54 protein-coding genes, 1 tRNA gene, 1 pseudogene and 1 other annotated feature (2 of these 57 only partly in view) are annotated in these 55,565 nt (G+C 55.8%); of the genes and pseudogenes, 30 read left to right on the forward strand and 26 right to left on the reverse strand.

Annotated features, from left to right (window positions below; genetic code table 11):
* A protein-coding gene (locus ACLGE8_RS02505; protein ID WP_410996195.1) for a LysR family transcriptional regulator crosses the window boundary here: on the reverse strand, nt 1-401 show its 5' end (the start). Its footprint begins 502 nt before the window's first position; the window shows 401 of its 903 coding nt (coding positions 1-401); the start codon lies at nt 399-401; its stop codon lies beyond the left edge, outside the window.
* A gap of 142 nt (nt 402-543) precedes the next feature.
* On the opposite strand from ACLGE8_RS02505, the gene ACLGE8_RS02510 reads away from it, so the two are divergent.
* Nucleotides 544-1,854: a serine hydrolase domain-containing protein gene (locus tag ACLGE8_RS02510; protein ID WP_410996197.1), complete on the forward strand. Its 1,311-nt coding sequence runs from the start codon at nt 544-546 to the stop codon at nt 1,852-1,854.
* 73 nt (nt 1,855-1,927) lie between these two features.
* Here the strand turns inward: ACLGE8_RS02510 and sbmC are convergent, their stop codons facing one another.
* Complete coding sequence (sbmC, locus tag ACLGE8_RS02515; protein ID WP_410996199.1) at nt 1,928-2,398, reverse strand: DNA gyrase inhibitor SbmC; 471 nt, start codon at nt 2,396-2,398, stop codon at nt 1,928-1,930.
* A gap of 131 nt (nt 2,399-2,529) precedes the next feature.
* On the opposite strand from sbmC, the pseudogene ACLGE8_RS02520 reads away from it, so the two are divergent.
* Nucleotides 2,530-2,664 (forward strand): annotated as a pseudogene (locus ACLGE8_RS02520) (integrase); the annotation flags it as partial.
* Between the two features lie 15 nt (nt 2,665-2,679).
* On the opposite strand, the gene ACLGE8_RS02525 reads toward ACLGE8_RS02520, so the two are convergent.
* Nucleotides 2,680-2,756: transfer RNA gene (locus tag ACLGE8_RS02525), tRNA-Arg, on the reverse strand.
* A 253-nt stretch (nt 2,757-3,009) separates the two neighbouring features.
* Here ACLGE8_RS02525 and folD point away from each other — a divergent pair.
* From folD to ACLGE8_RS02540, 3 genes are all read left to right on the forward strand, one after another.
* On the forward strand, nt 3,010-3,876 hold the full coding sequence (gene folD, locus ACLGE8_RS02530; protein WP_410996201.1) for a bifunctional methylenetetrahydrofolate dehydrogenase/methenyltetrahydrofolate cyclohydrolase FolD: 867 nt from the start codon (nt 3,010-3,012) through the stop codon (nt 3,874-3,876).
* Between the two features lies 1 nt (nt 3,877).
* A complete protein-coding gene (ybcJ, locus tag ACLGE8_RS02535; RefSeq protein WP_035891785.1) occupies nt 3,878-4,090 on the forward strand; it encodes a ribosome-associated protein YbcJ in 213 nt (70 codons plus the stop codon).
* A gap of 222 nt (nt 4,091-4,312) precedes the next feature.
* Nucleotides 4,313-4,834 carry a metal-dependent hydrolase gene (locus ACLGE8_RS02540; protein ID WP_410996203.1) on the forward strand — a complete coding sequence of 174 codons (522 nt, stop codon included), beginning with the start codon at nt 4,313-4,315 and terminating at the stop codon, nt 4,832-4,834.
* A gap of 51 nt (nt 4,835-4,885) precedes the next feature.
* Here ACLGE8_RS02540 and cysS read toward each other — a convergent pair whose 3' ends face one another.
* On the reverse strand, nt 4,886-6,271 hold the full coding sequence (gene cysS, locus ACLGE8_RS02545) for a cysteine--tRNA ligase (RefSeq protein ID WP_395595545.1): 1,386 nt from the start codon (nt 6,269-6,271) through the stop codon (nt 4,886-4,888).
* Nucleotides 6,272-6,456: 185 nt separating this feature from the next.
* Between cysS and ppiB the strand changes: the two genes are divergently transcribed.
* From ppiB to mnmH, 5 genes are all read left to right on the forward strand, one after another.
* A complete protein-coding gene (gene ppiB, locus ACLGE8_RS02550; RefSeq protein ID WP_410996205.1) occupies nt 6,457-6,951 on the forward strand; it encodes a peptidylprolyl isomerase B in 495 nt (164 codons plus the stop codon).
* Nucleotides 6,952-6,954: 3 nt separating this feature from the next.
* Nucleotides 6,955-7,677 carry a UDP-2,3-diacylglucosamine diphosphatase gene (gene lpxH, locus ACLGE8_RS02555; protein ID WP_410996207.1) on the forward strand — a complete coding sequence of 241 codons (723 nt, stop codon included), beginning with the start codon at nt 6,955-6,957 and terminating at the stop codon, nt 7,675-7,677.
* A gap of 119 nt (nt 7,678-7,796) precedes the next feature.
* Nucleotides 7,797-8,306 carry a 5-(carboxyamino)imidazole ribonucleotide mutase gene (gene purE / locus ACLGE8_RS02560; RefSeq protein ID WP_410996209.1) on the forward strand — a complete coding sequence of 170 codons (510 nt, stop codon included), beginning with the start codon at nt 7,797-7,799 and terminating at the stop codon, nt 8,304-8,306.
* Complete coding sequence (gene purK, locus ACLGE8_RS02565; RefSeq protein WP_410996211.1) at nt 8,303-9,370, forward strand: 5-(carboxyamino)imidazole ribonucleotide synthase; 1,068 nt, start codon at nt 8,303-8,305, stop codon at nt 9,368-9,370. Before purE ends, purK begins: the two co-directional genes overlap by 4 nt.
* Before the next feature lie 106 nt (nt 9,371-9,476).
* Nucleotides 9,477-10,568 (forward strand): tRNA 2-selenouridine(34) synthase MnmH, encoded by a 1,092-nt coding sequence (gene mnmH, locus ACLGE8_RS02570; RefSeq protein ID WP_410996213.1) that lies wholly within the window; start codon nt 9,477-9,479, stop codon nt 10,566-10,568.
* A gap of 91 nt (nt 10,569-10,659) precedes the next feature.
* Here mnmH and ACLGE8_RS02575 read toward each other — a convergent pair whose 3' ends face one another.
* The 3 genes from ACLGE8_RS02575 to ybbA all read right to left on the reverse strand — a co-directional run bounded on the left by ACLGE8_RS02575 (nt 10,660) and on the right by ybbA (nt 15,154).
* Complete coding sequence (locus tag ACLGE8_RS02575; RefSeq protein ID WP_333495110.1) at nt 10,660-11,802, reverse strand: porin; 1,143 nt, start codon at nt 11,800-11,802, stop codon at nt 10,660-10,662.
* A gap of 254 nt (nt 11,803-12,056) precedes the next feature.
* Entirely contained in the window at nt 12,057-14,471 is a 2,415-nt protein-coding gene (gene ybbP / locus ACLGE8_RS02580; RefSeq protein WP_410996215.1) for a putative ABC transporter permease subunit YbbP, read from the reverse strand.
* The gene (gene ybbA / locus ACLGE8_RS02585) at nt 14,468-15,154 is read right to left on the reverse strand and encodes a putative ABC transporter ATP-binding protein YbbA (RefSeq protein WP_185667078.1); all 687 of its coding nucleotides are present in this window, start codon (nt 15,152-15,154) and stop codon (nt 14,468-14,470) included. Before ybbA ends, ybbP begins: the two co-directional genes overlap by 4 nt.
* On the opposite strand from ybbA, the gene tesA reads away from it, so the two are divergent.
* The 3 genes from tesA to ACLGE8_RS02600 are packed head-to-tail and all read left to right on the forward strand — an operon-like array spanning nt 15,122 to nt 17,457.
* A complete protein-coding gene (gene tesA, locus ACLGE8_RS02590) occupies nt 15,122-15,754 on the forward strand; it encodes a multifunctional acyl-CoA thioesterase I/protease I/lysophospholipase L1 (protein WP_410996217.1) in 633 nt (210 codons plus the stop codon). The genes ybbA and tesA overlap by 33 nt on opposite strands.
* Nucleotides 15,741-16,544, forward strand: a complete 804-nt coding sequence (locus tag ACLGE8_RS02595) for an SDR family oxidoreductase (protein WP_223883158.1) — start codon at nt 15,741-15,743, stop codon at nt 16,542-16,544. The genes tesA and ACLGE8_RS02595 overlap by 14 nt, the downstream gene beginning before the upstream one ends.
* Nucleotides 16,545-16,602: 58 nt before the next feature.
* Nucleotides 16,603-17,457: a co-chaperone YbbN gene (locus ACLGE8_RS02600; protein WP_410996219.1), complete on the forward strand. Its 855-nt coding sequence runs from the start codon at nt 16,603-16,605 to the stop codon at nt 17,455-17,457.
* A gap of 168 nt (nt 17,458-17,625) precedes the next feature.
* Here ACLGE8_RS02600 and fetB read toward each other — a convergent pair whose 3' ends face one another.
* Nucleotides 17,626-18,411, reverse strand: coding sequence for an iron efflux ABC transporter permease subunit FetB (fetB, locus tag ACLGE8_RS02605; RefSeq protein ID WP_410996221.1), 786 nt, complete (start codon nt 18,409-18,411; stop codon nt 17,626-17,628).
* Nucleotides 18,404-19,063: an iron efflux ABC transporter ATP-binding subunit FetA gene (gene fetA / locus ACLGE8_RS02610; protein ID WP_410996223.1), complete on the reverse strand. Its 660-nt coding sequence runs from the start codon at nt 19,061-19,063 to the stop codon at nt 18,404-18,406. Before fetA ends, fetB begins: the two co-directional genes overlap by 8 nt.
* A gap of 126 nt (nt 19,064-19,189) precedes the next feature.
* Here fetA and ACLGE8_RS02615 point away from each other — a divergent pair, with 126 nt between their 5' ends.
* Together ACLGE8_RS02615 and ACLGE8_RS02620 are read left to right on the forward strand one after the other, a co-directional pair.
* The gene (locus ACLGE8_RS02615) at nt 19,190-20,107 is read left to right on the forward strand and encodes an SPFH domain-containing protein (RefSeq protein WP_035891812.1); all 918 of its coding nucleotides are present in this window, start codon (nt 19,190-19,192) and stop codon (nt 20,105-20,107) included.
* Nucleotides 20,104-20,565 (forward strand): NfeD family protein, encoded by a 462-nt coding sequence (locus ACLGE8_RS02620; protein WP_410996224.1) that lies wholly within the window; start codon nt 20,104-20,106, stop codon nt 20,563-20,565. Before ACLGE8_RS02615 ends, ACLGE8_RS02620 begins: the two co-directional genes overlap by 4 nt.
* Nucleotides 20,566-20,568: 3 nt before the next feature.
* Here ACLGE8_RS02620 and cueR read toward each other — a convergent pair whose 3' ends face one another.
* Complete coding sequence (cueR, locus tag ACLGE8_RS02625) at nt 20,569-20,979, reverse strand: Cu(I)-responsive transcriptional regulator (RefSeq protein WP_185667085.1); 411 nt, start codon at nt 20,977-20,979, stop codon at nt 20,569-20,571.
* 94 nt (nt 20,980-21,073) lie between these two features.
* Here cueR and copA point away from each other — a divergent pair, with 94 nt between their 5' ends.
* The 3 genes from copA (at nt 21,074) to ybaK (ending at nt 25,138) form a co-directional block, all read left to right on the forward strand.
* Nucleotides 21,074-23,575 (forward strand): copper-exporting P-type ATPase CopA, encoded by a 2,502-nt coding sequence (gene copA / locus ACLGE8_RS02630; RefSeq protein ID WP_410996226.1) that lies wholly within the window; start codon nt 21,074-21,076, stop codon nt 23,573-23,575.
* A gap of 87 nt (nt 23,576-23,662) precedes the next feature.
* Nucleotides 23,663-24,457, forward strand: coding sequence for a TraB/GumN family protein (locus tag ACLGE8_RS02635; protein WP_410996228.1), 795 nt, complete (start codon nt 23,663-23,665; stop codon nt 24,455-24,457).
* Between the two features lie 201 nt (nt 24,458-24,658).
* A complete protein-coding gene (gene ybaK, locus ACLGE8_RS02640) occupies nt 24,659-25,138 on the forward strand; it encodes a Cys-tRNA(Pro)/Cys-tRNA(Cys) deacylase YbaK (protein ID WP_410996230.1) in 480 nt (159 codons plus the stop codon).
* 87 nt (nt 25,139-25,225) lie between these two features.
* Here the strand turns inward: ybaK and ushA are convergent, their stop codons facing one another.
* Nucleotides 25,226-26,878 carry a bifunctional UDP-sugar hydrolase/5'-nucleotidase UshA gene (gene ushA / locus ACLGE8_RS02645; protein WP_410996232.1) on the reverse strand — a complete coding sequence of 551 codons (1,653 nt, stop codon included), beginning with the start codon at nt 26,876-26,878 and terminating at the stop codon, nt 25,226-25,228.
* 174 nt (nt 26,879-27,052) lie between these two features.
* Between ushA and ACLGE8_RS02650 the strand changes: the two genes are divergently transcribed.
* Together ACLGE8_RS02650 and ybaL are read left to right on the forward strand one after the other, a co-directional pair.
* Nucleotides 27,053-28,273, forward strand: a complete 1,221-nt coding sequence (locus ACLGE8_RS02650; protein ID WP_185667090.1) for an MFS transporter — start codon at nt 27,053-27,055, stop codon at nt 28,271-28,273.
* Between the two features lie 255 nt (nt 28,274-28,528).
* Complete coding sequence (gene ybaL, locus ACLGE8_RS02655) at nt 28,529-30,205, forward strand: YbaL family putative K(+) efflux transporter (protein WP_410996234.1); 1,677 nt, start codon at nt 28,529-28,531, stop codon at nt 30,203-30,205.
* Between the two features lie 121 nt (nt 30,206-30,326).
* Here the strand turns inward: ybaL and ACLGE8_RS02660 are convergent, their stop codons facing one another.
* From ACLGE8_RS02660 to ACLGE8_RS02700, 9 genes are all read right to left on the reverse strand, one after another.
* Nucleotides 30,327-31,631, reverse strand: coding sequence for an inosine/guanosine kinase (locus ACLGE8_RS02660; RefSeq protein ID WP_410996236.1), 1,305 nt, complete (start codon nt 31,629-31,631; stop codon nt 30,327-30,329).
* A gap of 64 nt (nt 31,632-31,695) precedes the next feature.
* Nucleotides 31,696-32,658: a ferrochelatase gene (gene hemH, locus ACLGE8_RS02665; protein WP_410996238.1), complete on the reverse strand. Its 963-nt coding sequence runs from the start codon at nt 32,656-32,658 to the stop codon at nt 31,696-31,698.
* Nucleotides 32,659-32,844: 186 nt separating this feature from the next.
* Nucleotides 32,845-33,489: an adenylate kinase gene (gene adk, locus ACLGE8_RS02670; RefSeq protein WP_185667094.1), complete on the reverse strand. Its 645-nt coding sequence runs from the start codon at nt 33,487-33,489 to the stop codon at nt 32,845-32,847.
* Between the two features lie 234 nt (nt 33,490-33,723).
* Nucleotides 33,724-35,598 carry a molecular chaperone HtpG gene (gene htpG / locus ACLGE8_RS02675; protein WP_035891840.1) on the reverse strand — a complete coding sequence of 625 codons (1,875 nt, stop codon included), beginning with the start codon at nt 35,596-35,598 and terminating at the stop codon, nt 33,724-33,726.
* A gap of 107 nt (nt 35,599-35,705) precedes the next feature.
* Nucleotides 35,706-36,311, reverse strand: coding sequence for a recombination mediator RecR (recR, locus tag ACLGE8_RS02680; protein ID WP_333495126.1), 606 nt, complete (start codon nt 36,309-36,311; stop codon nt 35,706-35,708).
* Nucleotides 36,311-36,643 (reverse strand): YbaB/EbfC family nucleoid-associated protein, encoded by a 333-nt coding sequence (locus ACLGE8_RS02685; protein ID WP_035891844.1) that lies wholly within the window; start codon nt 36,641-36,643, stop codon nt 36,311-36,313. The genes recR and ACLGE8_RS02685 overlap by 1 nt, the downstream gene beginning before the upstream one ends.
* A gap of 57 nt (nt 36,644-36,700) precedes the next feature.
* The gene (gene dnaX, locus ACLGE8_RS02690) at nt 36,701-38,638 is read right to left on the reverse strand and encodes a DNA polymerase III subunit gamma/tau (protein WP_410996241.1); all 1,938 of its coding nucleotides are present in this window, start codon (nt 38,636-38,638) and stop codon (nt 36,701-36,703) included.
* Nucleotides 37,307-37,371 (reverse strand) — a sequence feature (DnaX frameshifting element). (Overlaps the previous gene by 65 nt.)
* 92 nt (nt 38,639-38,730) lie before the next feature.
* Nucleotides 38,731-39,282: an adenine phosphoribosyltransferase gene (gene apt, locus ACLGE8_RS02695; RefSeq protein WP_035891847.1), complete on the reverse strand. Its 552-nt coding sequence runs from the start codon at nt 39,280-39,282 to the stop codon at nt 38,731-38,733.
* Between the two features lie 149 nt (nt 39,283-39,431).
* A complete protein-coding gene (locus tag ACLGE8_RS02700) occupies nt 39,432-39,809 on the reverse strand; it encodes a DUF454 family protein (protein ID WP_410996243.1) in 378 nt (125 codons plus the stop codon).
* 67 nt (nt 39,810-39,876) lie between these two features.
* Between ACLGE8_RS02700 and priC the strand changes: the two genes are divergently transcribed.
* Genes priC through ACLGE8_RS02715 form a run of 3 tightly spaced genes read left to right on the forward strand, consistent with a single transcriptional unit; the run spans nt 39,877 to nt 40,886 of the window.
* Entirely contained in the window at nt 39,877-40,404 is a 528-nt protein-coding gene (gene priC, locus ACLGE8_RS02705) for a primosomal replication protein N'' (protein WP_410996245.1), read from the forward strand.
* Nucleotides 40,405-40,416: 12 nt separating this feature from the next.
* Complete coding sequence (gene rsmS, locus ACLGE8_RS02710; RefSeq protein ID WP_410996247.1) at nt 40,417-40,575, forward strand: pleiotropic regulatory protein RsmS; 159 nt, start codon at nt 40,417-40,419, stop codon at nt 40,573-40,575.
* Between the two features lie 11 nt (nt 40,576-40,586).
* Nucleotides 40,587-40,886, forward strand: a complete 300-nt coding sequence (locus ACLGE8_RS02715; RefSeq protein WP_410996249.1) for an Rpn family recombination-promoting nuclease/putative transposase — start codon at nt 40,587-40,589, stop codon at nt 40,884-40,886.
* A 30-nt stretch (nt 40,887-40,916) separates the two neighbouring features.
* Here the strand turns inward: ACLGE8_RS02715 and mscK are convergent, their stop codons facing one another.
* Complete coding sequence (gene mscK, locus ACLGE8_RS02720) at nt 40,917-44,267, reverse strand: mechanosensitive channel MscK (RefSeq protein WP_410996251.1); 3,351 nt, start codon at nt 44,265-44,267, stop codon at nt 40,917-40,919.
* A 102-nt stretch (nt 44,268-44,369) separates the two neighbouring features.
* The gene (gene acrR / locus ACLGE8_RS02725; protein ID WP_410996253.1) at nt 44,370-45,038 is read right to left on the reverse strand and encodes a multidrug efflux transporter transcriptional repressor AcrR; all 669 of its coding nucleotides are present in this window, start codon (nt 45,036-45,038) and stop codon (nt 44,370-44,372) included.
* A gap of 142 nt (nt 45,039-45,180) precedes the next feature.
* Here acrR and acrA point away from each other — a divergent pair, with 142 nt between their 5' ends.
* The 6 genes from acrA to ACLGE8_RS02755 all read left to right on the forward strand — a co-directional run bounded on the left by acrA (nt 45,181) and on the right by ACLGE8_RS02755 (nt 51,958).
* Nucleotides 45,181-46,377: a multidrug efflux RND transporter periplasmic adaptor subunit AcrA gene (gene acrA, locus ACLGE8_RS02730; RefSeq protein WP_410996255.1), complete on the forward strand. Its 1,197-nt coding sequence runs from the start codon at nt 45,181-45,183 to the stop codon at nt 46,375-46,377.
* A gap of 22 nt (nt 46,378-46,399) precedes the next feature.
* Nucleotides 46,400-49,546: a multidrug efflux RND transporter permease subunit AcrB gene (gene acrB / locus ACLGE8_RS02735; RefSeq protein WP_410996257.1), complete on the forward strand. Its 3,147-nt coding sequence runs from the start codon at nt 46,400-46,402 to the stop codon at nt 49,544-49,546.
* Between the two features lie 523 nt (nt 49,547-50,069).
* Nucleotides 50,070-50,444 carry an Hha toxicity modulator TomB gene (tomB, locus tag ACLGE8_RS02740; RefSeq protein WP_185667108.1) on the forward strand — a complete coding sequence of 125 codons (375 nt, stop codon included), beginning with the start codon at nt 50,070-50,072 and terminating at the stop codon, nt 50,442-50,444.
* A gap of 25 nt (nt 50,445-50,469) precedes the next feature.
* Nucleotides 50,470-50,688, forward strand: a complete 219-nt coding sequence (locus ACLGE8_RS02745; RefSeq protein WP_064547995.1) for an HHA domain-containing protein — start codon at nt 50,470-50,472, stop codon at nt 50,686-50,688.
* A 139-nt stretch (nt 50,689-50,827) separates the two neighbouring features.
* Nucleotides 50,828-51,382 (forward strand): maltose O-acetyltransferase, encoded by a 555-nt coding sequence (gene maa / locus ACLGE8_RS02750; RefSeq protein ID WP_410996259.1) that lies wholly within the window; start codon nt 50,828-50,830, stop codon nt 51,380-51,382.
* 105 nt (nt 51,383-51,487) lie between these two features.
* Nucleotides 51,488-51,958 (forward strand): YlaC family protein, encoded by a 471-nt coding sequence (locus ACLGE8_RS02755; RefSeq protein ID WP_410996261.1) that lies wholly within the window; start codon nt 51,488-51,490, stop codon nt 51,956-51,958.
* Here ACLGE8_RS02755 and ACLGE8_RS02760 read toward each other — a convergent pair.
* On the reverse strand, nt 51,927-53,384 hold the full coding sequence (locus tag ACLGE8_RS02760; RefSeq protein WP_410996262.1) for a PLP-dependent aminotransferase family protein: 1,458 nt from the start codon (nt 53,382-53,384) through the stop codon (nt 51,927-51,929). The two genes, ACLGE8_RS02755 and ACLGE8_RS02760, sit on opposite strands and share 32 nt — an antisense overlap.
* A 104-nt stretch (nt 53,385-53,488) precedes the next feature.
* Here ACLGE8_RS02760 and ACLGE8_RS02765 point away from each other — a divergent pair, with 104 nt between their 5' ends.
* A complete protein-coding gene (locus ACLGE8_RS02765; RefSeq protein ID WP_410996264.1) occupies nt 53,489-54,199 on the forward strand; it encodes a GNAT family N-acetyltransferase in 711 nt (236 codons plus the stop codon).
* On the opposite strand, the gene ykgO is transcribed toward ACLGE8_RS02765, so the two are convergent.
* From ykgO to ACLGE8_RS02780, 3 genes are all read right to left on the reverse strand, one after another.
* The gene (gene ykgO / locus ACLGE8_RS02770) at nt 54,196-54,336 is read right to left on the reverse strand and encodes a type B 50S ribosomal protein L36 (RefSeq protein ID WP_003859006.1); all 141 of its coding nucleotides are present in this window, start codon (nt 54,334-54,336) and stop codon (nt 54,196-54,198) included. The genes ACLGE8_RS02765 and ykgO overlap by 4 nt on opposite strands.
* The gene (locus ACLGE8_RS02775; RefSeq protein WP_410996266.1) at nt 54,336-54,599 is read right to left on the reverse strand and encodes a type B 50S ribosomal protein L31; all 264 of its coding nucleotides are present in this window, start codon (nt 54,597-54,599) and stop codon (nt 54,336-54,338) included. Before ACLGE8_RS02775 ends, ykgO begins: the two co-directional genes overlap by 1 nt.
* A 119-nt stretch (nt 54,600-54,718) precedes the next feature.
* Nucleotides 54,719-55,565: the 3' portion of a LacI family DNA-binding transcriptional regulator gene (locus tag ACLGE8_RS02780; RefSeq protein ID WP_410996268.1), read on the reverse strand. It continues 227 nt past the right edge of the window; 847 of the gene's 1,074 nt are visible here — the last part of the coding sequence; the start codon falls outside the window, past its right edge; its stop codon occupies nt 54,719-54,721.

The raw sequence follows: 55,565 nt of genomic DNA on the forward strand, positions 1-55,565 counted from the left end.
TCGGCGCGTGAGGTGCATCTCAGGCTCAGGCGTATCTCCCGCGCCGCCATCTGGGTAATTAATGCCTGCAAAAATCGGCGCGGCGTAAAGGGATCGTAGGCGACCCCCAGCTCCTGAACCTCTGTTGACGGCACCTGACGGGCAAACTGTTCGAAGGCTCTAGCCTGACGCATCAGTAGGTGCGCCTGGCGATGAAGTTGTTCGCCTTCTGTCGTCAACTGCAGCGCTCGCCCCTGACGGACAAACAGCGGGTAGCCAAGGCCATCTTCGAGCAGATCGATAAGATCGCGCAGCGTAGTGCGATCTTTCTCCAGCTTTATCGCGGCCTTCATCAGGCTACCGTGCTCTGCGACGGCGGTGAAGGCTTCAAGCTGTGAAAACGAGTAGGACAATGACGGCACGCCGGGCTCCTTTTGCAGTACTTATGGGGGTTTTTCCCCCATTACGCGTTTTTTATTATAGTGCGGCGATTTTTATACTGCACCCATCCCGTCACCCCGCCGGGACAACGTGTCTATTGGTATAACTAAAATCGAGAACGCTATGAATAATAAACATAAATCCTTACCTGCAAAGTACTGTCTGCTGGCAAGCCTGGTGGCCACGGCATTCCTCTCTTCTCCCGCCATAGCGGCCTGTGAAGGCACGGAACTCACCGCCTGCCCGGCCCCTTTTGATACCACCCTGCCCGATACCAAAACCATGCTGACCTGGGATCAGGCCGAGCGCGTTATCGGTTTTCGTAACGACTACCGTAATTACCAGGGCGATGTTTTCCATCATGGAAAATCCGTGCCGTTAGTGGCGGCAGAAAAACCGCTGACGCAGGCGAGCTATCAGGTCAACGGCAAACAATGGACGCTTCAGGACTACCTTAAACGCCAGAACGTCACCGGCATGCTGGTGCTGAAGGACGGTAAAATTGCCTGGAAATATCTGGGCGAAGGCAACACCGACACCACGCTGTGGACCTCCCGTTCGGTAGGGAAATCGGTAGTCTCGACGCTGGTAGGCGTGGCGTTAAAAGAGGGAAAAATCCACTCGATGGACGATCTGGTTACGCAGTATGAACCCGATCTGAAGGGCACCGCTTGGGACGGCGTGACGCTGAAACAGTTGATTCAGCACACCTCCGGCGTAGCGTGGAATGAAGATTACGCCAACCCGCAGTCGGATTTCGCGAAGCTCACGCAATGTGAGGCGCACGCGGGTACCTACGACTGCGTCCGCACGCTGGTCTCAGGCCTGAAACGCGCCCATCCGGCAGGCGAAGTCTGGTCTTACTCCTCCGGCGGCGCCTGGTTGCTGGGCGATGTGCTGGAGCGCGCGACGGGCATGACGCTTGCCGCCTACCTTGAGCAAAGCATCTGGCAGCCGTACGGGATGGCGAGCGATGGCGTATGGCACGCCTACAGCAAAAACCAGCATGATGTTGGCGCACACGGCTTTAACGCCACGCTGGAAGACTGGGGCCGCTTCGGCGAATTCGTGCTGAACAACGGCCGCCTGCCGAACGGTAAGCAGATTCTGCCGGAGAACTGGGTTGCCCAATCCGCTGACTGGAACACGGCGAAAAACTCGGTCTCCGCAGCACATCCGCAGGGGCTTTACGGCTACCAGTGGTGGAATAACGAGGTGCCTGCCAATGCGAAAAACGTGGTGCCAGCACCGCAGGACTCGCTCAAAGGCTCAATGTGGGCACTGGGCATTTACGGCCAGATGATCATGGTCAACCGCGCGGAAAATCTGGTGATCGTCCAGTGGTCAACCTGGCCGCAGGCGGAACCGTCGTTCAGCGCCCAGCCACTTGAGGCTTCGCTGATGTTCAGCGCCATTGCAAAGGCATTGCATTAATCATTCGCAATACAGGGCATTAGCCAGCAAATGACCACGCCAGAGCCCTACTTTACGCTCTGGCGTTTGCAGGTCAGGCCTTCGGCTCTACTGCGATAAACATTTCGATATCCCAGTAACCCTCTTCCGCCCCGTTGTTGTGGTAAATCTCAAAGCAGGGCTTTGGTGCCCACTGATGGGTTTCGTCCTTCATGACACTATCAAAGAACTGATACCACGGCGTAGCGAAGTCGTGGTCGATAACACGAGCCTGCGCAACGGCATATAGCCCACCCGCCACTTCCGCCAGCATCACCCCTTCGCTATTGGCCGGAATAACAAAATCATCGGCCACCGACACTACGGTATCGCAGCGCAACTTCTCGGCAGGCACTTCATCCGGGTTATCATAATAGACGGCAAGCCACTCTTGCGCGGGGATCTGCTGACCATCTACCCACATCATCAGCTGTTCAAACCCTTGTTTGACCGTCTGTTCCCACGGCCCAACCATATGAAAACCAGCGATTTTACGTTGCTTAACCTGCTTAATCTCGTAGTCCATACTGCCTCCGCTAAAACACTGTGATTTCATACAGTATAATTGACGTATTCTGGTTTAGACAAATGAACAGTGAACATTATGTGAGCAGATTCGCACTCTTGCCAGGGGAAGAATGTAGGGGGAATTTCAGGAAAATGGTGCGGAGATATGCTCACCTGGCACCTAGTCACCTGACCGAACACGCACGTCAAATTGACTCGATTTTTGCCGATGATGTCCCAAATATGTCCCACATCGGAAATCAGGAGGAAGCGAAAGAAGCGTAAGCTATTGAAATGAAATGGCGCGCCCTGCAGGATTCGAACCTGCGGCCCACGACTTAGAAGGTCGTTGCTCTATCCAACTGAGCTAAGGGCGCACTGGGGAAGTCAAAACTTCATGGTGGGGTGAAACGCGTGGAATTATACGGTCACTGGCAGGTGAGTCAATCCATTTCCTTACGAAACCTGCGCGGGATGAGGCAGTGGACAAAGAGCAGCCAACTATCGTTCAACTCTTCGACAAAATCACTTTCCGCGGAAAACTCGCAAACGATACCTGACAGCGAGGCTCGCATCTGACAAAATATGTCCATCCCCCCTTCGTTAATGACAGATGGAAAATTTTCCCTGATGGCAGCAAAGATTATTGACGGTAAAACGATTGCGCAGCAGGTGCGCTCTGAGGTTGCGGAAAAAGTTAAGGCCCGAGTAGCGGCCGGAAAACGCGCCCCTGGGCTTGCCGTTGTCCTGGTGGGCAGCAACCCTGCATCGCAAATTTATGTCGGCAGCAAGCGCAAAGCCTGCGAAGAGGTGGGCTTCGTCTCCCGCTCCTACGATCTGCCGGAAACCACATCAGAAGCCGAACTGCTGACGCTGATTGATACCCTGAACGCCGACACCACCATCGACGGTATTCTGGTGCAATTGCCGCTGCCCGCCGGTATTGATAATGTCAAAGTACTGGAACGTATCGATCCGGACAAAGACGTGGACGGCTTTCACCCTTACAACGTTGGCCGCCTGTGCCAGCGCGCGCCGCGTCTGCGTCCGTGCACCCCGCGCGGTATCGTGACGCTGCTGGAGCGCTATAACATCGACACCTACGGCCTGAACGCCGTGGTGATTGGCGCCTCCAACATCGTTGGTCGCCCAATGAGCATGGAGCTGCTGCTGGCCGGCTGCACCACCACCGTGACCCACCGCTTCACCAAAAATCTGCGCCACCACGTTGAGAACGCGGATCTGCTGATCGTCGCGGTCGGCAAGCCTGGCTTTATTCCAGGCGAGTGGATTAAAGAAGGTGCCATCGTCATTGATGTCGGGATTAATCGCCTTGAAAACGGTAAAGTAGTCGGCGATGTGGTGTTTGAAGATGCCGCCGCGCGCGCGTCTTACATCACCCCGGTACCGGGCGGCGTAGGTCCAATGACCGTCGCTACCCTGATTGAAAACACCTTACAGGCGTGTGAAGAGTATCACGACGTGGAGAAGGCATAAGATGGCAACATTTTCTTTGGGTAAGCATCCGCATGTGGAACTCTGTGACTTACTGAAGCTGGAAGGCTGGAGCGAAAGCGGCGCGCAGGCGAAAATCGCCATCGCCGACGGTCTGGTTAAAGTTGACGGTGCGGTGGAAACCCGCAAGCGCTGCAAAATTGTAGCCGGTCAAACCGTCAGCTTTGAAGGCCAGAACGTCACCGTGACGGCCTAAATACTGGCACAGCTGTAGGCCGGATAAGGCGTTATGCCGCCATCCGGCAATCTGCACCTTGATTGCCTGATGGCGTTTCGCTTATCAGGCCTACAAGACCCGCCTTGTTGTATGTCGACGCCGGGTCTCATCCCCTCCCCCCATTTTTCAGAATTACACCCTACTGCATTAATCCGCTCCAGCAACGATACTCTGTCATCCTCACGCTAAAACGGACTACAGATGCCAACGATTATTACCCACGCCGCCGTCCCGTTGTGCCTTGGTTTAGGGCTCGGAACCCGCGTTATTCCACCTCGTTTATTATTTACCGGCATTGTGCTGGCGATGCTGCCCGACGCCGATGTACTGGCCTTCAAATTTGGTATCGCCTACGGCAATATTTTCGGCCATCGCGGCTTTACCCATTCGCTGCTATTTGCCTTCGTAGTGCCCCTGCTCTGCGTCATAGTGGGTCGACGATGGTTTGGCGCGGGCCTAATGCGCTGCTGGCTGTTTTTAACCGTTTCGCTGTTGTCCCATAGCCTGCTGGACTCGATTACCACCGGAGGCAAAGGCGTGGGTTGGCTGTGGCCGTGGTCGGATGAACGATTTTTCGCACCGTGGCAGGTGATTAAGGTCGCGCCATTTGCGCTCTCGCGCTACAGCACGCCGTACGGGCATCAGGTGATTATTTCTGAGCTGCTGTGGGTGTGGTTGCCAGGTGTGGTGATGATGGGATGGTTATGGTGGCGACGTCGGTAAGAGTGTGAAGACCCGGCGTTGCTTTCGCTCAGCCGGGTTACGATTCGTGACTTACTTACGGCGCCAGGTGGTACCCTGTGGGCCATCTTCCAGCACGATACCCATCTCGTTGAGGCGGTCACGCGCAGCGTCGGCTGCCGCCCAGTCTTTAGCTTTACGTGCGTCCAGACGCTGCTGGATTAGCGCTTCGATTTCAGCGACTTCGCCGTCATCAGCCTGCGCGCCGCTTTGCAGGAACGCTTCGGGTTCCTGTTCCAGCAGGCCCAGCACCGCGGAGAGCTTACGCATATGCGACGCCAGCGCGTTGGCGGCATGCATATCTTCGCTCTTCAGGCGGTTCACTTCACGCGCCATATCAAACAGCGCGGAGTAAGCTTCCGGGGTGTTGAAATCGTCGTCCATCGCTTCGATAAAGCGCGCTTCGAACGCTTCGCCGCCCGCTGGCGCGACGGATTTGTCGGTACCGCGCAGCGCGGTGTACAGACGCTCCAGCGCGGAACGCGCCTGCTTGAGGTTCTCTTCGCTGTAGTTCAGTTGGCTACGGTAGTGGCCGGACATCAGGAAGTAGCGCACGGTTTCGGCGTCGTAGTACTTCAGCACGTCGCGCACGGTAAAGAAGTTGCCCAGCGATTTAGACATCTTCTCGCGGTCAACCATCACCATGCCGGAGTGCATCCAGTAGTTCACGTACTCGCCGTCGTGCGCACAGGTAGACTGCGCGATTTCGTTTTCATGGTGCGGGAACATCAGGTCAGAACCGCCGCCGTGAATATCGAAATGGTTGCCCAGCTGTTTGCAGTTCATCGCCGAACATTCGATGTGCCAGCCTGGACGGCCTTCGCCCCACGGGGATGGCCAGCTTGGTTCGCCCGCTTTGGACATTTTCCACAGCACGAAGTCCATTGGGTCGCGTTTTACGTCAACCACGTCAACGCGAGCACCGGCCTGCAGCTGATCCAGATCCTGGCGCGACAGCTTGCCGTAGCTTGGATCGGTTGGCACCGAGAACATCACGTCGCCGTTGTCCGCCACGTAGGCGTGACCTTTGGCAATCAGCTGTTCAGTGATTTCGATAATTTCATGGATATGGTGGGTTGCGCGAGGCTCGCTGTCCGGGCGCAGAATGTTCAGCGCGTCGAAGTCCTTGTGCATTTCGACGATCATGCGGTCGACCAACGCCACAAAACTTTCGCCGTTTTCGTTAGCGCGCTTGATGATTTTGTCGTCAATATCGGTGATGTTGCGCACGTACTTCAGCTTGTAGCCGAGGAAACGCAGGTAGCGTGCGACCACGTCAAAGGAGACGAAAGTACGGCCGTGGCCGATATGACAGAGATCGTAAACGGTGATACCACACACGTACATGCCAACTTCTCCGGCATGAATGGGCTTAAATTCCTCTTTCTGGCGAGTCATTGTGTTGAAGATTTTTAGCATCGAGAATTCCATGTTTACGTGTGTGAACCGGGCTTGCGCCTTAAACGGTATATTCTACCCATAATTCAACCCGGAAGCAGCACACAATGCAAGATGATCGCGCCGCCCGGTTATGCTATAACAGATGCCTATGTGCAGCCCACAGGCGGGCTGAAGCACCACTCTAAACGGAACAGGATGCAGAAATGGTTACTTTCCACACTAATCATGGCGACATCGTCATCAAAACCTTCGACGACAAAGCGCCGGAAACAGTTAAAAACTTCCTGGACTACTGCCGCGAAGGTTTCTACAACAACACCATCTTCCACCGTGTTATCAACGGTTTCATGATCCAGGGCGGCGGTTTTGAGCCAGGCATGAACCAGAAAACCACTAAAGAAGCTATCAAGAACGAAGCGAACAACGGTCTGAAAAACACCCGTGGTACGCTGGCAATGGCGCGTACTCAGGCTCCACACTCCGCTACCGCTCAGTTCTTCATCAACGTAGCAGACAACGACTTCCTGAACTTCTCTGGCGAAAGCCTGCAGGGTTGGGGCTACTGTGTCTTCGCCGAAGTGGTTGAAGGTATGGAAGTGGTCGACAAAATCAAAGCGGTCTCTACCGGTCGCAGCGGTATGCACCAGGACGTTCCTAAAGAAGACGTTATCATCGAAAGCGTAACCGTCAGCGAGTAATTGGTGGCGACACTCTTTATTGCAGACCTTCATCTGCAAACAGAAGAACCGGCGATTACCGCCGGTTTTCTGCGTTTTTTAGGCGGCGAAGCCCGTCATGCCGATGCGTTGTACATCTTAGGCGACCTGTTTGAAGCCTGGATTGGCGATGACGATCCTAACCCGCTGCATCGTGAGGTGGCCTCCGCCATCAAATCGCTGGTCGATTCTGGCGTTCCCTGCTACTTCATCCACGGCAACCGCGATTTTCTGGTCGGCAAGCGTTTTGCGACAGAAAGCGGGATGCAGCTGTTGCCTGAAGAGAAGGTGCTGGAGCTGTACGGCCGTCGCATTCTGATTATGCACGGCGACACCCTCTGTACGGATGACCCCGGCTATCTCGCCTTTCGTGCCAAAGTGCATACCCCGTGGATCCAGAAGCTGTTTCTCGCCCTGCCGCTGTTTATCCGCCACCGTATTGCCCAGAAGATGCGCAATGACAGCAAAGCTGCCAACAGCAGCAAGTCGATGGACATCATGGACGTGAACCTGCAGGCCGTCGTCGACGTGATGGAGAAACATCACGTGCAGTGGCTGATTCACGGGCATACCCATCGCCCGGATATCCATACTCTTGAGGCCAACGGCGACGCGGCGTTTCGCGCAGTGCTCGGTGCCTGGCATAGCGAAGGGTCGATGATCCGCGTCACCAAAGAAGACGTTACGCTTATCGCCTTCCCGTTTTAATTTTTCCCCCTTATTCCCCCGTCGCATGGCGACGCAACCGTTTTCCTTGCCCGTTTTCCGTGTTATTCTCTGTGGCCTCTAACGTCGTGTGCAGCACACCCACAGGAGTTTTAAGACGTATGTCTTCCCGCAATAATCCGGCACGTATCGCCATCGTGATGGGGTCCAAAAGCGACTGGGCTACCATGCAGTTCGCCACAGAAATCCTCGATATTCTGAACGTTCCTCACCATGTTGAAGTGGTTTCCGCCCACCGCACCCCCGATAAGCTGTTCAGCTTCGCCGAAACGGCAGAAGAGAACGGTTACCAGGTGATTATTGCCGGTGCTGGTGGTGCAGCGCATTTACCCGGAATGATTGCCGCGAAAACGCTGGTGCCGGTGCTCGGCGTACCGGTGCAGAGCGCTGCATTAAGCGGCGTAGACAGCCTCTACTCCATCGTACAAATGCCGCGCGGTATTCCGGTAGGGACGCTGGCTATCGGGAAAGCCGGTGCCGCGAACGCCGCCCTCCTCGCCGCACAGATCCTGGCTCAGCACGACGCAGAACTGCATCAGCGCCTTGCCGACTGGCGCAAAGCGCAAACCGATGAAGTGCTGGATAACCCAGACCCACGAGGTGTGGCATGAAGCAGGTCTGCGTGCTGGGCAACGGTCAGCTAGGCCGCATGCTGCGTCAGGCCGGCGAGCCGCTGGGCATTGCCGTCTGGCCGGTGGGCTTAGAAGCGGACCCGGCCGCCGTGCCGTTTCAGCAAAGCGTGATTACCGCAGAGATTGAACGTTGGCCGGAAACCGCACTGACTCGCGAACTGGCCGAGCACACCGCGTTTGTTAACCGCGACGTCTTCCCAATTATCGCCGACCGTCTGACGCAAAAGCAGCTGTTCGATAAGCTCAATTTGGCAACCGCCCCTTGGCAGTTGCTGGCAAGCGCCGACGAGTGGCCTGAGGTGTTCGGTCGCCTGGGCGAGCTGGCTATCGTCAAGCGCCGTACCGGCGGCTACGATGGCCGCGGCCAGTGGCGTCTGCGTCAAGATGACACCGCGCAACTGCCTGCCGAGTGCTACGGCGAATGCATCGTTGAGCAGGGCATTAACTTCTCCGGTGAAGTGTCGCTGGTGGGCGCGCGCGGCCATGACGGCAGCACCGTGTTCTATCCGCTGACCCATAACCTGCATCAGGACGGCATTCTGCGCATGAGCGTCGCTTTCCCGCAGGCGGACGCCCAGCAGCAGGCTCAGGCTGAAACCATGCTTGGCGCCATTATGCAGGAGCTGAACTACGTCGGCGTAATGGCGATGGAGTGCTTTATCACCCCTGCCGGATTGCTGATCAACGAGCTGGCACCACGCGTGCACAACAGCGGCCACTGGACGCAGAACGGCGCGTCCATCAGCCAGTTCGAGCTGCACCTGCGTGCGATTACCGACCTGCCATTGCCGCCACCGGTGGTGAACAGCCCGTCGGTGATGGTGAACCTGATTGGCACCGACCTGAACTATGACTGGCTGAAGCTGCCGCTGGTGCACCTGCACTGGTATGACAAAGAGGTGCGCGAGGGCCGCAAAGTGGGCCATCTGAACCTCAATGACAGCGACACCGGCCGCCTGAGCGCCACGCTGGAAGCGATGGTTCCCCTGCTGCCGCCGGAGTACGCAAGCGGTATCGCCTGGGCGCAATCACGCCTGAAATAAGCCTTAAATGCCGGGGAGAGTAACTTATCCTTCCCCGGCCCCCTCTCTGAAGCGTAAAATCCCGCCATAACCGCATGACCCCCACTTAGTTACAGAGGATTTCCCCATGGATAATGGGACGGATTACTGCGCCATTCTGCGCGCGGAAACGCCCATCATTGACGTGCGTGCCCCCGTCGAGTTTGCTCAGGGCGCGACGCCCGCCGCCGTCAATCTGCCGCTGATGAACGACGACGAACGCGCCGCAGTCGGCACCTGCTATAAACGTCAGGGGCCCGAAGCCGCAATGGCGCTGGGGCATAAACTGGTCTCCGGGCAGACGCGCCAGCAGCGCATTGATGCCTGGCTTGATGCCTGTCGTCGCATGCCGCAGGGCTATCTGTGCTGCGCACGCGGTGGCCAGCGCTCGCATATCACGCAGAGCTGGATCAAAGAGAACGGTCTTGATTACCCGCTGATCCTCGGCGGCTATAAAGCGCTGCGTCAGGCGGCGATTCAGGCCACCGAGGAACTGGTACGCCATCCGATCGTGCTGATCGGCGGCTGCACCGGTAACGGCAAAACGCCGCTGGTACGCCAGCAACCGTTGGGGATCGACCTTGAAGGACTCGCTCACCACCGCGGGTCATCGTTTGGCCGCACGTTAACGCCCCAATTTTCTCAGGCAACCTTTGAGAACCATCTCGCCACCGCATTGCTGAAAGGCGCGTATCAGCGAGAAAATGTTCGCTGGGTGCTGGAAGATGAAGGTCACATGATCGGCGCTAACCACCTGCCAGAGTGCCTGCGCGAACGCATGGCTCAGTCGCCGATCGCGGTAGTAGAAGATCCGTTCGATCTGCGCCTCGAGCGCCTGCGCGAAGAGTATTTCACCCATATGCATCACGACTTTACCGCCGCGTTTGGTGAAGAGAAAGGTTGGGAAGAGTACAGCGCTTATCTGCACCACGGCCTGTTCGCGATTCGTCGTCGCCTGGGGCTACAGCGCTTTGCCGAACTGACCGCCACGCTTGATGAGGCCCTGGCTGAACAGCAGCGTAGCGGTTCAACCGAGGCACATTTCGCCTGGCTGGTGCCGCTGCTCAACGAGTATTACGACCCGATGTACCGCTATCAGCTGGAGAAGAAGGCGGGCAAGATTGTGTTTCGGGGAACGTCGGAAGCGGTCACGCAGTGGCTGGCGGAAACTCGAGGGTAGGTCTGCTCCCATTCCCGGCGGCGCTGCGCTTGGCCGGGCTACACGGTTTGCAATACCGGTAAAGGGCGGCAATTGCCGCCCTTTTTGACGATTAGAAATCGTAACGCAGACGAACCAGGTTCATATCACCCAGGTCATCGGTGCTGGAGGTGAACACGTGTTCGTAGTCAACACGGAAACCGTAATCCAGCTGGAAGCTGATACCCACGCCGTTGTCGATGCGCTGGTAGTTGCGACCATTCACGTATTCAATACGGTCACCCATGAAGTATGGCTGAACGGATTTAAGCGCGTACTGACCCACTGGGATTTTGTAGCCCGCGAAGTATTCCACGCCCCACGCATCGCCCGCGAAGTAGTCATGTACGGAAGATTTTTTAGTGGTCATGAAGTTCTGGTACCAGCCGCCGCCGAGGGAGAAGGTCCAGTTGTCCGGCGTCCAGCTCAGCGCGGTACCCAGGATGTTCTGATCGTAGGTTTTGCTTTCGCTGTTGTAGGTGGTGTTCATGTCAGCACGGGTGTAGTTCCATGCCGTACCCCAGCTCAGATCGTCGGTGATGTGGTAATCCACGCCCAGTGAACCGCCGCCTTTACGTTTGTACAGCAGGCCGTTGTTCAGGTTCAGATCATCGTTGAACAGGTAAGAAGCGTAGAGGTCTACATCACCTACGGTTTTCTTATACTTCAGTGACTTACGAGTACGGTAAGAACCATCGTAGTCACCGTTGATACCGTTACCTGGCGCCTGACCAATCATGTCATAGTCCCAGATATCGGTTTTCGCACCGACTACATCATAGTAGATGCTGTTCTGTTGACCGAAGGTCAGCGTACCCCAGGTATCGCTCTTCAGGCCGGTGTAGAGCATACGACGGGTGGTGTCGTTCGCACCTTCCGCGTAGTGGTTATCCCAGTCAAAGACCGCTGGAATGTTGACACCCAGCTCGTAGTAGCTGACCCAGCTGATGTCATCAAACAGGTAGTAGTCAGCAGCGAAACGGAAACGGGTGCCGCCGTCAAAGCCATTACGTTTGTAAGAGCCTTTGTCGCCGTCACCGGTCATCATGTTGAACTGCGGACGAATACTACCGCCCACGGTGAAGTTCAGACGGCTCAGCGGGTTACCAGCCTGAGGATCCTGCTTGAGCAGGGTAATTTCAGCCTGGGATGCGAAAGACGTCAATGCCACTGCAGCGCCGATCGAGATCGCCAGCGCTTTCATTTTTATAGTCATTATTTTTCCTTGATAGATTACGCGCCATCTATTTGGCAAATAAATCTTATCGTTTATTAATAAATTGCACCTGACTGATTTTTAATGAAACGTGCGACTTAGCGCAGCAGAATTACCGAATGGTGCCCTAATGCGGGCAAACCGATGAAAGGATGAGCAATTTTGTGGGGCGGAGAGAAACCCGGCGGCGCTGCGCTTGGCCGGGCTACGGGTCATAAGTAGCCCGGCCAAGCGCAGCGCCGCCGGGGAAATGGCTAGCTTGAAAACTGACGGAACAGCGCCCTGCCCTTAAGCAGACGCAACCCCAATCCCCCGCCACACAGCGATAGCAGCAGCGCCCCGCACAGCGGTAGCGCCACCCACAGCCGCCAGTCCGGTGACCATGGGAAATCAAACACCTTCGTTTGCAGCATCGCCAGTGCGGTCTCCGCGCCGATGGCCGCCACCAAACCGGAAATCGCCCCCAGCAGAGCAAACTCGGCCCACAGCGTCATACGCAGCAGCGACTTTCCGGCACCAAGCGTACGATAAACCACCAGCTCCTGATGACGCTGACGCATGCCAACCTGAACCTGTGCCAGCAGCAACAGCACACCGCAGGCGGTGACCAGCACCACCATTACCTCCAGCGCCCGGCTAACCTGCGCCAGCACCTGGCCAACCTGTTTTAAGATAGCGCCAATATCCAGCAGGCTCACCGTCGGGAACTCGCGGTTAAGCTGAGTCAGCAGCGTCGTGCCGTGGTCCCAGCGGAAGCTGGTGAGCCAGCTCTGCGGCTGGCCGTCCAGCGCGCCATCCGGGAAGATAAAGAAGAAGTTCGGCCGCAGGCTTTCCCAATCCACCTTACGAATGCTGCTCACCTTCGCGGTAAAGTCCTGAGTATCCCCGGTGAAGGTCACGCTATCGCCAAGGCCAATGTTCAGCCGCTGCGCCAGTCCTTCCTCAATAGAAACCTCCCCCGCTTTCGGCGGCCAGACGCCCACTACCAGCGGGTTATGCTGCGGCCGTTGGTTTTGCCAGGTAAGGTTCAGCTCGCGGTTCAGCGATTCATCTTTATTACCTTCAGTGCTGTGACCGTTAATCTGGGTGAGGCGCGCGCGGACGATCGGGTAGAACGCCGCCGGGATCACCTGATGCTCAGCCAGGAAGGTTTTCACCTCACTGACCTGTTCCGGGGCAATATTAATGAGGAAGTAGTTCGGGCTTTCCGGCGGTAGCTGCTGTTGCCAGCGATCCAGCAGATCGCCGCGCAACACCAGCAGCAGCGCCAGTAACATAAATGAGAGCGAGAACGCCGCCAGCTGGCTGAGCGTCGACCACGGCTGACGCAGCAGACGGTTCACCGCCAGACGCAGCGGCAGCGCACGGAGAGTGAGGCGCTTCAACACTTTCAGCAGCAGCCAGCCCACCAGCCCGCACAGCGCCGCCAGCACCACCGCCCCCGCCAGCACTGACCACAGTAACGGGCTACCGCCCATCAGCCATGCCAGCAACACCACGGTGACGATACAGACCAGCGGCAGGTAGATTTTCAGCGGCCAGACGTTGGCGACGATATCCTGACGCAGCACACGCAGCGGCTGGGTTGCCAGCAGCAGGCGGTACGGACGTAACCCAACCAGCAGCGAAATCACCGTCATTGACCCCACTGCCCATAGCCACGGCCAGGCGCTGGCAGCAGGTAACGCCGCCGGTAGCACCGGTTTGAGCAACGTCAGCAGAAGCGATTCAAACAACAGCCCCATCGCACCGCCCGCCAGCGCCGAAAGCGCCAGCAACAGTACCCACTGGCCGATAATCAGCTTACGCAGCTGCGCCCGCCCGGCCCCTAAGGTTTTCAGCACCGCCACCAGATCGTAGCGGCTGCGGCAGTAATGCCCCATTGCCACCGCCACGGCGGCTACCGCCAGCAGCAGCGTCAGCAGCGCCGAGAGCAGCAGGAACTGCTGGGAACGCTGTAGTGATTTGCCCAACGCGCCATCGTCCTGCTCCGGGCTAATCCAGCGATGCTCCGGCTTGAGCTGCGGCAGCAGCCAGCTTTCATAGCTGGCAAGCTGTGCGGGGGTTCCGGCAAATTTATAGCTCCAGCTTACCCGGCTCCCGGGCTGCACGGCGCCGGTTTTCGCCACGTCGGCCAGGTTCATCATCAGCCGGGGCGCCATCTGGAACGGGTTAAACCCGCTGTCAGGCTCCTGCACCACTTCACCGGCAATACGCAGCGTGGCATCGCCAACGTCAATGTTATCCCCGGTTTTCAGATTCAGCAGCGCCATCAGGCGGGGAGCCAGCAGCACCGTTCCCGCCTGCGGTTTCAGGCCAGCCGGTGCGGTTTGCAGGTCGCCGTACAGCGGGTAGCTGTCGTCCACCGCCTTCACGTCGGCAAGCTGCGGCGTATCCCCCGCCCAGGTCATGGTCGAGAAGTTTATCTGCTCGCCCACCGTTAACCCCTGCGAGCGCGCCCGTTCAATCCACTGCGTCGGCACCTCACGCGAGCTGCGCAGCGCCCGGTCGCCCGCCATATATTCACGGCTTTGTTGGTTGAGCCCTTTGTCCATGCGGTCACTGATGCTGCCCAGCGCCAGCACGCAGGCCACCGCCAGGCTCAGCGCCAGCCAGACAATCAGCAGCGACGGCGAGCGCCACTCCCGCCAGAACCAGCGTAAAATCATGCCTCCTCCCGTAGCTGCCCGTCGACCAGCCGCAGTCGTCGGTCGCAGCGCGCGGCAAGCTGCGCATCGTGGGTGACCAGAATCAATGTGGTGCCGTGTTCACGGTTGAGTGAGAACAACAGGTCGGCGATTTTATCCCCGGTCTGACGGTCGAGGTTGCCGGTCGGTTCGTCGGCAAACAGCAGATCCGGCCGGCCGTTAAAGGCGCGCGCCAGCGCCACGCGCTGCTGCTCGCCGCCGGAAAGCTGCGCCGGAAGATGGTGCAGACGCTTGCCCAGCCCCAATTGTTCCAGCAGCGCCTTTGCCCCCTGGCGGCTTTGCCCATCGCTTTCCCCACGCAGCAGCGCGGGCAGCTCGACGTTCTCCAGCGCATTCAACGTTGGGATCAGCATGAAAGACTGGAAAACGAAGCCGATATGCTGGGCCCGCAGACGCGCTCGCGCCTCTTCATCGAGCTTATCCAGCGGATGACCCAGCAGCTTCACCTCGCCGCTGCTGCCATCGTCCAGCCCGGCCAGAATTGCCAGCAGCGTCGACTTTCCGGAGCCCGACTCGCCAATCAAAGCAAGGGTTTGCGCCGGTTTGACAATCAGGTTAACTCCGGTAAGGATGGAAAGCTCATGCTCCCCCTGACCGACGGATTTCTTAAGATGATGCACTTCAAGTACGTTTTCCGCTGGCATTTGCCTGTCCTGTTTTTGATTCTGTTTAGCCTGCGCGCCGCGGCGGCGGACACGCTGTTAGTGCTTGGCGACAGCCTTAGCGCGGGCTATCGCATGGCGGCCAATACGGCCTGGCCGGCGCTGTTGAACAATAAATGGCAGCCTGACATCACGGTGGTGAACGCCAGTATTAGCGGCGATACCTCAGACCAGGGGCTGGCACGACTGCCCGCGCTGCTTCAACAGCATAAACCGCAATGGGTGCTGGTTGAACTCGGTGGCAACGATGGCCTGCGCGGTTTTCAACCACAGCAAACCGAGAAAACGCTGCGTACTATTTTGCAGCAGGTAAAGGCCACCCATGCCCAACCGTTATTAATGCAAATTCGTCTGCCAGCAAACTACGGACGCCGCTATAATGAGGCGTTCAGCGCTGTATATCCGCGGCTCGCCAGCGAGTTTTCTATCCCACTGCTGCCCTTCTTCATGGAAGAGGTCTATCTCAAGCCGCAGTGGATGCAGGATGATGGCATTCATCCCAATCGTGACGCCCAGCCGTTTATTGCTGACTGGATGGCGACACGCCTGGCTCCATTAGTTAATCACGATGCCGGAAAGTAAAGCGGTGTCTTCAGGTAAAGTTATGCAAAAATCGGTCTTAATTACAGGATGTTCCAGCGGGATTGGCCTCGAAAGCGCGTTAGAACTGAAACGCCAGGGCTTTCGCGTACTGGCCGCCTGCCGCAAACCCGATGATGTGAAGCGCATGAACGGCATGGGGTTTACCGGAATATTGCTCGACCTCGACAGCCCGGAAAGCGTCGATAACGCCGCGGAGCAGGTCATCGCCCTGACCAATAACCGCCTGTTTGGCCTGTTTAATAACGCCGGATATGGCGTCTATGGGCCGCTAGAGAGCATTAGTCGTGCACAAATGGTGCAACAGTTTTCCGCCAACTTTTTCGGCGTCCACCAGCTCACCATGCGCCTGCTGCCGGCGATGATCCCGCACGGCGAAGGCCGTATTGTCATGACCTCATCGGTGATGGGTTTGATTTCTACGCCGGGTCGTGGCGCCTATGCCGCCAGCAAATATGCGCTGGAAGCCTGGTCCGACGCCCTGCGCATGGAGCTGCGCCATACGGGTGTGAAGGTGAGCCTGATTGAACCCGGCCCGATTCGCACCCGCTTTACGGAAAATGTTAACCAGACCAGCGATAAACCGGTTGAGAACCCCGGCATCGCCGCGCGCTTTACCCTCGGCCCGGATGCAGTGGTGGAGAAAGTTCGCCATGCGTTTATCAGCGATAAACCGAAGCTGCGCTATCCGGTCACCCTGGTCACCCACGCGGTAGGCTGGCTGAAACGCCTGCTGCCCGGGCGCGCGATGGACAAAATTCTGCAGGGCTAAGTTGAAGCCGACGCTTTTGCCCCCATCTCGAATACAAACCGACTACAGAGAAAGACTTATGTCCGTACAGAATATCGTCAACATTACCGAAGCTAACCTTCACCAGACGCTGGAACAGTCCGTCACTACGCCGATACTGTTCTACTTCTGGTCCGAACGTAGCCAGCACTGCCTGGAGCTGACGCCGGTGCTGGAAAATCTGGCCGCGCAGTACAACGGTCAGTTTATTCTGGCGAAAGTGGATTGCGACGCTGAGCAAATGGTCGCTTCACAGTTTGGCCTGCGCGCCATCCCGACCGTTTATCTGTTCCAGAACGGCCAGCCGGTTGACGGCTTCCAGGGCCCGCAGCCGGAAGAGGCGATTCGCGCTCTGCTTGATAAAGTGCTGCCGCGTGAAGAAGAGCTGAAAGCGCAGCAAGCGCTGGCACTGATTCAGGAAGGCAATCACGCCGAGGCGCTGCCGCTGCTGAAAGATGCCTGGCAGCTCTCCGGTCATGACAGCCAGATTGGCCTGCTGCTGGCGGAAACGCAGATTGCGCTTAACCGTTCAGAAGATGCAGAAGCAGTGCTGAAAACCATTCCGTTGCAGGATCAGGACACTCGTTATCAGGGGCTGGTTGCGCAGATTGAGCTGCTGAAGCAAGCGGCAGATACACCGGAAATTCAGCAGTTACAGCAGGAAGTGGATGCTAACCCGGACGACGCGGCGCTGGCCTCGAAGCTGGCGCTTCAGCTGCATCAGGTGGGCCGTAACGAAGAGGCGCTGGAGCTGCTCTTCAGCCACCTGCGTAAAGATTTAGGTGCGGCGGACGGCCAAGCGCGCAAGATGCTGCAGGAAATTCTGGCGGCGCTCGGTACCGGTGATGCGTTGGCGTCGAAGTATCGTCGTCAGCTGTATTCGCTGCTGTACTAACGGTGCTTCCCCGGCGGCGCTGCGCTTGGCCGGGCTACGAAACTGCTGTACTGACGAAACGGGCGCTTAATCTGCCGTTCGTCGCCCGGACGAAGCGCAACGCGCTGACTCCGGGGAATCCCCGGCGGCGCTTCGCTTGGCCGGGCTACGAAACGGCGACATCATTATTTATGTCCGGTTTTTCAACTGCGTCACCACCAGCTGGTGGCGAGCGTTGTAAAACTTCCTGTAGGTCAGATAACAGGCAATGATGGTCGACAGGCTGGCGGTTGAGAGCAGCATAAACGTCACCATAATCTGATACTTAATCGCTTTTACCGGGTCGATACCGGCAAAAATCAGCCCAGACATCATCCCCGGCAAACTCACCAACCCCACGGTTTTCGCCGAATCAACGGTTGGGATCAGCGACGCGCGAATACTTTCGCGAATCAACCGCGCCGACGCCATTTTTGGCGTTGCCCCCAGGCTCAGCTTCTCCTGAATCTGCTGCTGCTCGGCGCTAAAACGCTGCCCCAAATTGTTGTAGCACAGCCCCACCGCAATCATTGCGTTACCGGCGATCATCCCGGAAATCGGGATCACCTGCATCGGTACAAAGGCAATTGAGCCGGAGAACACCAGCACTGCCAGCGTCAGCCCCGCGCCGGTGGTAATGGCGATAAACGATGACACAAACGCTTTATCGATATATTTGCTACGCTTTTGCGCGTTGTACGCGGCGTTGAAACAGATAAACAGCACCATGCACAGCGTCAGCACCGCGTGGTTAACGTTGAAGATATACTTCAACACGTAGCCGACGATAATCAGCTGCACCACCGCCCGACAGATGCTCCAGATAATATCTTTTTCCAGCGCCAGCTTTTCCCGGTAGCTCACCAGAATGGCAACCAGTACCAGCACCATCGACAGCGCCAGCGACTGGTTAGTAATGATATGTTCGTTATTCATTGCCCGCCTCCATATGCGAAGGCAGCGTCACCACTTCATCCGCATGGCTAATTTCATCTTTATCGTGGGTCACCCACAGCACGGCAACCTGCTGCTCACGCACGTACTGATGAATAATCTCGTTCACGTTCTTTTTATTTTGTTCGTCCAGCGCGCTGGTAATTTCATCCAGCAGCAGCACCTTGGGTAAAAATTGCAGGTTACGAATGAGGGATACCCGCTGCTTTTCCCCGCCGGAGAGATCGTTAATTGATTTCGACAGCGTTTCTTCCGGCAGGCCAAAGCGCGCCAGCTGGGTCAGAAAACGATCCGGTTCAGGATTTTTATTGCGAATCTGCCACGGGAAAATAAAGTTGTCGTAAACCGTATCGCCAAACAACGCCGGAGTTTGTGCACAGTAGGAAACCTGCTGGCGATAAGCTTCCGGGGTTAATGCGTTGATATCCTGGCCTTCAAATAGAATCTTCCCATCGGCGGGTGAAAGCAGCGAGGCGATAATTTTTAATAAGGTGCTTTTGCCGCAGCCGGAGGGCCCGGTAATCAGCTTAAACTCACCGGGGGCCACGCTTAAATTAATCTTATCAAGGACCGTTTTCTCTCCAATATGAAAGCTCACCTGCTCAAGCTGTAAAATCGCGCTATTTTCCTTCATTGCTTTATTTTGTCCTGAAGCTGACTTTTGTGGCTCTAGTGTAACCCCTATTTATTTCAGGGGGCGAATTTCCCCTACATAGCCGATATACTTGAACAGGTTACGGACAGTTAAACAGGAGGTTTTATGCTGATATTTATCCCGGTTCTTATCTTCGTCGCGCTGGTGATTGTCGCAGCGGGCGTCAAAGTTGTACCGCAGGGCTACCAGTGGACGGTCGAACGTTTTGGCCGCTACACCAAAACGCTGCATCCAGGGTTAAGCCTGGTGGTGCCGTTTATGGATCGCATCGGTCGAAAAATCAATATGATGGAGCAGGTGCTCGATATTCCTTCCCAGGAAGTCATCTCTAAAGATAACGCCAACGTCTCGATTGATGCCGTTTGCTTTATTCAGGTGATTGACGCGCCAAAAGCGGCCTATGAGGTCAGCAACCTTGAACTCGCCATCATCAACCTGACGATGACCAACATTCGTACCGTACTAGGCTCAATGGAGCTCGACGAAATGCTCTCCCAGCGTGACAACATCAACACGCGCCTGCTGCATATCGTCGATGAAGCGACCAATCCGTGGGGGATCAAAATCACCCGTATCGAGATTCGCGACGTGCGTCCACCGGCAGAGCTTATCGACGCCATGAACGCGCAGATGAAAGCCGAACGTACCAAGCGCGCCTATATTCTCGAAGCGGAGGGGATTCGCCAGGCGCAAATTGTTAAAGCCGAAGGTGAAAAACAGGCGCAGATCCTCACCGCAGAAGGTGAGCGTCAGTCGGCGTTCCTGCAGGCGGAAGCGCGTGAACGTTCAGCGCAGGCAGAAGCCACGGCAACCAAGATGGTGTCCGAGGCGATTGCCGCCGGTGACATTCAGGCGGTGAACTACTTCGTGGCGCAGAAATACACCGATGCGCTGCAGCAGATTGGCTCTGCCAATAACAGCAAAGTCGTGATGATGCCGCTGGATGCCAGCAGCCTGATGGGTTCAATCGCCGGGATCGCCGAGCTGATTAAAGACAGCGCCAGCGAACGGAAATCATCATGATTGCCCTGGTGCTCACGCACCCGCATCTCTTCTGGCTGAGCCTGGGCGGCCTGCTGCTGGCGGCAGAAATGCTTGGCGGCAGCGGTTACCTGCTGTGGAGCGGCGTGGCGGCGGCGGTCACTGGCATCATCACCTGGCTGCTACCTATCGGCTGGGAGTGGCAAGGCACGCTTTTTGCCGTGCTTACGCTGCTGGCAGCCTGGCTATGGTGGAAGTGGTTGAGCCGCCGCACAAACCGTCAGCGCCCGGCTGAAGGCCAGCTTAACCAACGCGGGCAACAGCTGCTGGGCCAGCGCTTTACGCTGGATAACGCTCTGGTTAACGGTCGCGGTCATATGCGGGTCGGCGACAGCTCCTGGCCGGTTGCCGCCGATGACGACCTGCCCGCCGGTAGCAAAGTAGAAGTGATTGCGGTGGAAGGGATCGTCCTGCGAGTCAGGCTCTCCCCTCCTCGCTAATCGTCAGGCCTGGGTTTTACGGTGACAGCAGCCGGAAAGATTATCAATAATCGGACAATCGGCGCTGTCATCCCCCGGGCAGGACGCTGCCAGCGAAAGAAGCTGATCGCGCATCGCCTGCAGGTCGCTGATATGGCGCTCAATATCCGCCACCTTTTGCAGCGTATAAGCCTTCACATCCGCGCTATGGCGCTTTGGATCGTTAAACAGATTCACCAGCTCGCCGCACTCTTCGAGATTAAACCCAACCTGTCGTGCCTGACGCAGTAGCGTAAACTCATCAAGGTGTTTCTGCGTGTAGCTACGGTAGCCGTTTTCACTGCGCAGCGGCGGCGTGACCAGCCCCTTCTCTTCATAAAAGCGAATCGCTTTGCTGGTTAAGCCGGTTTTTTTGGCAACATCACTGATATTCACATTTCCCCCTTGACCTTCCCCTTGCTGGAAGGTTTAACCTTCACAACTGTAGACCATAAGCTGAATTTGGTCATCCATTATTGAGGAAAGTGATATGTCTCAAACCATCGATCTAACCCTGGACGGTCTGTCCTGTGGCCACTGCGTTAAACGCGTGAAAGAGAGCCTGGAGCAGCGTTCTGACGTTGACCATGCGGAAGTGACTATCGAAGCCGCGCACGTGACCGGTAGCGCCAGCGCCGAAGCGCTTATCGAAACCATTAAACAAGCCGGTTATGGTGCGGAGTTAAGCCACCCAAAGGCTAAACCGCTGGCAGAGTCATCACTCCCGTCGGAAGCACTGACAGCGGCCACCCCTGAGCTTCCGGCAGCACAGGAACTGGATGACAGCCAACAATTGCTGATCAACGGTATGAGCTGCGCCAGCTGCGTTTCCCGGGTACAAAATGCGTTGCAGGCCGTACCGGGCGTCGTACAGGCACGGGTAAACCTGGCGGAGCGCACGGCCCTGGTCATGGGTAGCGCCTCCGCTGGTGATTTAGTCCAGGCGGTGGAAAAAGCGGGCTACGGCGCGGAAGCCATTGAGGACGATCTCAAGCGCCGCGAACGTCAGCAGGAAACCGCTCTCGCGACTATGAAGCGTTTTCGCTGGCAGGCCATTGTCGCCCTGCTGGTCGGCGTTCCGGTGATGGTCTGGGGGATGATCGGCGACAATATGATGGTCTCCGACGATAACCGCTCCCTGTGGCTGGTCATTGGCCTCATCACCCTGGCTGTGATGATGTTTGCAGGTGGTCATTTTTACACCAGCGCATGGAAAAGCCTGAAGAACCGTACTGCAACGATGGACACCCTCGTCGCCTTAGGGACCGGCGTCGCGTGGCTCTACTCGATGAGCGTCAACCTGTGGCCGCAGTGGTTCCCGATGGAAGCCCGCCACCTCTATTACGAAGCCAGCGCCATGATTATCGGCCTGATAAACCTCGGGCATATGCTGGAAGCGCGCGCACGTCAGCGCTCCTCCCGGGCGCTGGAAAAACTGCTCGACCTGACGCCACCGACCGCCCGCGTGGTCACGGAAGACGGTGAAAAAACCGTGCCGCTGGCCGATGTTCAGCCGGGCATGATCTTACGTTTGGCAACCGGTGACCGCGTGCCGGTTGACGGTGAAATTACCCAGGGCGAAGCCTGGTTTGATGAAGCCATGCTGACCGGTGAGCCTATCCCGCAGCAAAAAGGCGACGGCGACAGTATTCATGCCGGTACCGTCGTAGAAGATGGTTCGGTACAGTTCCGCGCAAGCCGCACGGGCAGCCACACCACGCTGTCGCGCATTATTAAGATGGTGCGTCAGGCGCAGAGCAGCAAGCCGGAAATCGGCCAACTGGCAGATAGAATCTCCGCCGTGTTCGTGCCGGTGGTCGTCGCGATTGCCATTTTCAGCGCCGCCATCTGGTACTTCTTTGGCCCGGCCCCACAGATTGTCTACACCCTGGTTATCGCCACGACGGTGCTGATTATCGCCTGTCCATGTGCGCTAGGCCTGGCAACGCCGATGTCGATTATTGCCGGTGTCGGTCGTGCCGCAGAGTACGGCGTGCTGGTACGTGATGCCGATGCGCTCCAGCGCGCCAGTGAACTGACCACCCTGGTGTTTGATAAAACCGGCACGCTGACCGAAGGCAAACCGCAGGTTGTGGCGGTTAAAACGCTCGGCGCCATTAGCGAAGCCACCGCCCTGCGTCTGGCCGCCGCGCTGGAACAGGGTTCAAACCACCCGCTGGCTCGCGCTATTGTGGAGAAGGCCGCCGAAAAATCTCTGCCGCAGGTTAACGCGTTCCGCACCCTGCGTGGGCTGGGCGTGAGCGGTGAGTCCGACGGTCACACTCTGCTGCTCGGCAACCAGGCGCTGCTGCATGAACATCAGGTCCTCACCCGCGAGCTGGACGATGAAATGGCACAACAAGCCGCACAGGGCGCAACGCCGGTGCTGCTTGCCATCGACGGTAAAGCCGCCGCGCTGTTCGCCATTCGTGACCCGCTGCGCAGCGACAGCGTTGCCGCGCTACAGCGCCTGCACCGTGAAGGATACCGTCTGGTGATGCTGACCGGGGATAACCCCGTCACCGCTAACGCGATTGCCAAGGAAGCGGGTATTGATGAGGTGATTGCCGGGGTACTGCCGGACGGGAAAGCGCAGGCGATTAAAGATCTGCAGGCGCAGGGCCAGAAGGTCGCGATGGTCGGTGATGGTATCAACGATGCGCCAGCGCTGGCGCAGGCCGATGTAGGTATCGCCATGGGCGGCGGCAGCGATGTGGCGATTGAAACCGCGGCGATTACGTTGATGCGCCATAGCCTGGTCGGCGTCGCCGATGCGCTGGCGATTTCCCGCGCCACGCTGCGTAATATGAAGCAGAACCTGCTCGGGGCGTTTGTCTATAACTCGCTGGGTATTCCGATTGCCGCCGGGATCCTCTGGCCGCTGACCGGCACGCTACTGAACCCGGTAGTTGCCGGGGCGGCGATGGCGCTCTCCTCCATTACGGTGGTGAGCAACGCCAACCGCCTGCTGCGCTTCAAACCGAAACAGTAACCCACCGTCCCTCCCGTCAACGGGAGGGACGCGTTTGCACCTTTCCCCCCATCGCGCTAGCATGAGATTTTGCTTCAGGGAGCGCGGATGAGCCTGTTAAATCAACTACAACGCCTGTGGCTAACCCTGCGCGGTTCGCCTTATAGCTGGCCGGCGATGGATGTCACCTTACCCGGCGGTCGCCACCTGCATCTGGTGGGCAGCATTCATATGGGGACCCGCGACATGGCACCTCTCCCCGCTAACTTACTGAAAAAACTCCGTCAGGCCGATGCGTTAATCGTCGAGGCGGATATCTCCGGTAACGAGACCCCCTTCAGCGATCTGCCAGAATATCCACCGCTGCGCGAACGGTTAAGCGAAGCGCAGTTCAGCCAGCTTGAAAAGCTCAGCGACGAACTGGGCATGCCGCTGTATCGCTTTGATACCCAGCCGCTGTGGCAGGTGGCAATGGTGCTGCAGGCCACTCAGGCGCAAAAGCTGGGGCTGCGCCCGGACTACGGCATTGACTACCAATTGCTGAAGGCCGCTCGCGAAACATCACTGCCGGTGCAGGAGCTGGAAGGGGCCGACAGTCAGATAGCATTGCTCTGCGAACTCCCCGACGGCGGCATGGCGCTGCTCGACGATACGCTGACGCACTGGCATACCAACGCCCGGCTGCTGCAGGTGATGATCGGCTGGTGGTTAGAGCAGCCACCGTCCAACGGTACGGCTTCGCTGCCCAATACCTTTAGCCAGTCGCTGTATGATGTGTTGATGGTGAAACGCAATGAAGCCTGGCGCGATGCGCTGCTGGCGCTGCCGCCGGGGCGTTACGTGGTAGCCGTGGGGGCGCTACATTTGTACGGGGAAGGTAACCTGCCGCAGATGCTGGGATAAAAAAATGGCCAATATCTCTATTGGCCCGTCAAAGAGGAATTTCATCATTATTATTATCCCGGAGTTCGCACTCCGGATCTTTCGATTGTCGCTCAAAGTTGCCGCAACTGCCAATACCTATTGCGCAAGATTATACTATTTTTTAGTCCGTTTTAGGGCGTATGCTGGCTGTATATCACGTCTGTAGTAAGAAGGAACGTTATGACTCCCGCAGTTAAGCTACTTGAAAAGAACAAGATTCCGTTCAATATCCATGCCTACGATCACGATCCGAATGAAACTAACTTTGGCGATGAGGTGGTACGAAAACTCGGTCTGAATGCGGACCAGGTATACAAAACACTTCTGGTTGCGATAAACGGCGACATGAAACAACTCGCCGTGGCGGTAACGCCGGTTGCCGGGCAGTTGGATCTAAAAAAAGTCGCCAAAGCGTTAGGCGCTAAAAAGGTCGATATGGCCGACCCGATGGTGGCGCAGCGCGTGACCGGTTATCTGGTCGGCGGCATTAGCCCGCTGGGGCAGAAGAAGCGTCTGCCCACGGTGATTGATGCACCGTCGCAGGAGTTTGCCTCTATTTATGTTTCCGGTGGGAAGCGCGGGCTGGATATTGAACTGGCGGCGGTGGATTTAGCGAAGATTCTTGGCGCGACGTTTGCGGATATTGCGCGTCGGGATTGATGGGTGCGGCTTGCCCCCTCCCCAATGGGGAGAGGGCATAGAACGTAGCCCGGCCAAGCGAAGCGCCGCCGGGAACGGCTCAAAACCTTACTGCCAGCTCACTTCCCCTTTCGGTTCGTAAGCATTCACATCTAACGGTGAGTTCTGCTCGATATACTGCTTGAGCACCTCAGCATCGATAAACCCGGTATTCACATACCCCGGTTTGCTATCAATCTTCGGATAGCCATCGCCGCCGGTGGCGTTAAAGCTCAGGGTCGCCATGCGATAGGTTTTCGCCGGATCGACCGGTTCACCTTTGATTTTCAGATCCTGAAGCTGCCCGTCTTTAGCCACAAAGCTCACGTTAGCAAACTGTGGATAGGCACCAGAATCCGGCTTCATCTGGGCGACAGCGGTCAGATACTCAGTGACCTCTTTGCCGTTCATATCGGCGTACACCACCACGTTGCCAAACGGCTGCACTTTCAGCACGCTCTTGTAGGTGATATTTCCCGCTTCAATGGAATCGCGGATCCCGCCGCCGCTCATCACGCCAAAGTCAGCGCCAGTGCGCGCCATCTGCGCAGCGAGGATCAGGTGCCCCATATTGGTCTGAACAAAGCGAACCTTGCTGCGGTCACCTTCCAGATGCCCGTTAACGCTGCCAACTTTCACATCCAGCTGCGCTTTGCCTTTGCTCTGGAACGGCGTTAACAGCGAGAGCATCTGCGGGTTTTCTGGGATTTGTGGCGTATAGAGTACGCGTTCGCTCTGCCCGTTATCGTAGGTCACTTTCTTCTTAAGGTTCACCGGGATCAGCTGATAGTGCACCAGCTTCATCTCACCATTGCGGAACTCAAAGTCGGCGCGACCGACATATTTGCCCCACTCATGCGCCTGCACAATCCAGATGCCGTTCTGTTTGTCCGGCGCACATGGCGTACCCGGCACGTAGTCGACCTGCTTTTTATTCTCCGATGCCATACAGACCGGATCCTGTGAGTGACCACCCACAATCATCGCCAGCGAACCCGCCGGCAGGCTGCGCGCCATTTCGACATCGCCCGGCGCGTTGGAGCCGTGCTCGCCGTTATCGTAATGACCCATATGGGTTGTCGCCAGAATCAAGTCCGGCTTCTCTTTTTGCTGCAGCTCCTGAATCACCAGTTTGGCTTCTTCCGCCGGTTTACGGAATTCAATATCGGTGAAGTATTCCGGGTTGCCAATTTTGGCGGTGTCATCGGTGGTTAAGCCGATAACGGCAATTTTAAGATCCTGGCGTTTGAAAATAGCCCAGGGTTTGAACAGACGTTCGCCGGTACTTTTCTGATAGATGTTGGCGGAGAGGAACGGGAATTTGGCCCATTTTTCCTGCTGACGCAGTACGCTCATCGGATTATCGAATTCGTGGTTACCCACGGCCATCGCATCGTAGCCCACCAAGTTCATGCCACGGAAATCAGGCTCGGCGTCCTGCAAATCGGACTCTGGAACCCCGGTGTTAATATCGCCGCCGGAGAGCAGCAGCACGCTTCCCCCTTCTGCCGCCACCTCTTTACGAATGCCGTCCACCAGCGTTTTTTGCGCCGCCAGCCCGTATTCGCCGTATTCGCTGCGCCAGAAGTGCCCGTGATGATCGTTGGTATGCAGGATAGTGATTTTATAGGTTTTATCTTGCTGATAAGCCTGCGAAGGTAAGCTGACTAAAGACAATGCAGACAGCATCGCCAGCGCCACGCCCCGTTTGACGAAATGCATGTTTCTCTCCCTGAGTGAATAACCATCGCCGAAATTACAATGCTCTGAAATATTAGTCTAATTTGTTTTCAGAAATGAGACTTCCTTCAAACGTCTTAGGCAGGTATCTTAGTCTGATAATTATTATTAAAGCGTATATCCCCAACATCGCACTATTAATTACAAGTGGAATCTATGGCAATTTCTGAAACCAGCCCTACGCGGCCTGGCCCGTCTGCGTCTTCGCAGAAGGGTCGTACCTCATTTGGTATTCTGGGGGCGATCAGCCTCTCCCATCTGCTCAACGATATGATTCAGTCGTTGATCCTGGCGATCTATCCGCTGTTACAGTCGGAGTTTTCGCTAAGCTTCGTGCAGATCGGGATGATTACCCTGACCTTCCAGCTCACCTCATCGCTGTTCCAGCCGGTTATCGGCTATATCACCGATAAACGCTCTATGCCGTGGTCGCTACCGGTCGGTATGTGCTTTACCTTAAGTGGCCTGGTGCTACTCGCGCTGGCGAGCAGTTTTGGCGGGGTTCTGCTGGCGGCAGCGCTGGTCGGCACCGGTTCATCGGTGTTCCACCCGGAATCCTCCCGCGTGGCGCGTATGGCCTCCGGTGGTCGTCACGGCCTGGCGCAGTCCATCTTCCAGGTGGGCGGTAACTTCGGCAGTTCTTTGGGGCCATTGCTGGCGGCGGTGATTATCGCGCCTTATGGTAAAGGCAACGTCGCCTGGTTCGTACTGGCCGCGCTGCTGGCAATCGTCGTTCTGGCGCAGGTTAGCCGCTGGTACGCCGCGCAGCATCGTTTAGCGAAAGGCAAACCTAAAACCGTTATCGTTAATCCGCTGCCGAAAAATAAAGTGGTGCTGGCCGTTTTCATTCTGCTGATGCTGATTTTCTCCAAATACTTCTATATGGCGAGCATTAGCAGCTATTACACCTTTTATCTGATGCAAAAATTCGGATTATCGGTACAAAATGCCCAGATTCACCTCTTTGCCTTCCTGTTTGCGGTTGCCGCAGGGACCGTGATTGGCGGGCCAGTCGGCGATAAGATTGGCCGTAAATATGTTATTTGGGGCTCTATCCTCGGCGTAGCGCCATTTACCCTCCTTTTACCCTACGCTACCCTTTGGTGGACGGGGATTTTGACGGTAATTATTGGATTTATCCTCGCCTCGGCGTTTTCCGCCATCCTGGTGTACGCGCAGGAGCTGTTACCGGGCCGTATCGGCATGGTTTCTGGGCTGTTCTTCGGTTTCGCATTTGGGATGGGTGGCCTTGGTGCCGCGGTGCTGGGGCTAATTGCGGACCACACTAGCATCGACCTGGTTTATAAAATATGCGCCTTCCTACCATTGATCGGTATGTTGACCATATTCTTACCTGATAACCGCCAAAAACACTGATTTTCGGGCAGCCAAACATCTGTTTTGGCTGCCTTCTTTCTCCCGCAAGCACACGTCACCTCTGACTTCCCGCATTCAACTTTCTTATTTGTGCCATTTACCCCTAAAAATTCAAATTTTTAATTAAATTCAAGAATTATTCACAAACAAAATGACCGAAATTGTCATAAACTATTACGAGGTTTTTTGGTTTTCAGGCTGTTCCGGCATTCTGCGCCAAAAATGGGACCACGCATCACGACGAAAGGAGACGGAATGCATCACGCCACACCGCTAATCACCACCATTGTTGGTGGCCTTGTGCTCGCTTTTTTCCTTGGCATGATTGCCAATAAGTTAAGAATTTCTCCACTGGTAGGATATTTGTTAGCGGGCGTACTGGCCGGACCGTTTACTCCAGGATTTGTCGCGGATACCAAACTGGCCCCTGAACTGGCGGAATTAGGCGTTATTTTGCTGATGTTTGGCGTTGGTCTCCATTTCTCGCTCAAGGATCTGATGGCGGTAAAATCAATAGCCATCCCCGGAGCGATTGCGCAGATAGCCGTCGCCACCCTGCTCGGCATGCTGCTCTCCACCTTCTTAGGCTGGTCAATCATGACCGGTATCGTCTTTGGCCTGTGTCTCTCAACCGCCAGTACCGTGGTGCTGCTGCGCGCGCTGGAGGAACGACAGCTTATCGATAGTCAGCGCGGGCAAATCGCCATCGGTTGGCTGATCGTTGAAGACCTGGTGATGGTGCTGACCCTGGTCCTGCTGCCAGCCGTCGCCGGGATGATGGAAAAAGAGAATATCGGCTTCGCCTCACTGGCGATTGATATGGCAATCACCATCGGTAAAGTAGTGGCGTTTATCGCCATTATGATGCTGGTTGGCCGCCGTCTGGTGCCGTGGATCCTCTCCCGCAGCGCCGCAACCGGTTCTCGCGAACTGTTTACCCTATCGGTGCTGGCGCTGGCGCTAGGGATTGCTTTCGGCGCGGTTGAGCTGTTCGATGTCTCCTTTGCGCTGGGCGCGTTCTTCGCCGGGATGGTGCTGAACGAATCCGAACTGAGCCACCGCGCTGCCCACGATACGCTGCCGCTACGCGATGCGTTCGCGGTATTGTTCTTCGTCTCCGTCGGGATGCTGTTCGATCCGCTGATTCTGATTGAGCAACCGCTGGCGGTGCTGGCGACGCTTGCCATCATCATCTTCGGTAAGTCGCTGGCGGCTTTCGGCCTGGTGCGTCTGTTCGGTCACTCTCAACGCACCGCGTTAACCATCGCCACAAGCCTGGCGCAGATTGGTGAATTTGCCTTTATCCTTGCCGGCCTCGGCATGGCGCTGGGGCTGTTGCCACAGGCTGGGCAAAATCTGGTGCTGGCGGGCGCTATCCTCTCCATTATGCTCAACCCGGTGCTGTTCTCAGTGCTGGAAAAATACCTCGAGAAAACGGAAACCCTGGAGGAGCAGACGCTGGAAGAGGCGCTGGAAGACGAGAAGCAGATCCCGGTGGATATCTGTAACCATGCGCTGCTGGTCGGCTACGGTCGCGTTGGCAGCCTGTTGGGCGAGAAATTGATGGCGCAGGGCATCCCGCTGGTGGTTATCGAAACCTCGCGTACCCGCGTGGATGAGTTGCGCGAGCGCGGTATTCGTGCGGTGCTGGGCAATGCGGCCAATGAAGAGATTATGGCCCTGGCACATCTGGACTGTGCGCGCTGGCTGCTGCTGACCATTCCAAACGGCTACGAAGCCGGGGAGATTGTCGCCAGCGCCCGTGAGAAATGCCCGGACCTTGAGATTATCGCCCGTGCGCACTACGACGATGAAGTAGCGTATATCAGCGAACGTGGAGCCAATGAAGTGGTGATGGGCGAGCGTGAAATTGCCAAAACGATGCTGGGATTATTGAGCGCTCCGCCGTTGAGTGAGGCGGTTAGCGGGTAATATTCCTCGCACCATCGTAGGCCGGAGAAGGCAAAGCCGCCATCCGGCAATGTGCGCCAATATTGCCTGATGGCGCTACGCTTATCAGGCCTACACGTTTGCGTAGGCCTGGATAACAAGCTTACCGTTCCCAGTACGCCTCTTCGAGGCTATCTTCTTTCTCCGGCAGGCCGCGCGTCAGGCGCGGTGAATGCTGGTTCAGTACCTGATAACTCACCCGGTTTGCATACTTACACACCTGCGCCAACGACGAGTAGGTCAGCCAGCTATGCTGGTGCTTACTGGAGTTTGGCACGTTAGTGCGGTGATAAGCATTCGCGGTGATGTCGTGCAGCAGCGCCGCCAGTGCGCCATCGCCCGCGCCGTTGGTATTCATGATTTTCTCAGGGCCGCCCATAAACGGCGCAATGTGCGAGTAAATACGCAGCGGGTCCTGGCAATCTTTAAAGCGCACCGCGCGGCTGAATTCGTACTGGTTGAATTCGGCAATCGCCCCCGGCAGCAGCGGATGCTGCGTTTTACGCTTCGCGTCGTTCTCGGTGAAGCCTGCCATGTAAAGCCCGGTTGGCCCGGCCGTGCACAGCACCAGATCCACCCAGTCTAGCGCTTTATCCGACGCCTGCAGCGGGTCGCTGAGGCCGGTTAACGCTTCGGCTTCTTCTTCGTTCATCGCCAGAATCGACACGTGCTCTTTGATAAAGCTCTGCCACCACTCCGGGCTTTCGGCGATCACGAATTTGGTCCCCAGCGTCAGCACCACCGGCACATCATATTTCTTCGCATAGGCGATGGCCTGCATGGTTGCCTCAGGCATCGGTTCGCCCGGTTTGCAGCGCACCAGATAGGAGGTCAGCACCAGTGCGGATGCACCGGCAATCACCGACTCAGGCACGCTCTCCGGGCGCAGTTTGTTCATATGACCTGGGCTGATGGCAAAGGTACGTTCGCCGGAATCGCTGATAAGCGTAAAACAGCGGCCAATCGGCCCTTCAACGCCCTGCAGGTAGTTCAGGTCGGTACGGCTTGAGGTGTTACACAGATAGCGATAGGCGTAGCCGCCGATTTCGATGTTGCTGCACATCACGCCCAGCAGCACCGAGCGGTCATCCGCCAGCACCGAATAGTTGTGCATGGTGTTGCCGATAGTGCCACCGGCAAACTGATGGGTAATCAGATTCTCACGCACCAGCTCCTGATACAGCGCCTCGGCAACGTCATCTTCAATCACCAGAGAATGCCCGGCGCTCAAGCCGTAGCGCTGAATAAACGCATCGTCGACTTTGGCTTCAATATCCACCAGCGTCTGGTCGATACCGACAACCCAGGCGGTGCTGGTTTCACTTTCGGGTTGAATCTGCTTTAGCAGCGGATCGCGAGCGTCCACCGGAAAATAGTGTTTAGATTTGCGTTTACCGGGAAATTTCATGGTGTTTTCAGGAGTGGCAGTTAACAGGCGGTGAATGGTAACACATTCATCCGCCTGCTTGCGATCAGGTATAGGGTGCGGTCAGATTGACCATCATCGCGATATGCGCTTCGTCGTCATTCAGAGCAGGAATGTATTCATACTGCTGACCACCGGCCTCCATAAAGACCTCGCGGTTCTGCACCGCAATCTCTTCCAGCGTCTCCAGACAATCCGCCGAGAAGCCAGGGCACATCACCTGGATATGCTTCACGCCCTTCTCACCAAGCATTTTCAGCGTTTCGTCGGTATACGGCGTCAGCCAGGGTTCACGGCCAAAGCGCGACTGGAAGGTCATCATCACCTTATCCGGCGAGATACCAAGGGCCGACACCAGCTCACGGGTGGTATCACGGCAGCGCTGCGGATAGTCATCGCCTTCCTGCGCAAAGCGCTGAGGAATGCCGTGATAGGAGAGCAGCAGCACGTCCGGCTCGCCGTGGCGGGCAAACGACGCACGGGCGCTGTCCGCCAGCGCCTGAATATAGCCGTGGTCGGTGGCATAGTCGCGGATAAACGAGACGCTTGGGATCGCTCGCCTGGTCGCCAGAATACGCGCCAGCTCGTCCCATACAGCCGCCACGGTTGAGCAGGAGTATTGCGGGTAGAGCGGCAGCACGATGAGATGATCAACACCCTGGGCCAGCAGTTCGTCCACCGCGCTGTGCAGCGATGGATTACCGTAGCTCATTCCCAGTACCACCGGAATTTCCGGCAGGCGAGCGGCAAGCGCGCGCTGCTGGCGACGGCTAAACACCATCAGCGGTGAGCCCTCTTCCATCCATACGGACTGGTAAAGTTTGGCTACACGCGGCGCGCGGATAGGCAGAATCACACCGCGTAGCAACGGCCACCAAAGTAGACGAGGGGTATCAACGACGCGCTTATCGCTGAGAAACTGTGTCAAATAGCGTTTTATCGCTTCAGGCGTTGGAGCATCGGGGGTGCCGAGATTGACCAGCAGAATACCGGGTTTCTTATGATGCATTACCGCCTCTTATCGATTCAAATTGTTGATAATTGTAGCGGAAAAGTGAGGAAGAAAAACTAATTGCTGCGAGAGGTAAGGAGAGAATTTTGCCTGATGGCGCTACGTTTATCAGGCCTACGGTAGGATGTAGGCCGGATAAGGCGTTTACGCCGTCATCCGGCACGCTCGGTGCCGGAAACGAGATTAGCCGAGGATCTTCGCCAGCTCAGCGCGTACGTCAGCAACGGCTTTGGTACCGTCAACTTTAGCGTACTTGGTGTTACCCGCCTGCGCTTCTTTGGAGTAGTAGCCGATCAGCGGAGCGGTCATCTGATGGTATTCCACCAGGCGCTTACGAACGGTCTCTTCCTGGTCGTCTTTACGGGTGGTCAGCTCTTCGCCGGTCACGTCGTCTTTACCTTCAACTTTAGGTGGGTTGAATTTGATGTGGTAAACGCGGCCAGATGCAGCATGTACGCGACGACCAATGATACGGTCAACGATCAGTTCGTCCGGAACGTCGAATTCCAGCACGTAGTCAACGTTGATGCCCGCTTCTTTCATGGCGTCTGCCTGCGGGATAGTGCGTGGGAAGCCGTCCAGCAGGAAACCGTTACGGCAGTCTTCCTGAGCGATACGCTCTTTGACCAGCGCGATAACCAGTTCATCAGTGACCAGCTTGCCTGCGTCCATGATGTCTTTAGCCTGTTTGCCCAGCTCGCTGCCGGATTTTACAGCGGCGCGCAGCATATCACCGGTGGAAATTTGCGGAATGCCATATTTCTCCATGATGAACTGTGCCTGAGTTCCTTTACCCGCGCCCGGTGCGCCAAGCAGAATGATACGCATTGCGAAAATCCCCTCAAAGGTTGTCGATATTTTTTAAAAAGCGCTAAAAGATACCACCAGAACGGCGCTGGCTCAAGGAAGGCGGGACGGCTGAAACGGTTAATGGTCAGATATTTTGCGTACGAGGCAGTTTGATGCCCTCACCCCGCCCCTCTCCCACAGGGAGAGGGAGAAGACCAGCGCCGGGCCAGTCCCCTCTCCCTTTTAGGGAGAGGGTTAGGGTGAGGGTAAGGTTTATGACACCAGCAGCTGGTTCATACGGCGGATAAACTGGTTAGGATCTTCCAGCGTACCGCGCTCAGCGAACAGCGCCTGATCAAGCAGCAGCTCAACCCACTCTTTAAACTGCCCTTCATCCTGGGTATCCGCGGTGCGTTTCACCAGTACGTGATCCGGGTTCAGCTCAAAGATGTATTTCACTTCCGGCGCGGCCTGGCCCGCAGCAGCGAACAGTTTCGCCATCTGGGTGCTCATTTCGTCCGCGTCGGTGGTGACGATAGCCGGAGTGTCGGTCAGACGGTGAGTCAGACGCACCTCTTTCACGCGGTCGCCCAGCAGGGTTTTCACGCGCTCAATGAATGGCGTCAGCGCTTTTTCTGCTTCTTTGGCGCTCTCGTCCACTTCGTCCGCCAGCTTGTCGATAGACTCGTCGGCTTTAGCAACGGACTGGAATGGCTTGCCATCGAACTCGGTCAGGTAGTTCATCATCCACTCATCGATGCGATCGGAAAGCAGCAGCACTTCGATGCCTTTCTTACGCAGCAGTTCCAGGTGCGGGCTGCTCTTCGCCGCGGCGTAGCTATCGGCGGTGATGTAGTAGATCTTCTCCTGCCCTTCTTTCATGCGGGACACGTAGTCGGCCAGCGACACGGTCTGCTCGGAAGAGTCGGTGTGAGTCGAGGCAAAGCGCAGCAGCTTCGCAATCGCTTCCTGGTTGCCGTTGTCTTCCGCCGGGCCCTCTTTCAGCACCAGGCCAAACTGTTTCCAGAAGGTCTGGTATTTCTCGGCATCGTCTTTCGCCAGCTTATCCAGCATCTGCAGCACACGTTTGGTCAGCGCGTTACGCAGGTTGCGGGTGACGGTGCTGTCCTGCAGAATTTCACGAGAGACATTCAGCGGCAGATCGTTGGAATCTATCAGACCACGCACGAAGCGCAGGTAGTTCGGCATAAACTGCTCGGCGTCGTCCATGATGAAGACGCGCTGCACGTACAGCTTCAGGCCGTGCTTATGGTCACGGTTCCACATATCCCACGGCGCCTGCGACGGGATGTACAGCAGGCTGGTGTACTCCTGCTTACCTTCCACACGGTTGTGGCTCCAGGTCAGCGGGTCGGTAAAGTCGTGGGCGATATGTTTGTAGAACTCTTTATATTCGTCGTCGTTCAGCTCGGCTTTGTTACGCGTCCACAGCGCCTGCGCCTTGTTGATCTTCTCCCAGGAAACCACGGTTTCGCCGTCTTTCTCTTCTTGTTTTTCGATCTCTACCGGCAGCGCGATATGGTCGGAGTATTTGCTGATAACCGAACGAACGCGCCAGTCGTCGAGGAACTCGCTTTCGTCTTCGCGCAGGTGCAGGGTAATTTCGGTACCACGGTCTTCTTTGGTGATGTCGGCAACGGTGTATTCACCTTCACCGGCAGATTCCCAGAACACGCCGTTTTCCGGCTTGTCGCCCGCCGCACGGGTACGTACGGTGACTTTGTCCGCGACGATAAACGCAGAGTAGAAGCCAACGCCGAACTGGCCGATAAGCTGGCTGTCTTTCGCCTGGTCAGAGCCCATAGACTCGAGGAACGCTTTGGTGCCGGATTTAGCGATAGTCCCCAGATGGTCAATCACTTCATCGCGGTTCATGCCCACGCCGTTATCGGCAATGGTCAACGTACGCTTATCTTTATCGAAGGAGACGCGCACGCGCAGTTCGCCGTCGCCCTCATACAGATCCGGATTGGACAGCGCGCGGAAGCGCAGCTTGTCGGCGGCATCTGACGCGTTAGAGATAAGCTCACGCAGGAAGATTTCTTTATTGGAATACAGGGAATGGATCATCAGATGCAGAAGCTGTTTCACTTCTGACTGGAAGCCACGGGTTTCTTGTCCTTTCATTGCAAAATACCTCAATGCTGATTACAAGGTAAAAAAAGCGATGAGAGGAAAATGGGGATGGGTGTAGCAGATTTCAAGCGAGAGCAGAAAATCCTGCTCTCGATTGATTAAAAACGAATCTTATGGCGACCGGCCAGCGAGTGCGACAGCGTAGTGCCGTCAACCATCTCCAGCTCACCGCCTACCGGCACGCCGTGGGCGATACGGCTGGCTTCGACGCCATACTGCGCGCAAAGCTCGGCGATATAGTTGGCCGTGGCTTCCCCTTCCACCGTGGGGTTGGTGGCGAGGATAATTTCGGTCAACTGCTCTGCTTCCAGACGCTGTTCAAGGCGGTCGAGACCGATATCGTCTGGGCCGATGCCGTCCAACGGCGACAGGTGGCCCATCAGCACGAAGTAGCGGCCGGAGAACTGCCCGGTCTGCTCAATGGCGTAGATATCCGCAGGACTCTCCACCACGCAGATTTGGCCGTTTTCCTGGCGACGCGGGTTCGAGCAGATGTTGCACACTTCCTGCTCGGTGAAGGTGCGGCAATCGGCACAGTGGCCGATCTCCGACATCGCGCGGGTTAACGCCTGCGCCAGACGCATCCCGCCGCTGCGGTCACGCTGCAGCAGGGTAAACGCCATGCGCTGCGCCGACTTCGGGCCAACGCCCGGCAGACAGCGCAGCGCTTCCATCAGCTGAGTTAACAGCGGACTGGTTTGCATCAGAACGGCATCTTGAAGCCTGGTGGCAGCTGCATACCAGAGGATACAGAAGCCATTTTCTCTTTCTGAGTTTCATCAATGCGACGTGCCGCATCGTTGAACGCCGCAGCGACCAGATCTTCCAGCATCTCTTTGTCATCTTCCAGCAGGCTTGGATCGATCTCCACGCGACGGCAGTTGTGCGCGCCGTTAATGGTCACTTTGACCAGACCTGCGCCAGATTCGCCGGTTACTTCCAGCTGGGCGATTTCTTCCTGCATTTTCTGCATTTTGTCTTGCATCTGCTGGGCCTGTTTCATCAGGTTACCCAGACCGCCTTTACCACCAAACATAGGCTTCTCTCTCAGTAGGTCACGTTAAAGAATAACGACCGTAAGCAACGCTTGCGGTCAAATGGGGCGGATACTCTCTTCATCCAGGTCCGCATCGAAGAATCGGCGCAGCGTCTGAATGTTATTATCCGCGATAATCGACTCGCGCGCCTGCGCGAGTTTCTCTTCATAGATGGCCTGTCGCCACTCCAGCGGCGTACGCACCGCCGGATTATCATCTTCCACGATGGTCAATTCAACAGTCGCACCGTATAAAGTGCTCAACGCCTCGGTCAGCTTTTGCTGCGCGCCGGGCGAATTCAGATGCCGCTGCGTGGGACGCAGATGCAGGCACACCGCGTTACCGTTCTGCTCTTTCCACGCGTTGAGCGCCACCTGTTCGACGAGCTTCGGCAGCGCCATCTGGCTCACCTCGGCCGCCCACGGGTCGCGCTCTAATGATTCCACCGCCAGCTTGGCCGCCAGTTCTGGCGTTTTCTCATGCTCCAGCGCTTTCTTCAGCGCTTTCGGCGTGGCGACTTCCTCTTTTTTCACTTCATCAGCAGGCGTGGTCGCTTTCCAGCGGTATGCCTCTTTCTTCGCCGCAGGCTGGGTCAATGCGGCCGGTGCCGGACGCGCCTGAACGCGTTCCGTTACCGAGGCCAGTCTTTCCAGCGCAGCACTGTTCACCGGCCGCGCGCGGGAAGCGGCTGCCGGTTCACTCTTTTTTGGGGAGTTTACTCCCTGATTTCCCTGCTGCTGTTGCAGCTGACGACGTGCGGCCAGCACCTGATTGGTTGAATCAGGAAGCGGAGCGGCAGGCGGCAGCGTCTGTGGTGCAGAGGTCTGCATCGGCGGCGGCTGTTGCGTCATTGGTGCAGCAGCCGGTGCAAAGGTCTGCGGCGGCCTTTCCGGCTCCGGCAGTGGCGCATTGGGATGGAACGCCAGTGCGCGCAGCAGCGTCATCTCAATGCCCATCCGACGGTCTGGTGCATACGGCAGCTCTTTACGACCAATCAACATCGTCTGGTAGTACAACTGCACGTCGGTCGGCGGCACGGTGCGCGCAAGATTGCGCATCCGCTGCTCCACGGCGGCCATATCGGCGCCAAGCGCCGCAGGCGACAGTTGAACCATCGCAATACGATGCAGCAGACTTTGCATCTCAATCAGCAAGGCTTCCCAGTCAACGCCGCGCAGTGCAGCATCGTTGACCAGCTCCATCACGCGTTCGCCGTTGGCCGCCACCAGTGCTTCAATCAATGACAGCGCCTGATCGTCGTCGAGGGTGCCGAGCATTTCACTGACCGATACGGCGGTCAGTTGGCCTTCGCCGCTGGCAATCGCCTGATCGGTCAGACTTAGCGCATCGCGCAGACTGCCGTCCGCTGCACGTGCCAGCAACTGCAGGGCGCGGGGCTCGTGAGCAATATGCTCCTCATCAAGGATATGCTCCAGTTGATGACGAATTTGCTCAACGTCCAGCGCCTTGAGGTGGAACTGCAGGCAGCGCGAAAGAATGGTGACCGGCAGCTTTTGCGGATCGGTGGTGGCCAGCAGGAATTTGACGTGCGCAGGCGGCTCTTCCAGCGTCTTTAACAGCGCGTTAAAGCTGTGACGCGAGAGCATGTGCACTTCGTCGATCAGATAGACCTTAAAGCGACCGCGCGCGGGCGCATACTGGACGTTATCCAGCAGGTCTCGGGTATCTTCGACTTTGGTTCGCGAGGCGGCATCGATCTCAATCAGATCGACAAAGCGCCCCTGTTCTATTTCGCGGCAGTTATCACACACGCCGCACGGCGTGGCGGTAATGCCGGTTTCGCAGTTAAGCCCCTTCGCCAGCAGACGGGCGATGGAGGTTTTCCCCACCCCACGGGTGCCGGAAAAAAGGTATGCGTGATGAATGCGCCCTAACGATAAGCCGTTCGCCAGTGCGGTCAGCACATGTTCCTGGCCGACGACGTCAGCAAAGGTTTGTGGGCGCCATTTTCGGGCTAAGACCTGATAACTCATTGGCAGGCTCTGAAACGCTGGAAGGTGGATTCACGAGGGGGTAATGCTATCACAGCCCCGCCGGGCAGGCGAGGCTATGTATCGGGAAATGCTTAGTGACCCGGGAAATTCACCAGGCTATAGCTGGTGATGCCCTGTTTTTCCAGGCGCTGTTCGCCGCCCAGATCGAACAGGTTGATGATGAAGGCCGCATCATGCACTTCGCCACCCAGACGACGGATCAGTTTTACCGTCGCTTCGATAGTCCCGCCGGTTGCCAGCAGATCGTCGACCACCAGCACTTTATCGCCGGCTTTGATCGCATCAACGTGAATTTCCAGCTGATCGGTGCCGTATTCCAGCTCGTAGCTTTCGGCGATCGTTTCACGCGGCAATTTACGCGGTTTACGTACCGGGACAAAACCTACGCCCATGGCCAGCGCGACCGGCGCGCCAAACAGGAAGCCGCGCGCTTCGGTACCCACGACTTTGGTAATACCGGCGTCTTTGTACTTCTCAACCAGCAATTCAATGCTGAGCGCGTAAGCTTTCGGGTCTTCCAGTAAGCTGGTGACATCGCGGAAAAGAATGCCAGGTTTTGGATAGTCCTGGATGCTCTGGATGCTGTTCTTCAGATATTCAAGCTGCTGTGCAGTTGCGGTCATAGGTTTGTGCCTGATTAAAACAGTGTTACTCAAGGCGAGCAAAACGGGTTAAAAACGGATACTGCTCAATTTTTAACCTGGCGCGCCTGTGCTCGAAAACGCCAGAATTTACTGGCTAGCCCGTAGAATTGCAACACCATAAATGCGGTTCAGCCGTTTTGTTGCTCTGCATCAACGACTGGAATACGCCAGAGGAAAACCAGTAACCCGCAGAGAATCGCCAGCAGCAGCAGCCGAACCCATAACATATCGACCAACCACAGCGAAACGCCAAAGGTCAGTAAAATCACGATAATTGCCCGCGGTTTAGCCCCCGGCGGCATGGCTTTATAGCGCTGCCAGTGACGTAAATAGCCGCCAAACCAGGAACGATACAGCAACCAATTATGAAAGCGCGGCGAAGAGCGCGCAAAGCACCAGGCGGCAAGCAGAATAAACGGTGTGGTCGGCAACAGGGGCAATACCACGCCAATGGTGCCAAGGGCTACCGCCAGCCAGCCAATAATGATTAAAATAGTACGCTGCATAATGCGAATCGTTATCAAATGAGTCTGCTACTCTAGCATAGCTGATAACCTTCAAGGGGAGAATCCGGTGAAAACGGCGCGGCTTTTACAAACGCTGGAACAACAGCTTACACGGCTTCAGACGCAGATTACGCCGCTGGCAGCCCATGCCACCCTGAGCGCGCGCTTTGACCGTCAGCTTTTCCAGACCCGCAGCACCAAAATGCAGGCCTACCTCGACGAAGCGTATGCCCATTTTGAAGAGCTAAAACATGCCGTGGAACAACAGCAATTGCCGCAGGTGGCCTGGCTAGCTGAACGCCTGGCAGCCCAGATTGAGGCCATCAGCCGCGAAAGTGAAGCCTGGTCGCTGCGCGTTTGGGATAGCCCCTCGCCCGGCCTGCGTCGCTGGCAGCGCAAACGGCTGGAAACCCAGGATTTTGAACGCCGTCTGTTGGAAATGAAGCAGCAGCGTCAGCAACAGTACCAACAGGCGACAACGCTTGAGGATCAGCAGCGTCTTGCCCGTGAAATCACCGCCTTTGATGGCCGCCTCACCCGCTGCCGCGAAGCGCTGGAAGACATTGAACGCATACTCGCGCGCATCACGCGCTAATAAGGAGAAGCTATGTCGCTGGAAAGCGCCCCTGATGATGTCAAACTGGCTGTGGATCTGATTGAACTGCTGGAGAGCAACGAAATTGCCCCGGAAATAGTGCTGAGCGCGCTGGAGATGGTGCGCAACGATTACATCAATAAGCTAAAAAAGGCGGAGGGCGGCGCGTAAAACGCAAAACGATGGACTGCATCACCGTCATCACCGTGATGCCGGACAACGAAATAATAGCCCATCAGCGCATGGCGATGCTGGAGCTGTTGTGTAAGTACATTCGCCAGCGCGATCTGACCTCTTTACAAGAACAGCTGGGTGTCTTACTGATAGAGAATTGGCTCACGCCCTCACAGTTGGAAGCGCTGGGTCGGCGCGATGAAGCGCAGAAGATTGCGCGAAACATGCTGAATGCCGGACTCTCCGCCGCGCTAGTTCAACAATTGACCGGATTAAACGCCAACGACCTTGCGGCGCAGGCTGAATAAATTAGGGCGGCTTCCGCCGCCCTTAATGCTTTAATCCGCGACCAAATCCTGGCCGTCGGTTTTAGCGTCGCGCTTCACTTCCGTCACCACATCCCCCTTCTCATTGTGCAGGTGCACTTCGAGCTGGTTGAAGGCGATATTGATGTCGTTTTCGCGACACAGGCGATCGATAGTCCGGTTTAGTTCATCCACGGTATAGCTACGGTCACGCAGTTCGCGCACGTACAGACGCAGTTCGTGATCCAGCGTGCTGGCGCCGAAGGTAGTAAAGAAGACTGACGGTTCCGGATCGTGCATCACTTTCGGGTGGCTCGTTGCCGCCTGCAGCAGCACTTTTTTCACCTTATCAAGATCCGAACCATAGGCTACACCAAGGCGGATCACCACGCGGGTAGTCGTATCGCTCAGCGACCAGTTGATCAGACGTTCGGTCACGAACGCTTTGTTCGGGATGATCACCTCTTTGCGGTCAAAGTCGGTGATGGTGGTTGCACGGATACGGATCTTGCTTACCGTGCCCGAGAAGGTACCAATGGTCACCGTGTCACCAATACGTACCGGGCGTTCAAACAGAATAATCAGGCCGGAGACGAAGTTACCGAAAATCTCCTGCAAACCAAAACCCAGACCAACCGACAGCGCGGCGGCAAGCCACTGCAGTTTATCCCACGACACCCCGAGCGAACCAAACACGGTCATCGCACCCACGGCGATAATCGCGTAGTTCAGAATCGTGGTAATCGCGTACGAAGCCCCCTGGCGCATATTGAGACGTGAAAGTACCAGCACTTCCAGCAGACCCGGTAAGTTGCGAATCAACGCCCAGGCCACCATCGAGGCGATAATGGCAAACAGCAGGCTGCCCATAGTGACATCTTTCACCACGCTGGCTCCCGCTTCGGTGCCGTTGTAATGCCAGAGCGTGATGCTGTCGAGATAGCTGAACACGGTGATTAAATCAGACCAGATAGCCCAGAACATCAGGCCAAACAGCGCGACCATCACCAGCATGGTAATACGCAGCGTCTGCTGGTTGATCTGCTCCAGCGCAATCGTCGGCTCTTCCTGCGGTTCGGCCCCTTCGGCCCCCTCTTTCACCAGATTCTGGCGACGGGCAACCGCACGACGATAGGCAATGCGGCGAGCCGCCACACTCAGACCGCGCAGCACCGTCTGGTACAGCAAATTCCAGAAAATAACCAGATAGACCGTTTCAATCCAGCGGCCTGAAAGACGCAGCGTGGTATAGAAGTAACCGGTCGCGGTCAACACCATCAGCCCTACCGGCACCAGCGACAGCACCGTCACCGTCAGCAGGCGCAGGCTGTGCGACTCTTTATCGCGCCAGCTTTCGCGACACATCGGCCACGTCAGCACCGCAATCACCAACAGGTTAAGCAGAATAACAAACTGCCCCAGCACGTCGTCCATCAAGTTGAGCGGGGAAAGTTCTGACACCACCGACCAGAAGTGCAGCGGCAGCAGCGCGATGCTGATGCGTACAATCTGGCGACGCCAGTGGCTGGTGAGCTGTTCCGGCATATTGAAGTGACGGACGGCGACGCCATTTTTCTCCAGCACTTTCCAGCACAGGCCGAAGACCAGCCAGTAAATCGCCATTTTCTTACTGAACGCCCACAGCAGCGCGCTGATATTGAGCTGCATGGTCAGCAAAATCAGGCCTATCGCCAGAATAATCAGCACCACCGGCAGCGCACGGATGAGATCGATGAGAATCGCCTTTGGCGTATGCAGTTGACTGTCGTTACGTAGATTGCCTACCTGATCGCCGAGCTTATCCTGGTAGCTACGCAGCCACTGTAGCCGCCAGCGAATCAGCCCGGCAATCAGCAGCAGCGGAAGCCCGGCGAGGAAAGCGATAAACACGGCAGGCCACGCTTTCTCCCAGTTCACGGTGATTTTCATCGATTTGAACTGGCTCTTCAGCGCTTCAGGGAACGATTTAATCCAGTCCCAGTCCATCGGGCGGTTGCTGTTCACCCAGAAGATTTGCTGGGTCAAAATCGATTTCAGGCTTTTGGAGACGCTCATCAACTGCTGCTGGTTAATCTGCAGGTTGATAGCCATCATCAACTGGTTACCCAGCTGTTTGTTGATCAGGTCCAGCATTTCGCGACGCGCGTCGACGATTTGCAGCAGCGCATCATGCACTTCGCTGTCGACTTCGTTGCTGTGCCCCTCTTCCAGTTTGGCGACAAAATCATCGCTCTGGAACAGGGTGTCGCGCTGTTGGTTAATCTCGAACTGCTCAAGACGCAGGTCGGCGATGCGAGTGGTCATATCTTCCAGCTCATCCGCCGACGGTAACGTCTGCTGCTGCTGATAAAGAATACGCGACAGCAGCAGGCTGCCCTTCAGCACCGCAATCTGTTCTTTGACGTTACGCTCGGACTGCAGCGCGCGGTCGAGCCAGGTTTTTACCTTAATATTCTGCTGTACCAGCTGGTTGCCGCTTTCGGTTGCGGTAATCAGTTTCTGGCTCAGTTGATGGTTTATCTCGAGCTCTTGCTTTACCAGCGGGTTGCCCTGGATACGGGCGGTCTCTTCCGGTGTGGCGTTCTCAGCGGCGGTTTTTTCCGACAGCATCAGACGCTTACTGTTTACCGCTTCCTGCAGCAGCTGAAGCTGATGCTCGAGACGGGTACTGTAGGCGGTCACGTAGTCGCGTTGCTTCTGCAGGGAGTCCTGCAATACCGTGTTGCCAGCCAGGCTCTTACGCTGAAGCTCAATCTCCGCGTCAAGCAGCGTTTTTTGCACCTGCAGCATCGTCTGCTGGGTAGGACGCAGGCCATCACCGACGGTGCTGCCATTCAAGCTGTTACGCACCTGCAGCAACTGCTGGGAGGCGGAGTTCATCGCATTCTGTACGCGCTCAGGCTGGGTTTGCAGGGAGACGAGCTGGCTGTTATAGGTTGCCAGGTCGTTTTGGGCATTCTGTAAATCATCCACCGCCTGGGACACGCGGGCTTCAAGCTGCCGCAGCGAAAGCGTGCTCAGCGTTTTACGCGTCTCATCATCATTATCGACATCGCTGATGTCATTCAGATTGTCAGTGGCCTGGCGCAGCTTAACAGGCGCCTGATCTATCTGCTTTTGCAGTTGGGTGCTTTCAGCCTTAACGCTGTCGATTTTATCGAGTAGCTGCAGCGTTTCGGTCAGATCCTGCTGAACCAGCTTTTCCTGAGGGGTCAGGTCCTTTTTGTTGTTCAACGCGTTAAGCTGATCCTGGACGTCAGTACGGTCAGGAATATCGGTGCCATTCAGCGCACGGGCTTGTACCGCGGCAATAGATAGCACAAAACAGACAGCAATAATGAGAAATGCAGAGATCGTGGCCCGAGGGCGGATGTTATGCAGCATAATCTTAACATGTGTGGTGGCTAAAGCCGGCGGCATGCCGGAGATAAATATCGGCGCAGAATAGCACTTCTGGCTACAGGCGAATAGCCGGGGCAGCCAGGATTATTCCTGGTAATCCTTATAACAAGGGAGGTCTTTTTCGCCGCGTAGCGTTGGACAAAATTGGTACATCTCAAGCAGGATAGCCACGTAGGATTCCGCCTCGGCCCGCAGGTCGAAGGAGTTCGGGGCAAACAGCCAGTTTTCCATCAGCCCGGAGATATAGCTGCGGGTTAAAATCGCCGCCCGGCGGCTTAACAAATTTGCCGGTAAAACCTTCGCACTGACACAGTCATTTAACGTCTGTTCAATCCGATCGTAACTTTCTAAACATAAATTACGCTGAGCCTGTTGCACTACGGCCATTTCACCGACAAACTCACATTTGTGAAAAATGATTTCCATCATCAGTCGTCGGCGCTCTTCGATAACTGTGGCAACTAGAATGTAAACGAGGATTTCTCTCAAAACTGAGAGTGGATCGCCGGGGAATTTTGCCCGATACTCAATTTCAAGATCGCCGATGCTGGACTCTGATAACGCCCAGATTTCATTAAAGAGATCCGACTTATCCTTAAAATGCCAGTAAATTGCCCCGCGCGTCACCCCTGCCGCTTTTGCAATCTCGGCGAGTGAGGTGGATGATACCCCCTGCTGTGAGAACAACCGTAGGGCGACATCCAGTATGTGCTGACGTGTAGCCAGTGCTTCTTCTTTGGTTTTTCGTGCCATAGGTCGGTGAATTTGCAGGGGTTAGATTTACATACATTTATGAATGTATGTACCATAGTATGACGATAATACAAACGCAGCAATGGGTTTGTGGACGCTTGTTCCATTGATCAATTTGAAATCGGACACTCGAGGTTTACATATGAACAAAAACAGAGGGTTAACGCCTCTGGCGGTCGTTCTGATGCTCTCAGGCAGCTTAGCGCTAACAGGATGTGACGACAAACCAGCTCAGCAAGGAGCGCAACACATGCCAGAGGTTGGCGTGGTGACGCTCAAATCTGAACCTCTTGTAATCACGACGGAACTGCCAGGCCGCACCAACGCCTATCGTGTCGCAGAAGTTCGCCCGCAGGTCAGCGGGATTATTCTGAAGCGCAACTTTATCGAAGGTGGCGACATCAAGGCGGGCGAGTCGCTCTATCAGATTGATCCGGCAACCTATCAGGCCTCTTATGAAAGCGCGAAAGGTGACTTAGCGAAAGCGGAAGCGGCTGCCAATATCGCCAAACTGACCGTGAATCGTTACTCCAAACTGCTGGGTACTCAGTACATCAGCCGTCAGGATTACGATACTGCCGTTGCGGATGCACAGCAGGCTAACGCAGCCGTTCTGGCAGCAAAAGCCGCCGTTGAAACCGCGCGAATCAACCTGGCCTACACCAAAGTGACTTCGCCTATCAGCGGACGCATTGGTAAATCTGCGGTCACCGAAGGGGCACTGGTCCAGAACGGTCAAGCGACCGCACTGGCTACCGTTCAGCAGCTTGACCCTATCTATGTTGATGTGACCCAGTCCAGCAATGATTTCCTGCGTCTGAAGCAGGAACTGGCAGACGGCAAACTGAAACAGGAAAACGGTAAAGCGAAAGTGGACCTGGTGACCAACGACGGTATCAAGTACCCGCAGAGCGGGACATTAGAATTCTCTGATGTCACCGTTGACCAGACCACCGGTTCTATCACGCTGCGCGCTATCTTCCCTAACCCTGACCATACGCTGCTGCCGGGCATGTTTGTTCGCGCACGTCTGGAAGAAGGGACTAACCCAACCGCGCTGCTGGTTCCTCAGCAGGGTGTGACCCGTACGCCGCGTGGCGATGCGAGCGCAATGGTTATTGGTGAAGGCGATAAAGTCGAAGTCCGTCAGATCGTTGCAAGCCAGGCGATTGGCGACAAGTGGCTGGTGACAGGTGGTTTGAAAGACGGCGATCGCGTGATTATCAGCGGTCTGCAAAAAGTGAAACCGGGCGTGCAGGTTAAAGCCCAGGAAGTCACTTCTGACGATAAACAGCAAGCTGCCGCTGGCACCGCTCAGTCAGAACAAACCAAGTCTTAACTTAAACAGGAGCCGTTAAGACATGCCTAATTTCTTTATCGATCGCCCCATATTTGCGTGGGTGATCGCCATCATTATCATGCTGGCTGGGGGGCTATCGATCCTCAAATTGCCGGTAGCGCAATATCCAACGATTGCGCCGCCAGCGATTTCGATCACGGCCATGTATCCCGGTGCTGACGCCGAAACGGTACAGAACACTGTCACTCAGGTTATCGAACAGAACATGAACGGTATCGATCACCTGATGTACATGTCCTCCAACGGCGACTCCACCGGTACCGCAACCATTACCCTGACCTTCGAATCCGGTACCGATCCGGACATCGCTCAGGTACAGGTACAGAACAAGCTCGCTCTGGCGACGCCGCTTCTGCCGCAGGAAGTTCAGCAGCAGGGTATCAGCGTTGAAAAAGCCTCCAGCAGCTTCCTGATGGTTGTTGGTGTTATCAACACCAACGGCACCATGAACCAGGACGATATTTCCGACTACGTTGCGGCCAACATGAAGGACGCCATCAGCCGTACTAGCGGCGTGGGCGACGTTCAGCTGTTCGGTTCTCAGTACGCAATGCGTATCTGGATGGACCCGAACAAACTGAATAACTTCCAGTTGACGCCGGTGGATGTTATCGCCGCGCTGAAAGCGCAGAACGCCCAGGTAGCAGCAGGTCAGTTAGGTGGTACGCCGCCAGTACCTGGCCAGCAGCTGAACGCCTCAATCGTGGCACAGACTCGTCTGACGAATACCGAAGAGTTTGGCAACATTCTGCTGAAGGTTAACCAGGATGGTTCGCAGGTTCGCCTGCGCGATGTGGCGAAAATTGAGCTCGGCGGCGAAAGCTATGACGTGGTAGCGAAGTTTAACGGTCAGCCGGCTTCCGGTCTGGGTATTAAACTGGCAACCGGCGCAAACGCCCTGGACACCGCGAATGCTATTCGTGCTGAACTGGCGAAAATGGAGCCGTTCTTCCCGTCAGGTCTGAAAATCGTTTACCCATACGACACCACGCCGTTCGTTAAGATCTCGATTCACGAAGTAGTGAAAACGCTGGTCGAAGCGATCATCCTGGTGTTCCTGGTGATGTATCTGTTCCTGCAGAACTTCCGTGCGACGCTGATCCCAACTATCGCGGTACCGGTGGTACTGCTCGGGACCTTTGCGGTACTTGCCGCGTTCGGCTTCTCGATAAACACCCTAACGATGTTCGGGATGGTGCTCGCCATCGGCCTTCTGGTGGATGACGCCATCGTGGTGGTCGAGAACGTTGAGCGTGTGATGGCCGAAGAGGGGCTGCCGCCGAAAGAAGCAACGCGTAAATCCATGGGCCAGATTCAGGGCGCACTGGTGGGTATCGCGATGGTGCTGTCAGCGGTATTTATCCCGATGGCCTTCTTCGGTGGTTCCACCGGGGCAATCTATCGCCAGTTCTCCATCACCATCGTTTCCGCGATGGCGCTGTCGGTACTGGTGGCGTTGATCCTGACGCCAGCGCTGTGTGCCACCATGCTGAAGCCAATTGCCAAAGGCAGCCACGGTTCTACCAAAGGCTTCTTCGGCTGGTTCAACAACATGTTCGAGAAGAGCACGCACCATTACACCGATAGCGTAGGCAACATTCTGCGCAGCACCGGTCGTTACCTGCTGCTGTATCTGATCATCGTTGTCGGCATGGCCTACCTGTTCGTGCGTCTGCCAAGCTCCTTCTTGCCGGACGAAGACCAGGGCGTATTCCTGAGCATGGCGCAGCTGCCTGCCGGTGCGACTCAGGAACGTACGCAGAAAGTGCTGGATGAGATGACCAACTACTATCTCACCAAAGAGAAGAACAACGTTGAATCCGTCTTTGCCGTAAACGGCTTCGGCTTCGCGGGTCGCGGCCAGAACACCGGTATCGCCTTCGTGTCGCTGAAAGACTGGAGTGAACGTCCGGGTGCCGAAAACAAAGTTGAAGCGATTACCGGTCGCGCGATGGGCTACTTCTCGACGATTAAAGATGCGATGGTGTTCGCCTTTAACCTGCCAGCTATCGTGGAACTGGGTACTGCTACCGGCTTCGACTTCCAGCTGATCGACCAGGCGGGTCTGGGCCATGAAAAACTGACTCAGGCGCGTAACCAGCTGTTTGGGATGATTGCCCAGCACCCTGACGTGCTGACCGGCGTGCGTCCTAATGGCCTGGAAGATACGCCGCAGTTCAAAGTTGATATCGACCAGGAAAAAGCGCAGGCACTGGGTGTTTCCATCAGCGACATCAACACCACGCTGGGTTCCGCCTGGGGTGGTAGCTACGTCAACGACTTCATCGACCGCGGTCGTGTGAAGAAGGTGTACCTGATGTCTGAAGCGAAATACCGTATGCTGCCGGAAGATATTGGCAAATGGTACGTTCGCGGCAGCGATGGCCAAATGGTACCGTTTTCCGCCTTCTCTACCTCACGTTGGGAATACGGTTCACCGCGTCTGGAACGTTACAACGGTCTGCCATCCATGGAAATCCTGGGTCAGGCGACTGAAGGTAAGAGTACCGGTGAAGCCATGAACCTGATGGAAGAGCTGGCGGGTAAACTGCCTGCGGGTATCGGCTACGACTGGACGGGGATGTCCTACCAGGAACGTCTGTCCGGTAACCAGGCCCCTGCCCTGTACGCCATCTCGCTGATTGTCGTCTTCCTGTGTCTGGCAGCGTTGTATGAGAGCTGGTCTATTCCGTTCTCGGTTATGCTGGTTGTTCCGCTGGGGGTGGTTGGTGCGCTGTTGGCGGCAACGCTTCGCGGGTTAACTAACGACGTTTACTTCCAGGTGGGCCTGTTGACCACCATTGGCCTGTCGGCGAAGAACGCGATATTGATCGTTGAATTCGCCAAAGACCTGATGGACAAAGAAGGCAAAGGGCTGATTGAAGCGACGCTGGAAGCCGTACGTATGCGTCTGCGTCCAATCCTGATGACCTCGCTGGCGTTTATCCTCGGTGTAATGCCACTGGTTATCAGCTCCGGCGCAGGCTCCGGTGCGCAGAACGCCGTTGGTACCGGCGTAATGGGTGGGATGGTGACAGCAACCGTTCTGGCCATCTTCTTCGTACCGGTGTTCTTCGTGGTTGTACGTCGTCGTTTCAGCCGTAAAAACGAAGACCTCGAGCACAGCCATAAGGTAGAGCATCACTAAAGCTATGCTATCGAAAGGGCCGCTATTGCGGCCCTTTTTTTATCCCTACGTCGGCAGTCCTGGTGTCTGTTTTTTAATCAACTATAAAAAATAGATATTGAGGTTAACCTATATATTAAAATATAGTCCCCTCTCCTATCTCGCTTTATTGAGATTTGTCTTTAATTCATTTTGAATAATCTGCAGTACTCCCGGCGATAGAAGTGAATTAAGAATAATCCTATAATATTTAATCGAACGACATCGCTGCACCAGCGGTCTAAGTCTATGAATGTTATCTTTATCATGCGAAAGTATGATAGAGCGGGGGCTTATGCCCACCCTGCCCGGCCATTGCTTATAAAAAAACTAACCATTTGAGACTTAATTGTAATTTTTCGTAATAGCTCGGTGAAATCTTTTGCGGAGTAGATTATAGTTACTGCAGATCGGGAACACGTGCATGTTTCAGGTTAACCAGTAGTACCCATCCCACACCGGTATTTGTTACTCGTTGTTTGAACTGCAATCAGGGGGATGCGTTATGGACGAATACTCACCAAAAAGACACGATATCGCACAGCTTAAGTTTCTTTGTGAAACCCTGTATCATGACTGTCTTGTCACGCTTGAAGAGAGCAACCATGGTTGGGTAAATGACCCTACCTCGGCGGTTAACCTGCAGCTTAATGAGCTGATTGAACATATTGCAACGTTTGCACTTAATTATAAAATTAAGTACGACGAAGATAATAAACTGATTGCGCAGATCGACGAATATCTGGATGATACTTTCATGTTGTTCGGTAACTACGGCATTAATAGCAGCGACCTACAAAAATGGCGTAAGTCAGGGAACAAACTTTTCCGCTGTTTCGTCAACGCTAGCCGAGCGAACCCTGTTAGCCTCTCTTGTTAAAATTATTACAATCAATGGGTGAATTATGTCTGATAAACCATTAACTAAAACTGATTATTTGATGCGCCTACGACGCTGTCAGTCAATTGATACGTTAGAGCGCGTCATTGAAAAAAATAAATATGAACTGTCCGATAATGAACTGGCGGTATTTTACTCAGCGGCCGATCATCGTCTTGCTGAATTGACCATGAATAAACTGTACGACAAAATTCCTTCAACCGTCTGGAAGTATATTCGTTAATTTTTATTCATTTACAGGCACGTACCCCACTCCGTGTATTTTGTCGAATCTCTGTGATTTGTATCACAATGATGAATAGGGAACGTTCCCAAATCTTTGGTCGCCTTTTATGGTGATGGCTTCCCGTACAGGAGGCCCTATGAGTGAAGAAAAACGTAAGATGATTGCGGGTGAATATTATCGCCCTGCTGATGACACGCTGAGAATGGACCGGCTACGCGCCCGGCACCTTATTCATCGGTATAACCATACCGGGCCGGACGAGAAATCCGAACGGGCAGCGTTGTTGACGGAACTATTAGGCAAAACCCACGATGCCTATATTGAACCGACATTCCGCTGCGACTACGGTTACAATATCCATCTCGGTACCAACTTCTACGCTAATTTCGACTGCGTGATGCTCGATGTCTGCCCAATTTATATCGGCGATAACTGTATGCTAGCCCCCGGCGTCCATATCTACACCGCCACCCATCCGCTTGATGCGGCCGAACGTAACAGCGGCATTGAATACGGCAAACCGGTGAAGATCGGTCATAACGTTTGGATTGGCGGGCGGGCAGTCATTAATCCCGGCGTGATCGTTGGTGATAACGCGGTCATTGCTTCCGGAGCTGTTGTGGTTAAAGATGTGCCGGCAAATGCCGTCGTCGGCGGTAATCCCGCTAAAGTCATCAAAATGCTGGCCTGATAACAGACGCGGACTGTTATGCTTTTTTGCAACCGATCTGTTACTTTCTGTATTGATTGACGCAACATACAATAGGCTATTCCGCCCTTCGTTGCCGAGCAAAAGATGTCAGAGATCCAGCGATTACTCACGCAAACCATTGATGAACTAAACGTGACTGAAAAGCGCGACAACCGGCCGCGCTTTAGCATCAGCTTTATCCGCAATCACCCTGGCCTATTCATCGCCATGTACCTTGCGTTCTTCGCGACGCTCGTAGTGATGATGCGCTCTGAAACCCTGGCCGATACCGTCTGGCTGCTATGGCTGCTGTTTGCACTGCTGAACGGCTTCTTCTTTTTTGATGTCTATCCGCGCTATCGCTACGAAGATATCGACGTCCTGGATTTCCGCGTCTGCTACAACGGCGAGTGGTACAACACCCGTTTTGTCCCCAAACAGCTTGTCGAGCGGATCCTGAACTCCTCCCGCGTAGATGGCCAGGCGAAGGCCCAGCTACAGAAAATGGTCTCAACCAAGGGCGAACTGTCGTTCTACGATGTCTTCACCCTTGCCCGCGCCGAAGCGGCACAATAAGTCGCTGTAGCGTCCGTATCGCCGTCGTAAACTGCGATGCGGACGTATTCCCGTAGCCCAGCACCAGCCCGGTACGCGCCTGTTGGCGGTTAAGATAAAAGCTGCTGAGCGCACTGGGCGCCATCTGATGCAACCGCGCCTGACGCACCAGCGCCACATCATCAATCCCGTCAATAGCTACCGTCATATGTAGCCCCCCTTCTCCTGCCATCAGTTGATGCGGAACGGTGAGTTCCTGTTCCAGCGCATCGTGCAACTGTGCCTGGCGTTTGCGATAAAGGCGACGCATCGCCGCCAGATGGCGCGCATAGTGCCCCTCTTCAATAAAACAGGCCAGTGCACGCTGCTCGGCACGGTGCCCACCGCGAAGCAGTGCACGTATGGCAGGCTGCGCCGCCTCAACCAGCATTGATGGCAAGACCATAAACCCAATGCGTAGCGACGGGAACAGCGTCTTACTGAAGGTACCCAGATAGACCACCGGGGCGTTATCGACCATTCCGCGCATCGCCGGAATCGGTTCGCCGCTGAAACGAAATTCGCTGTCATAGTCATCCTCAACGATCCACGTCCCATGCTGACGGGCATAGTCCAGCAGCGCAAGGCGCCGCGTCGCGCTCAGCACGCTACCAATGGGATACTGGTGAGATGGGGAGGTAAAGATTAGCGTCGGTGGCGGCAGATTGACGGCAATCTGCATACCTTCTTCATCCACCGGTACCGTTTCCAGCGCTAACCCCGCCGCCAAGAATGCGCTTTTGGCACCAAAATAACCCGGTTCTTCAACCCAGGCGGTTTGCCCCGGTTCGCTAAGCAACTGCGTGCACAGGTTTACACCCTCCAGCGCCCCTTCGGTGATGACAATTTGCCGGGCATCGCAGTCGATACCGCGCGATAACGCAAGATGGCGGGCTATCGCCACCCGCAACGGCCACTCACCTGCCGCATCGCCATAACCGAGCAGCGAACTCCCCTCTTCACGCAAGACGCGGTCAAGCAATCGTCGCCAGAGCGGCAAGGGAAAATAGTTAATGGCCGGTGTGCCGGGGGTGAACAACAATGGCGGCGTATCGCGCGGCATCACCTGCGGCAGTCGTTGTAACCGTGACGGAAGCTTAACGGGCTCTGGTATCGGCGCCTCGTGGCATTCCGGCTGCGGTAGCGCGGCCACCCGCGAACCCCGACGATCTCGCCGCAGGTATCCTTCCATTGCCAACTGCTCCAGCGCAGCATTGACCGTATTACGCGATACCTGCAGCCGCTCGGCAATCGCCCGCGAGCCAGGCAGCCAACTCTGCGCCTGAAGTTGCCCCTGCATAATGGCCTCTCTCAGCGCAGCATACAGGCTCCGCTGAAGCGTCTCTGTTCCACGCGCCTGTAGCGAGCTGGAAAGCAGGGCAAAAAAGGGATCGTCAGGAATATTCATCTCAGCTCCTCGTGGTACCATCAAAAGATAACCTGGTGGCACTTCTTATGGAACCAGTAAACCCCTACGCTCAGCGTATTGTTTATTTCCCCTAAGGAGAGGTTATGAGTCAGCTTAATCAATTTGGTCAGTTAATTGGCGATGCCCTGCCGGACTGGCAGCCACGTCCGCTTCCTGAGCGCGTGGTGCTGGAAGGGCAGTTTTGCCGCCTTGAACCACTGAGCCTTCTGCACGTCGATGCGCTGTTCGCCGCTCACCAGCAGGCAACTGACACCCGTAACTGGACGTGGTTACTGCGCGAGCCGGAAAGTTCGGTAGAGGAATATCGCCAGTGGGTAGCTAGCGTGGAAAACCTGCAGGACCCAATGCATTTTGCGGTCATCGACAAGAAAACCAATCTGCCGGTGGGTTCGCTGGCATTAATGCGCATCGACCCAAATCATGGGGTGATGGAAGTCGGCCACGTCCACTTCTCACCGCTGTTGAGCAGAACGCCCGCATCTACAGAAGCCCAATGGCTGCTAATGCGCTATGCGTTCGATACTCTGGGCTACCGTCGCTATGAGTGGAAATGCAATAGCTTCAACGAACCCTCACGCAAGGCCGCGCTGCGCTTAGGTTTCCAGTTTGAAGGCCATTTTCGCCAGGCGCTGGTGATTAAAGGCCATAACCGCGATACCGACTGGTTTTCAATTATCGACGGTGAGTGGCCTGCGCTGAATGCCGCCTTCCAGAAATGGCTTGCCGCCGACAATTTTACCGCCGACGGCAAGCAACGCCACTCCCTGGAGTCTCTGCGACAGGTATCCGCTTAACGACGCTTTTTACGCCCCTGAACGGCCTTAAAGCGAGGGTTTGACTTGCAGATAACGTACAGTCGCCCTTTGCGTTTCACAATCTGGCAATCCGGGTGGCGCTGTTTGGCGCTGCGCAATGAGTTAAGTACCTGCATCATGAACCTCTTTTCACGTCAAGAAAGCGACCAAAACGCTGGCTAAAGCGCGCCACGCTACCCTCGGTAGAGGCCGTTCTCTGTTTCCCGGTGTAGTACGGGTGCGATTTAGACGACACGTCAATGGTGACATACGGATATGTCACCCCTTCCAGCTCAATCTCCCGGTCGGTTTTAATGGTCGAACCCACTTTGAAATACTCGTTGGCACTGGTGTCATGAAACACCACGGTGCGGTAATGGGGATGGATATTGGCTTTCATCTGACCCTCGATATCATATGTTATAACATAACAATTACGATACGCCGCAAAACCGAGCTTTGCAACCCTACAAATAAAAGGGGGATAGCCGGAGCGCAGAGCACGCTCCGGACAAGAGGTTAGCGGCTAAGCTGATGCGCGATGGCGCGCAGTTGCTCAGCAATCGCCTGCATATCTTTGCCCTGCTCCACTTTTGCCCCGGTGGAGTGGCGAACGACAAGACGAGCCGGAAGGATGGATGAAGTGCGCGACGAGGCATTATCGTCACTCTCCAGAATACGGCGTACTGCTTCTTTACCTTGTAAATCAAGGTCGAGCGAGACGGTGGTCAATGCCGGATAGAAGAACGAGCTTTCATAGGTGTCATCGTAACCAATCACCGATTTTTCACCGGGTATCGCCACCTGATGCTGATGGAACGCACTCAATACCCCCAGTGCCATCTGATCGTTACCCACCAGCAACGCCGAAAAATCCGGTGTCTCACGCAACATTTGCAGCGCGCAGGCGTAACCGCTTTGCGCATCCCAGTTCCCGTGCAGCACGGTGACAGGCTTCAGGCCGTAGCTGTTGAGGGTATCCAGCCAGCTCCTCAGACGCAGATTAGCCGAAACGGAACTCACCGGCCCGGCCAGGATAGCCATCTCACGATGCCCGGACTCATACAAATATTTCACGCTGGCACGCGTACCATCTGCCGGGTTAAACGAAACGTTATACACGGAGCTGTAGGGGTCAACGTCGAGGAAAAGGCAGACGATATCATCATTATCATCCGCGATTTTCTGCGCTGTTTCGGTCTCCAGTGGTACGTTAATAATGACTTTACTGACCAGCTGCGACTTCAGCTCATTGATTGAATCCTGAATGCTATGATTGACGCTCTCATCAATCATCGAAATCAGTACCTGATACCCCTCCAGATTTGCATAGCGTTTCACCGCCGCTGCGACCTGAGAAGGCGCG

Source organism: Kluyvera sp. 142486 (genome assembly GCF_046569695.1).
In the GTDB taxonomy this organism is placed as follows: domain Bacteria; phylum Pseudomonadota; class Gammaproteobacteria; order Enterobacterales; family Enterobacteriaceae; genus Kluyvera.

Excerpts from the sequence above, each read along its gene's own strand:
- ybaK (WP_410996230.1), top strand. The coding sequence starts at position 24,659 with ATGACTCCCGCAGTTAAGCTACTTGAAAAGAACAAGATTCCGTTCAAT.
- ACLGE8_RS02595 (WP_223883158.1), top strand. The coding sequence starts at position 15,741 with ATGCCGGAAAGTAAAGCGGTGTCTTCAGGTAAAGTTATGCAAAAATCG.
- mnmH (WP_410996213.1), top strand. The coding sequence starts at position 9,477 with ATGGATAATGGGACGGATTACTGCGCCATTCTGCGCGCGGAAACGCCC.
- ybcJ (WP_035891785.1), top strand. The coding sequence starts at position 3,878 with ATGGCAACATTTTCTTTGGGTAAGCATCCGCATGTGGAACTCTGTGAC.
- ACLGE8_RS02765 (WP_410996264.1), top strand. The coding sequence starts at position 53,489 with ATGAGTCAGCTTAATCAATTTGGTCAGTTAATTGGCGATGCCCTGCCG.
- ACLGE8_RS02745 (WP_064547995.1), top strand. The coding sequence starts at position 50,470 with ATGTCTGATAAACCATTAACTAAAACTGATTATTTGATGCGCCTACGA.
- ACLGE8_RS02575 (WP_333495110.1), bottom strand. The coding sequence starts at position 11,802 with ATGACTATAAAAATGAAAGCGCTGGCGATCTCGATCGGCGCTGCAGTG.
- ybbA (WP_185667078.1), bottom strand. The coding sequence starts at position 15,154 with ATGCCAGCGGAAAACGTACTTGAAGTGCATCATCTTAAGAAATCCGTC.
- acrB (WP_410996257.1), top strand. The coding sequence starts at position 46,400 with ATGCCTAATTTCTTTATCGATCGCCCCATATTTGCGTGGGTGATCGCC.
- ybaL (WP_410996234.1), top strand. The coding sequence starts at position 28,529 with ATGCATCACGCCACACCGCTAATCACCACCATTGTTGGTGGCCTTGTG.
- ACLGE8_RS02510 (WP_410996197.1), top strand. The coding sequence starts at position 544 with ATGAATAATAAACATAAATCCTTACCTGCAAAGTACTGTCTGCTGGCA.
- hemH (WP_410996238.1), bottom strand. The coding sequence starts at position 32,658 with ATGCATCATAAGAAACCCGGTATTCTGCTGGTCAATCTCGGCACCCCC.
- mscK (WP_410996251.1), bottom strand. The coding sequence starts at position 44,267 with ATGCTGCATAACATCCGCCCTCGGGCCACGATCTCTGCATTTCTCATT.
- ACLGE8_RS02760 (WP_410996262.1), bottom strand. The coding sequence starts at position 53,384 with ATGAATATTCCTGACGATCCCTTTTTTGCCCTGCTTTCCAGCTCGCTA.
- sbmC (WP_410996199.1), bottom strand. The coding sequence starts at position 2,398 with ATGGACTACGAGATTAAGCAGGTTAAGCAACGTAAAATCGCTGGTTTT.
- apt (WP_035891847.1), bottom strand. The coding sequence starts at position 39,282 with ATGACCGCAACTGCACAGCAGCTTGAATATCTGAAGAACAGCATCCAG.
- fetB (WP_410996221.1), bottom strand. The coding sequence starts at position 18,411 with ATGAATAACGAACATATCATTACTAACCAGTCGCTGGCGCTGTCGATG.
- copA (WP_410996226.1), top strand. The coding sequence starts at position 21,074 with ATGTCTCAAACCATCGATCTAACCCTGGACGGTCTGTCCTGTGGCCAC.
- ppiB (WP_410996205.1), top strand. The coding sequence starts at position 6,457 with ATGGTTACTTTCCACACTAATCATGGCGACATCGTCATCAAAACCTTC.
- purE (WP_410996209.1), top strand. The coding sequence starts at position 7,797 with ATGTCTTCCCGCAATAATCCGGCACGTATCGCCATCGTGATGGGGTCC.
- ACLGE8_RS02600 (WP_410996219.1), top strand. The coding sequence starts at position 16,603 with ATGTCCGTACAGAATATCGTCAACATTACCGAAGCTAACCTTCACCAG.
- maa (WP_410996259.1), top strand. The coding sequence starts at position 50,828 with ATGAGTGAAGAAAAACGTAAGATGATTGCGGGTGAATATTATCGCCCT.
- ACLGE8_RS02540 (WP_410996203.1), top strand. The coding sequence starts at position 4,313 with ATGCCAACGATTATTACCCACGCCGCCGTCCCGTTGTGCCTTGGTTTA.
- acrR (WP_410996253.1), bottom strand. The coding sequence starts at position 45,038 with ATGGCACGAAAAACCAAAGAAGAAGCACTGGCTACACGTCAGCACATA.
- ACLGE8_RS02620 (WP_410996224.1), top strand. The coding sequence starts at position 20,104 with ATGATTGCCCTGGTGCTCACGCACCCGCATCTCTTCTGGCTGAGCCTG.
- cysS (WP_395595545.1), bottom strand. The coding sequence starts at position 6,271 with ATGCTAAAAATCTTCAACACAATGACTCGCCAGAAAGAGGAATTTAAG.
- ACLGE8_RS02685 (WP_035891844.1), bottom strand. The coding sequence starts at position 36,643 with ATGTTTGGTGGTAAAGGCGGTCTGGGTAACCTGATGAAACAGGCCCAG.
- ACLGE8_RS02615 (WP_035891812.1), top strand. The coding sequence starts at position 19,190 with ATGCTGATATTTATCCCGGTTCTTATCTTCGTCGCGCTGGTGATTGTC.
- acrA (WP_410996255.1), top strand. The coding sequence starts at position 45,181 with ATGAACAAAAACAGAGGGTTAACGCCTCTGGCGGTCGTTCTGATGCTC.
- tesA (WP_410996217.1), top strand. The coding sequence starts at position 15,122 with ATGATGCACTTCAAGTACGTTTTCCGCTGGCATTTGCCTGTCCTGTTT.
- ACLGE8_RS02650 (WP_185667090.1), top strand. The coding sequence starts at position 27,053 with ATGGCAATTTCTGAAACCAGCCCTACGCGGCCTGGCCCGTCTGCGTCT.
- ybbP (WP_410996215.1), bottom strand. The coding sequence starts at position 14,471 with ATGATTTTACGCTGGTTCTGGCGGGAGTGGCGCTCGCCGTCGCTGCTG.
- purK (WP_410996211.1), top strand. The coding sequence starts at position 8,303 with ATGAAGCAGGTCTGCGTGCTGGGCAACGGTCAGCTAGGCCGCATGCTG.
- rsmS (WP_410996247.1), top strand. The coding sequence starts at position 40,417 with ATGTCGCTGGAAAGCGCCCCTGATGATGTCAAACTGGCTGTGGATCTG.
- folD (WP_410996201.1), top strand. The coding sequence starts at position 3,010 with ATGGCAGCAAAGATTATTGACGGTAAAACGATTGCGCAGCAGGTGCGC.
- ykgO (WP_003859006.1), bottom strand. The coding sequence starts at position 54,336 with ATGCAGGTACTTAACTCATTGCGCAGCGCCAAACAGCGCCACCCGGAT.
- htpG (WP_035891840.1), bottom strand. The coding sequence starts at position 35,598 with ATGAAAGGACAAGAAACCCGTGGCTTCCAGTCAGAAGTGAAACAGCTT.
- ACLGE8_RS02715 (WP_410996249.1), top strand. The coding sequence starts at position 40,587 with ATGGACTGCATCACCGTCATCACCGTGATGCCGGACAACGAAATAATA.
- adk (WP_185667094.1), bottom strand. The coding sequence starts at position 33,489 with ATGCGTATCATTCTGCTTGGCGCACCGGGCGCGGGTAAAGGAACTCAG.
- ACLGE8_RS02775 (WP_410996266.1), bottom strand. The coding sequence starts at position 54,599 with ATGAAAGCCAATATCCATCCCCATTACCGCACCGTGGTGTTTCATGAC.
- dnaX (WP_410996241.1), bottom strand. The coding sequence starts at position 38,638 with ATGAGTTATCAGGTCTTAGCCCGAAAATGGCGCCCACAAACCTTTGCT.
- ushA (WP_410996232.1), bottom strand. The coding sequence starts at position 26,878 with ATGCATTTCGTCAAACGGGGCGTGGCGCTGGCGATGCTGTCTGCATTG.
- ACLGE8_RS02660 (WP_410996236.1), bottom strand. The coding sequence starts at position 31,631 with ATGAAATTTCCCGGTAAACGCAAATCTAAACACTATTTTCCGGTGGAC.
- ACLGE8_RS02755 (WP_410996261.1), top strand. The coding sequence starts at position 51,488 with ATGTCAGAGATCCAGCGATTACTCACGCAAACCATTGATGAACTAAAC.
- ACLGE8_RS02635 (WP_410996228.1), top strand. The coding sequence starts at position 23,663 with ATGAGCCTGTTAAATCAACTACAACGCCTGTGGCTAACCCTGCGCGGT.
- recR (WP_333495126.1), bottom strand. The coding sequence starts at position 36,311 with ATGCAAACCAGTCCGCTGTTAACTCAGCTGATGGAAGCGCTGCGCTGT.
- tomB (WP_185667108.1), top strand. The coding sequence starts at position 50,070 with ATGGACGAATACTCACCAAAAAGACACGATATCGCACAGCTTAAGTTT.
- fetA (WP_410996223.1), bottom strand. The coding sequence starts at position 19,063 with ATGAAGGAAAATAGCGCGATTTTACAGCTTGAGCAGGTGAGCTTTCAT.
- ACLGE8_RS02700 (WP_410996243.1), bottom strand. The coding sequence starts at position 39,809 with ATGCAGCGTACTATTTTAATCATTATTGGCTGGCTGGCGGTAGCCCTT.